At 37.5% G+C, this 57,671-nt stretch carries 51 protein-coding genes, 3 tRNA genes and 1 riboswitch (2 of these 55 only partly in view); of the genes, 11 read left to right on the forward strand and 43 right to left on the reverse strand.

Features of this window, described 5'->3' with window-relative positions; all coding sequences use genetic code 11:
- The 3 genes from nspC to ahpF all read left to right on the forward strand — a co-directional run.
- Positions 1 to 796 carry the 3' portion of a carboxynorspermidine decarboxylase gene (nspC, locus tag R4Z10_RS20755; protein ID WP_338471169.1) on the forward strand. 332 nt of this gene lie to the left of the window's left edge, so 796 of the gene's 1,128 nt are visible here — the last part of the coding sequence; its start codon lies beyond the left edge, outside the window; its stop codon occupies positions 794 to 796.
- 424 nt (positions 797 to 1,220) lie between these two features.
- Entirely contained in the window at positions 1,221 to 1,784 is a 564-nt protein-coding gene (gene ahpC / locus R4Z10_RS20760) for an alkyl hydroperoxide reductase subunit C (protein WP_338471170.1), read from the forward strand.
- A 14-nt stretch (positions 1,785 to 1,798) separates the two neighbouring features.
- A complete protein-coding gene (gene ahpF, locus R4Z10_RS20765; protein WP_338471171.1) occupies positions 1,799 to 3,328 on the forward strand; it encodes an alkyl hydroperoxide reductase subunit F in 1,530 nt (509 codons plus the stop codon).
- Between the two features lie 99 nt (positions 3,329 to 3,427).
- Here the strand turns inward: ahpF and R4Z10_RS20770 are convergent, their stop codons facing one another.
- Together R4Z10_RS20770 and R4Z10_RS20775 are read right to left on the reverse strand one after the other, a co-directional pair.
- Positions 3,428 to 4,189: an SDR family oxidoreductase gene (locus R4Z10_RS20770; protein WP_338471172.1), complete on the reverse strand. Its 762-nt coding sequence runs from the start codon at positions 4,187 to 4,189 to the stop codon at positions 3,428 to 3,430.
- Between the two features lie 331 nt (positions 4,190 to 4,520).
- Positions 4,521 to 4,841, reverse strand: coding sequence for a hypothetical protein (locus R4Z10_RS20775; RefSeq protein ID WP_338471173.1), 321 nt, complete (start codon positions 4,839 to 4,841; stop codon positions 4,521 to 4,523).
- Positions 4,842 to 5,109: 268 nt separating this feature from the next.
- Here R4Z10_RS20775 and R4Z10_RS20780 point away from each other — a divergent pair, with 268 nt between their 5' ends.
- Positions 5,110 to 6,555, forward strand: coding sequence for a L,D-transpeptidase family protein (locus tag R4Z10_RS20780; protein ID WP_338471174.1), 1,446 nt, complete (start codon positions 5,110 to 5,112; stop codon positions 6,553 to 6,555).
- 110 nt (positions 6,556 to 6,665) lie between these two features.
- Here R4Z10_RS20780 and R4Z10_RS20785 read toward each other — a convergent pair whose 3' ends face one another.
- The gene (locus tag R4Z10_RS20785; RefSeq protein ID WP_338471175.1) at positions 6,666 to 7,559 is read right to left on the reverse strand and encodes a LysR family transcriptional regulator; all 894 of its coding nucleotides are present in this window, start codon (positions 7,557 to 7,559) and stop codon (positions 6,666 to 6,668) included.
- Positions 7,560 to 7,684: 125 nt separating this feature from the next.
- Between R4Z10_RS20785 and R4Z10_RS20790 the strand changes: the two genes are divergently transcribed.
- The gene (locus R4Z10_RS20790; RefSeq protein WP_338471176.1) at positions 7,685 to 8,875 is read left to right on the forward strand and encodes a coenzyme F420-0:L-glutamate ligase; all 1,191 of its coding nucleotides are present in this window, start codon (positions 7,685 to 7,687) and stop codon (positions 8,873 to 8,875) included.
- An 82-nt stretch (positions 8,876 to 8,957) separates the two neighbouring features.
- Here the strand turns inward: R4Z10_RS20790 and R4Z10_RS20795 are convergent, their stop codons facing one another.
- The 13 genes from R4Z10_RS20795 to R4Z10_RS20855 form a co-directional block, all read right to left on the reverse strand.
- On the reverse strand, positions 8,958 to 9,848 hold the full coding sequence (locus R4Z10_RS20795) for a putative RNA methyltransferase (protein ID WP_338471177.1): 891 nt from the start codon (positions 9,846 to 9,848) through the stop codon (positions 8,958 to 8,960).
- A gap of 37 nt (positions 9,849 to 9,885) precedes the next feature.
- On the reverse strand, positions 9,886 to 10,419 hold the full coding sequence (locus R4Z10_RS20800; protein ID WP_338471178.1) for a VUT family protein: 534 nt from the start codon (positions 10,417 to 10,419) through the stop codon (positions 9,886 to 9,888).
- 25 nt (positions 10,420 to 10,444) lie between these two features.
- Complete coding sequence (gene queC, locus R4Z10_RS20805; RefSeq protein ID WP_338471179.1) at positions 10,445 to 11,110, reverse strand: 7-cyano-7-deazaguanine synthase QueC; 666 nt, start codon at positions 11,108 to 11,110, stop codon at positions 10,445 to 10,447.
- A gap of 256 nt (positions 11,111 to 11,366) precedes the next feature.
- Positions 11,367 to 11,867: a preQ(1) synthase gene (queF, locus tag R4Z10_RS20810; RefSeq protein ID WP_338471180.1), complete on the reverse strand. Its 501-nt coding sequence runs from the start codon at positions 11,865 to 11,867 to the stop codon at positions 11,367 to 11,369.
- Positions 11,868 to 12,090: 223 nt separating this feature from the next.
- Entirely contained in the window at positions 12,091 to 13,512 is a 1,422-nt protein-coding gene (locus R4Z10_RS20815) for an MFS transporter (protein ID WP_338471181.1), read from the reverse strand.
- Between the two features lie 123 nt (positions 13,513 to 13,635).
- Positions 13,636 to 13,732, reverse strand: a riboswitch (glycine riboswitch).
- A 406-nt stretch (positions 13,733 to 14,138) separates the two neighbouring features.
- Complete coding sequence (locus tag R4Z10_RS20820) at positions 14,139 to 15,407, reverse strand: cytosine deaminase (RefSeq protein WP_338471182.1); 1,269 nt, start codon at positions 15,405 to 15,407, stop codon at positions 14,139 to 14,141.
- Entirely contained in the window at positions 15,397 to 16,671 is a 1,275-nt protein-coding gene (codB, locus tag R4Z10_RS20825) for a cytosine permease (RefSeq protein WP_338471183.1), read from the reverse strand. The genes R4Z10_RS20820 and codB overlap by 11 nt, the downstream gene beginning before the upstream one ends.
- Before the next feature lie 320 nt (positions 16,672 to 16,991).
- Positions 16,992 to 18,224 (reverse strand): MFS transporter, encoded by a 1,233-nt coding sequence (locus R4Z10_RS20830; RefSeq protein ID WP_338473296.1) that lies wholly within the window; start codon positions 18,222 to 18,224, stop codon positions 16,992 to 16,994.
- Between the two features lie 544 nt (positions 18,225 to 18,768).
- Entirely contained in the window at positions 18,769 to 19,131 is a 363-nt protein-coding gene (locus tag R4Z10_RS20835) for an SDR family oxidoreductase (protein ID WP_338471184.1), read from the reverse strand.
- A 184-nt stretch (positions 19,132 to 19,315) separates the two neighbouring features.
- Positions 19,316 to 19,666, reverse strand: coding sequence for a thiol reductase thioredoxin (locus R4Z10_RS20840; protein ID WP_338471185.1), 351 nt, complete (start codon positions 19,664 to 19,666; stop codon positions 19,316 to 19,318).
- A 90-nt stretch (positions 19,667 to 19,756) separates the two neighbouring features.
- Positions 19,757 to 22,084, reverse strand: coding sequence for a bifunctional glutamate--cysteine ligase GshA/glutathione synthetase GshB (gene gshAB, locus R4Z10_RS20845; protein ID WP_338471186.1), 2,328 nt, complete (start codon positions 22,082 to 22,084; stop codon positions 19,757 to 19,759).
- Between the two features lie 103 nt (positions 22,085 to 22,187).
- Positions 22,188 to 23,018, reverse strand: coding sequence for an S-formylglutathione hydrolase (gene fghA, locus R4Z10_RS20850; protein ID WP_338471187.1), 831 nt, complete (start codon positions 23,016 to 23,018; stop codon positions 22,188 to 22,190).
- A gap of 4 nt (positions 23,019 to 23,022) precedes the next feature.
- Complete coding sequence (locus R4Z10_RS20855; RefSeq protein WP_338471188.1) at positions 23,023 to 24,138, reverse strand: S-(hydroxymethyl)glutathione dehydrogenase/class III alcohol dehydrogenase; 1,116 nt, start codon at positions 24,136 to 24,138, stop codon at positions 23,023 to 23,025.
- A gap of 285 nt (positions 24,139 to 24,423) precedes the next feature.
- Here R4Z10_RS20855 and R4Z10_RS20860 point away from each other — a divergent pair, with 285 nt between their 5' ends.
- On the forward strand, positions 24,424 to 24,786 hold the full coding sequence (locus tag R4Z10_RS20860) for a helix-turn-helix domain-containing protein (RefSeq protein WP_338471189.1): 363 nt from the start codon (positions 24,424 to 24,426) through the stop codon (positions 24,784 to 24,786).
- Between the two features lie 85 nt (positions 24,787 to 24,871).
- Here the strand turns inward: R4Z10_RS20860 and R4Z10_RS20865 are convergent, their stop codons facing one another.
- From R4Z10_RS20865 to R4Z10_RS20895, 7 genes are all read right to left on the reverse strand, one after another.
- Positions 24,872 to 25,537: a hypothetical protein gene (locus R4Z10_RS20865; RefSeq protein ID WP_338471190.1), complete on the reverse strand. Its 666-nt coding sequence runs from the start codon at positions 25,535 to 25,537 to the stop codon at positions 24,872 to 24,874.
- Positions 25,538 to 25,804: 267 nt separating this feature from the next.
- Positions 25,805 to 27,214 (reverse strand): GntP family permease, encoded by a 1,410-nt coding sequence (locus R4Z10_RS20870; RefSeq protein WP_338471191.1) that lies wholly within the window; start codon positions 27,212 to 27,214, stop codon positions 25,805 to 25,807.
- A gap of 147 nt (positions 27,215 to 27,361) precedes the next feature.
- A complete protein-coding gene (gene dmpG / locus R4Z10_RS20875; RefSeq protein WP_338471192.1) occupies positions 27,362 to 28,363 on the reverse strand; it encodes a 4-hydroxy-2-oxovalerate aldolase in 1,002 nt (333 codons plus the stop codon).
- Positions 28,364 to 28,392: 29 nt separating this feature from the next.
- Positions 28,393 to 29,277: an acetaldehyde dehydrogenase (acetylating) gene (locus R4Z10_RS20880; protein ID WP_338471193.1), complete on the reverse strand. Its 885-nt coding sequence runs from the start codon at positions 29,275 to 29,277 to the stop codon at positions 28,393 to 28,395.
- A 36-nt stretch (positions 29,278 to 29,313) separates the two neighbouring features.
- Positions 29,314 to 30,084, reverse strand: a complete 771-nt coding sequence (locus R4Z10_RS20885; RefSeq protein ID WP_338471194.1) for an IclR family transcriptional regulator — start codon at positions 30,082 to 30,084, stop codon at positions 29,314 to 29,316.
- Between the two features lie 372 nt (positions 30,085 to 30,456).
- On the reverse strand, positions 30,457 to 31,200 hold the full coding sequence (locus R4Z10_RS20890) for an RNA pseudouridine synthase (RefSeq protein WP_338471195.1): 744 nt from the start codon (positions 31,198 to 31,200) through the stop codon (positions 30,457 to 30,459).
- A 178-nt stretch (positions 31,201 to 31,378) separates the two neighbouring features.
- On the reverse strand, positions 31,379 to 32,293 hold the full coding sequence (locus R4Z10_RS20895; RefSeq protein WP_338471196.1) for a MerR family transcriptional regulator: 915 nt from the start codon (positions 32,291 to 32,293) through the stop codon (positions 31,379 to 31,381).
- Between the two features lie 261 nt (positions 32,294 to 32,554).
- Between R4Z10_RS20895 and R4Z10_RS20900 the strand changes: the two genes are divergently transcribed.
- The 3 genes from R4Z10_RS20900 (at position 32,555) to R4Z10_RS20910 (ending at position 35,843) form a co-directional block, all read left to right on the forward strand.
- Positions 32,555 to 33,622 carry an ABC transporter permease gene (locus R4Z10_RS20900; RefSeq protein WP_338473297.1) on the forward strand — a complete coding sequence of 356 codons (1,068 nt, stop codon included), beginning with the start codon at positions 32,555 to 32,557 and terminating at the stop codon, positions 33,620 to 33,622.
- A 3-nt stretch (positions 33,623 to 33,625) separates the two neighbouring features.
- Entirely contained in the window at positions 33,626 to 34,330 is a 705-nt protein-coding gene (locus R4Z10_RS20905; protein WP_338471197.1) for an ABC transporter ATP-binding protein, read from the forward strand.
- Positions 34,331 to 34,616: 286 nt separating this feature from the next.
- Positions 34,617 to 35,843 (forward strand): FAD-dependent oxidoreductase, encoded by a 1,227-nt coding sequence (locus tag R4Z10_RS20910; protein WP_338471198.1) that lies wholly within the window; start codon positions 34,617 to 34,619, stop codon positions 35,841 to 35,843.
- 83 nt (positions 35,844 to 35,926) lie between these two features.
- On the opposite strand, the gene R4Z10_RS20915 is transcribed toward R4Z10_RS20910, so the two are convergent.
- Complete coding sequence (locus R4Z10_RS20915) at positions 35,927 to 37,336, reverse strand: M20 family metallopeptidase (RefSeq protein WP_338471199.1); 1,410 nt, start codon at positions 37,334 to 37,336, stop codon at positions 35,927 to 35,929.
- Positions 37,320 to 38,552 carry an MFS transporter gene (locus R4Z10_RS20920; protein ID WP_338471200.1) on the reverse strand — a complete coding sequence of 411 codons (1,233 nt, stop codon included), beginning with the start codon at positions 38,550 to 38,552 and terminating at the stop codon, positions 37,320 to 37,322. The genes R4Z10_RS20915 and R4Z10_RS20920 overlap by 17 nt, the downstream gene beginning before the upstream one ends.
- Before the next feature lie 362 nt (positions 38,553 to 38,914).
- Here R4Z10_RS20920 and rluF point away from each other — a divergent pair, with 362 nt between their 5' ends.
- Together rluF and R4Z10_RS20930 are read left to right on the forward strand one after the other, a co-directional pair.
- Positions 38,915 to 39,631 (forward strand): 23S rRNA pseudouridine(2604) synthase RluF, encoded by a 717-nt coding sequence (gene rluF, locus R4Z10_RS20925; RefSeq protein WP_338471201.1) that lies wholly within the window; start codon positions 38,915 to 38,917, stop codon positions 39,629 to 39,631.
- Between the two features lie 264 nt (positions 39,632 to 39,895).
- On the forward strand, positions 39,896 to 41,071 hold the full coding sequence (locus R4Z10_RS20930; protein ID WP_338471202.1) for an alanine--glyoxylate aminotransferase family protein: 1,176 nt from the start codon (positions 39,896 to 39,898) through the stop codon (positions 41,069 to 41,071).
- A 194-nt stretch (positions 41,072 to 41,265) separates the two neighbouring features.
- On the opposite strand, the gene R4Z10_RS20935 is transcribed toward R4Z10_RS20930, so the two are convergent.
- The 18 genes from R4Z10_RS20935 to R4Z10_RS21020 all read right to left on the reverse strand — a co-directional run.
- Positions 41,266 to 42,009, reverse strand: a complete 744-nt coding sequence (locus R4Z10_RS20935) for an amino acid ABC transporter ATP-binding protein (RefSeq protein ID WP_338471203.1) — start codon at positions 42,007 to 42,009, stop codon at positions 41,266 to 41,268.
- A gap of 12 nt (positions 42,010 to 42,021) precedes the next feature.
- Complete coding sequence (locus tag R4Z10_RS20940; protein WP_338471204.1) at positions 42,022 to 42,687, reverse strand: amino acid ABC transporter permease; 666 nt, start codon at positions 42,685 to 42,687, stop codon at positions 42,022 to 42,024.
- Positions 42,688 to 42,720: 33 nt separating this feature from the next.
- Positions 42,721 to 43,503 carry a transporter substrate-binding domain-containing protein gene (locus R4Z10_RS20945; RefSeq protein WP_338473298.1) on the reverse strand — a complete coding sequence of 261 codons (783 nt, stop codon included), beginning with the start codon at positions 43,501 to 43,503 and terminating at the stop codon, positions 42,721 to 42,723.
- Positions 43,504 to 43,941: 438 nt separating this feature from the next.
- A complete protein-coding gene (locus tag R4Z10_RS20950; RefSeq protein WP_338471205.1) occupies positions 43,942 to 44,130 on the reverse strand; it encodes a hypothetical protein in 189 nt (62 codons plus the stop codon).
- A 129-nt stretch (positions 44,131 to 44,259) separates the two neighbouring features.
- Complete coding sequence (rlmH, locus tag R4Z10_RS20955) at positions 44,260 to 44,739, reverse strand: 23S rRNA (pseudouridine(1915)-N(3))-methyltransferase RlmH (RefSeq protein ID WP_338471206.1); 480 nt, start codon at positions 44,737 to 44,739, stop codon at positions 44,260 to 44,262.
- A gap of 350 nt (positions 44,740 to 45,089) precedes the next feature.
- Complete coding sequence (locus R4Z10_RS20960) at positions 45,090 to 46,316, reverse strand: trypsin-like peptidase domain-containing protein (RefSeq protein ID WP_338471207.1); 1,227 nt, start codon at positions 46,314 to 46,316, stop codon at positions 45,090 to 45,092.
- Positions 46,317 to 46,418: 102 nt separating this feature from the next.
- Positions 46,419 to 47,213, reverse strand: coding sequence for an MBL fold metallo-hydrolase (locus tag R4Z10_RS20965; protein ID WP_338471208.1), 795 nt, complete (start codon positions 47,211 to 47,213; stop codon positions 46,419 to 46,421).
- A gap of 6 nt (positions 47,214 to 47,219) precedes the next feature.
- Entirely contained in the window at positions 47,220 to 48,047 is an 828-nt protein-coding gene (locus R4Z10_RS20970; protein ID WP_338471209.1) for a two-component system regulatory protein YycI, read from the reverse strand.
- A complete protein-coding gene (gene yycH, locus R4Z10_RS20975; RefSeq protein ID WP_338471210.1) occupies positions 48,034 to 49,356 on the reverse strand; it encodes a two-component system activity regulator YycH in 1,323 nt (440 codons plus the stop codon). The genes R4Z10_RS20970 and yycH overlap by 14 nt, the downstream gene beginning before the upstream one ends.
- Entirely contained in the window at positions 49,353 to 51,179 is a 1,827-nt protein-coding gene (walK, locus tag R4Z10_RS20980; RefSeq protein ID WP_338471211.1) for a cell wall metabolism sensor histidine kinase WalK, read from the reverse strand. The genes yycH and walK overlap by 4 nt, the downstream gene beginning before the upstream one ends.
- Positions 51,180 to 51,188: 9 nt before the next feature.
- The gene (gene yycF, locus R4Z10_RS20985) at positions 51,189 to 51,896 is read right to left on the reverse strand and encodes a response regulator YycF (protein WP_338471212.1); all 708 of its coding nucleotides are present in this window, start codon (positions 51,894 to 51,896) and stop codon (positions 51,189 to 51,191) included.
- A gap of 329 nt (positions 51,897 to 52,225) precedes the next feature.
- Positions 52,226 to 52,302: transfer RNA gene (locus R4Z10_RS20990), tRNA-Asp, on the reverse strand.
- 121 nt (positions 52,303 to 52,423) lie between these two features.
- Positions 52,424 to 52,495, reverse strand: a tRNA-Glu gene (locus R4Z10_RS20995).
- Between the two features lie 9 nt (positions 52,496 to 52,504).
- A tRNA-Lys gene (locus R4Z10_RS21000) sits at positions 52,505 to 52,580 on the reverse strand.
- Positions 52,581 to 52,811: 231 nt separating this feature from the next.
- Complete coding sequence (gene dnaB, locus R4Z10_RS21005; protein ID WP_338471213.1) at positions 52,812 to 54,179, reverse strand: replicative DNA helicase; 1,368 nt, start codon at positions 54,177 to 54,179, stop codon at positions 52,812 to 52,814.
- A 335-nt stretch (positions 54,180 to 54,514) separates the two neighbouring features.
- Positions 54,515 to 54,961 carry a 50S ribosomal protein L9 gene (gene rplI / locus R4Z10_RS21010; RefSeq protein ID WP_338471214.1) on the reverse strand — a complete coding sequence of 149 codons (447 nt, stop codon included), beginning with the start codon at positions 54,959 to 54,961 and terminating at the stop codon, positions 54,515 to 54,517.
- Positions 54,958 to 56,931: a DHH family phosphoesterase gene (locus R4Z10_RS21015; protein WP_338471215.1), complete on the reverse strand. Its 1,974-nt coding sequence runs from the start codon at positions 56,929 to 56,931 to the stop codon at positions 54,958 to 54,960. Before R4Z10_RS21015 ends, rplI begins: the two co-directional genes overlap by 4 nt.
- 27 nt (positions 56,932 to 56,958) lie before the next feature.
- Positions 56,959 to 57,671, reverse strand: partial view of a YybS family protein gene (locus R4Z10_RS21020; protein ID WP_338471216.1) — the 3' portion only. It continues 229 nt past the right edge of the window; only the last 713 of its 942 coding nucleotides appear in the window; its start codon lies beyond the right edge, outside the window — the gene reads right to left on this strand; the stop codon is at positions 56,959 to 56,961.

Below are 57,671 nucleotides of genomic sequence, written 5' to 3' on the forward strand. Positions count from 1 at the left end.
TAAAGACAAGGCTTTGAAAGCTGGTAGAAAAGTGGGCTTACGCATTAATCCTGAATGTTCTACACAAGTTGGACATGAAATTTATGACCCATGTGCAGTCGGTTCTCGTTTTGGTGTTACAATTGAGAATTTCCGTCCTGAGGAACTTGATGGAGTATCAGGTTTACATTTTCACACGCTTTGTCAACAGAACTCCGACGATTTAGAAACAACCCTTCATGCTGTTGAGGAAAAATTCGGTCCATGGCTTTCACAAATGGAATGGATTAACTTCGGCGGTGGGCATCATATTACAAGAGAAGACTATGATATCCCTAGACTTGAAGCTTGTATTAAAACAATGCAAGATAAATATGGATTAGAGGTATATCTTGAGCCTGGTGAGGCCATTGCGCTAAATGCCGGATATCTGATTACAACTGTATTAGATCTCCATCAAAACGGCATGGAAATCGCCATTCTTGATACTTCGGCAACTTGCCATATGCCAGATGTACTTGAAATGCCTTATCGTCCGCCACTACTTGGTTCAGGTGAAGCTGGTGAAAAGCCATACACCTACCGACTTGGCGGCCAAACTTGCTTAACTGGTGATATTATTGGAGATTATTCCTTTGATCAACCTTTAAAAAGCGGTGACCGTTTAGTGTTTGGAGATATGGCCATTTATACGATGGTGAAAAACACGACTTTTAATGGAATGCCCCTGCCTGCCATCGCGGTTCAAGACAAAGATGGGGATTGTAGGATTGTTCAACAATTTAGCTATGAAGATTTTAGAATGAGACTTGCGTAATAATAATGAAAAAACCAGATTCCAAATGGAGTCTGGTTTTTTTATTAGATAATAATCCTCAACCTCCTTCCCCTCTTAAACCTTTTTAGTCTATTTCGACCAATTTATTTTCAATTACCTCAAAATTGTAATAAAATAGAGTTAGGCTTAAATAATTGATTTAAATATGAAAACATAGCACATACTAAATCCGTAGGCCTATAATAAGTTATACATACCGGTACCGGAAGCATATAGCCCATTTAGTTACAAGTTTTAACTATTATAATGATAATAATTATTTATTTAAAACAACTATTCATTTCTGTTGACAAAGTGCGAGAAATATATAATAATTATTATTGAATTAGAATTATTATAGAAAAGTCTTGAAAGACTATCTATGATATTATAAAAAATTATCTTTCTAGGAGGAATTTTTACTATGTCATTAATCGGAAAAGAAGTACTACCATTTAAAGCACAAGCATACAAAAACGGTGAGTTCATCGAAGTAACAGAGGAAAACTTCAAAGGTCAATGGAGCGTTGTTTGCTTCTATCCAGCAGACTTTACTTTCGTTTGCCCAACTGAACTTGAAGACTTACAAGGACAATACCCAGCACTTAAAGAACTAGGTGTTGAAGTATATTCAGTTTCAACAGATACTCATTTCACACATAAAGCATGGCACGATACTTCAGAAGCTATCGGCAAAATTACTTATACAATGATCGGTGACCCATCACACGTTATTTCACGTAACTTTGATGTTCTTATCGAAGAAGAAGGTGTTGCAGACCGCGGTACTTTCATCATCGATCCAGACGGAGTTGTTCAAGCTCTTGAAATCAATGCTGGCGGAATTGGCCGTGACGCAAGCTCTCTTATTAACAAAATCAAAGCTGCACAATACGTTCGCCAACATCCAGGTGAAGTTTGCCCAGCTAAATGGGAAGAAGGCGGAGAAACACTTAAGCCAAGCCTTGACCTTGTAGGTAAAATCTAAGGAGACTTTATACAATGATACTGGATGCAGATATTAAAGCGCAATTAAATCAATATCTTCAGCTTTTGGAAGGTGACCTTGTTCTAAAAGTAAGTGCAGGTTCTGACGAAGTATCAAAGAACATGCTCGAACTTGTGAATGAACTAGCCTCAATGTCATCCAGAATTACTGTAGAGAAAACAGAGCTTGAGAGAACTCCAAGCTTTAGTGTAAATCGTGTAGGAGAAGATACCGGCATAACATTTGCCGGTATTCCTCTTGGACACGAATTTACGTCGCTCGTGTTAGCTCTCTTACAAGTAAGCGGAAGAGCTCCAAAAGTTGATGAAAAATTAATTCAACAAATCAAAGAGATTAAAGGCGAATATCACTTTGAAACATATGTCAGTCTAAGCTGTCAAAATTGCCCGGATGTTGTTCAGGCATTAAATGTCATGAGTGTTCTTAACCCAGGAATCACTCACACAATGATTGACGGTGCTGTTTTCAAAGAAGAAGTCGAAAGTAAAAACATCTTAGCCGTACCTGCTGTTTACCTAAATGGGGAGTTTTTCGAAAGTGGTCGGGTATCACTTGAGCAAATTCTTGCTAAACTTGGCAGCGGTCCAGATCCATCTGAGTTCACGAATAGGGAACCATTTGATGTTCTTGTTGTTGGTGGCGGTCCTGCTGGTGCAAGTGCAGCTGTCTATGCAGCACGTAAAGGGATTCGCACTGGGCTTGTAGCAGAACGCTTTGGCGGTCAAATTATGGACACTGTAGGAATTGAAAACTTCATTAGTGTGAAATACACGGAAGGTCCGAAGCTTTCAGCAAGTCTTGAAGAACATGTGAAAGAATATGACGTTGATGTCATGGATTCACAACGTGTTGTAGGGATCGAGAAAAAGGACCTGATTGAAGTTCAATTAGAAAATGGCGGTATTCTTAAAGGAAAGTCTGTTATTCTATCAACTGGTGCACGCTGGCGCAACATTAATGTCCCTGGCGAAGCCGAGTTCAAGAATAAAGGGGTAGCCTATTGCCCTCACTGTGATGGTCCATTGTTTGCTGGGAAACACGTAGCTGTTATTGGCGGCGGAAATTCCGGTATTGAAGCAGCGATCGACCTTGCAGGAATTGTAAAACATGTAACTGTACTGGAATTCTTACCAGAATTAAAGGCAGATACGGTTCTACAAGAACGTCTTAACAGTTTACCAAACGTAACAGTCATTAAGAATGCGCAAACAAAAGAAATTACTGGTACCGATAAAGTAAACGGGATTACCTATATTGATCGTGAAACTGAAAAGGAACACCATATTGAATTAGCTGGTGTATTTGTTCAAATTGGCCTTGTTCCAAACACTGAATGGCTTGGTGATACGGTTGAACGCAATAGAATGGGTGAAATCGTAGTCGACAAACGCGGTGCAACAAGTATTCCTGGCGTTTTTGCTGCTGGTGACTGTACAGACAGTGCTTATAAACAAATTATCATTTCAATGGGAGCAGGTGCAACTGCTTCACTAAGTGCGTTTGATTATCTCATTAGAAATTAAGGAAAAGTCACAGTATTTTAAATCATACTGTGACTTTTTAATTCTATAGGAATCAATTTGTTTATGTAATCGTGTCAATTGCTAAGGGATCGGAAACGATTAAAAATTCATTTTTGATTGACCCCCATCTACATTAATACTTGCTCCTACAATCCATGAAGCCCTCTCAGATGCAAGAAAAACAACGACATCAGCAACTTCTTCTACCGTCCCAAACCGGCCTGCAGGAATTTCATCTTTAACAAACTGTTTAATCTTTTCCGGATTCTCTTCAAGTCGTTTAATCCAGTTCCCTGACTCATGTAAAATGCTGCCTGGAGCTATACTATTTACTCGAATCCCATCTGATATCACTTCATCAGCCAATGCCTTTGTGAAACTAATAAGAGCAGATTTTGAATTATTATACGTTGCCTTTCCTCCGCTTTCCCTGCCAAATATGGATGTGATATTAATAATTGAACCGCTTTTTAGCTTCTTCATTTGTTCAACAGCTAATTTAGATAAATGCACAGCTGAAAAATAATTTAAATCCATTGCTTCATAGAACAAATCGATCGAAGTATCTTGTACCGTGCTTCCATTACTACCGCCAGCATTATTAATTAAAATATCGAGTGTTCGATTTTGTTCCATAAAAGATGTGATTAATCTTTCCCGTTCACTCTCTACTGTGACATCTGCTTGAATAATCGATACTCTATGATTCAAATCTGCTTTTGTCTTTTCTAACATTTCTTTATCTCGTGCTGCGATGGTTACATTCGCATCTTCCTCTAGAAAAGCTGCGGCAATCGCTTTGCCGATCCCCTTTGAACCACCTATGATGAGAACATTTTTCCCCTTCAGATTTAAATCCATCTTCCTTCTCCTATTCGTCAATAAAATAATACTCTTATTATGATTAATTTAATCATTTCCTACATCTAATTCTACATTTAATAGGAGGACCAGTAAAATATTCATAAGGTATACTTTTGGATGATCTTTTTCATCTGTTGTAAATGGGATAATTAGTACGATAAAGTGAAACTTCCACCAGCGGGGGCCATTTGCACGTTGAGTCTGATAAAATCTATAATTTTAAATATGTAAAACAATAAAAGGTACGGTCAGAACAAATTGTAGTTACTGACCGTACCCCAAAAAAATTATTTTGACACTAACGATACTTTTAAAATCTCTATTCAACTCAAATCTGGTTATATTGATTGTTGTCAAATTGAGAGTAGAATTTAAGAATTAAGTAATAGGCAGCATTTGTAATTGCTTCTGGTAAGGTTTCTCCCCTTCCTGTGACATCATCAAATTTTGCCTCAGAAGTACCATTTGTTTGATAATTAATCCCAAACATCTTCAATTTCTCTACAATGACCATGGCATGTTCCATATACTGATCAGGCATAAAATAGGAGTCATGCACATACTCCTCTTTCTCCACATTGTACCAACTGTTTTTATTATGTGGTTTCCATCCCAAAATTTCACGTATGATTTCATGTTTTCTATTCACGTTTACCATCTCCTTTATAGTAGAAATGTCCGTCTGTTATATATCATGTTATTATTTTATTTATATATTATATAACAGATATTCCGATTTGACTATATTTTTTAAAAATTTTATAAAGAGAATTTTATCCTGCCATTTTCCTATTAAAATACTATAAAGTTTACAAATTATGACAAAGTTCACAGAAATAATCTAGTAGAATACTAATTACATGGTAAAATAAGGATAGAAAATAGGAAGATTTTTACGAGTTATAAGGAGGATTGTCGTGGAAATTGCTGTTAAAGAATCGTTGAATCAAAGTAAAAGTGGAAAACAAAGAACATCGAGATGGTTTACAAACTGGAAATTCCTTATTCCCGTTATCATCGTTGTGATTGCACTTATAATTAGCGCCTTAAGTTATTATCGAGCAACTCATTTTAATACCAACGTCACCATTAATGGTATAAAAGTTGGAGGATTAACTGCAGAAGATGCACTCCAACAGCTAAAGGCGACCGTATTAAAAAACGAAGTCTATATTGGAGACCAACTTATTTATAATGGTAAAGATACAAACTCAGGCTTTTCGGGAAAAGACTTAGCTAGCATTGAGAACATCTTAAATAAACAGCAGACGTTTTTACCTTCTTCTAAAAAACAAGACTTTGCATTAATCCCTAGTCAACTAGATCAAACTCGTATTCAAGAGATGAAAACAGAAATGGAAACAAAACTTACTGAGATGAATAAAGATTTGACACCCCCACAAGATGCACAGGTTCGTTTAGAGAATGGAAAAATAATCATCGAAAATAGCGTTGACGGCAAACAGTATGATGTTGCCACCTTAATGAATCAATATGAAAAGCAGAAATATTCAAGTGAAATTCATTTGGAACCGACTTTCATTGAGGCGATCAAAGAAGACAGTGAGTTGATAGAGATTGAAAAAGGTAAGCTGCAGGAGCTTCTCCAACATACAGTCCAATATAAAGTACAAGACAAAGTTCATGCACTCAAGGGCAGTGATTTAATTAAAAACGCTACTATTTCAAAAGATTTAACGGTAACAATCGATACAGAAAATATCAATAATAAAATTTCTGAAATCAATCATTCACAATCGACTTTAAATAAGGACTTCTCCTTTAAGTCCAACTCAGGCAAAGTGATAACCGTTAAGGGCCAAGGCTATGGTTGGGCACTTGATGTAGAAAAAGAAGCTTCACAAATCGATAAGGCCTTTGCAAATGGAGAAACAACCTTGTCCGCCTCCAATACTTATGGACATGGCTGGAGTGGTGAAGGATATGGGTATGGAGTTACTAAAAATGGCGGAATTGGAGATACTTATGCAGAAGTGTCTCTTGCAGAGCAGCGGATGTGGATTTATCGGGATGGACAATTAGTGTTCACAACCCATGTTGTTACTGGAAATCATAATACAGGTGAGGAGACATCGGAAGGGGTCTGGTATGTTTTATACAAACGAACCCCTTATGAGCTAACAGGTAGTAGAGTGGGAGGTTCCCCATATGCAATTGAAGTAAATTATTGGGTTCCTTTTACAAACAGCGGCCAAGGCTTCCATGATGCCAGCTGGCGCACAAACTGGTCAGGAAATGCTTATATTTCAGACGGCTCAGGTGGCTGCGTCAACGTTGAACCTGGCTTAATGAAAAAGGTATATGAAAATCTAAATGTCTATGACCCAGTTGTCGTATATTAATGAATGATTTGAAAACAGGAAATCAAACGTTGATCTCCTGTTTTCTTGTCTGAAGGGGATTAAAGTACGGATAAAACGAATTTTAACGCGATCCTATTTTAACACTCCTGTCATACCTCTAAATTCTGTTCAATGCTCCCGACGAACTGTTCCGCTGCACGTGATAATGGGACGGATTTTAAATAGACAATCCCAATATTGCGACTTGGGATCGCTTCTTCTAACGACAATTCGAATAAATCGCCTTTTTTTAACGATTCCTCCGCAAACTCTTTGATGACACATGAAACCCCTAAATTAATCCTAGCAAAATCAATTAAAAGGTCATGGGAACCAAGTTCAAATACCGGAGAAAAATGATAACCTTTCTTTTTTAAAAACTGTTCGACAAACCTTCGAGAAATGGTTTCTTTTTCTAAAAAGATAAGAGGAAGTTCCATTAGTTGTTCAAGGCGAATCGATTCTTTAGTTAATTCCTTGTACTTTTCTCCACAAACAAAGATATCGTGGATCTTTTTACATGGGATCACCTGAAGGCCTTCATCCTGGATGGGCAAATTACACAATCCTACATCCGCTGCTCCTGATTTAATAAACGTGAGGACTTCCGATGTTGTTCCATTTAATATTTTCAACTTTATTCCTGGATATTTTGCATGGAAATCACCTAAATAGGGCAATAAAAAATAGCGGGAAATCGTATCACCAACCCCTATTCGCAATTCACCGTTTTTTAACATTTTAAAGTCTAAAATTTTATCTTCTGCGGCATTAATCATTCCCAATGCTGAAGTTACATGCTCATTTAATAACTTCCCCTCATTTGTTAATACTACACCCTTTGGAGTTCGATAAAACAATTGAATTTCTAATTCCCTTTCAAGCTTAAGAATCGCTTGGCTAATGGCCGACTGAGTCATATAAAGTTCTTTTGCTGCTTTTGAAAAGCTTTTATTTCGACTCACAATATGAAATACTCGATATAAATCTAATTTTCCAATCATATTAATTCTCCTAATGTCACATATAATTATTATTAATTTTACTTATATCACGGTATAAGTGTATAGTAAAGATATAACAAACAAACTTTATTATATATAGATTATTGACTAGAGGAGAGATTCTTTTGGAAAGAGTTGTTGGAACTACCGTTCGTGGCCTGCGTGGACCAATTATTAATAAAGGTGACAATTTAGAGGAAATCGTTGTTCATACAGTTCTGAATGCTGCGAAAGTTGAAGGATTTACAATTGAGGATCGCGACATTGTGACAATAACAGAATCGATTGTGGCACGCGCACAAGGAAACTATGCATCCATTGATGATATTGCTACAGATGTAAAAGCTAAATTTGGCGATGATACCGTTGGAGTCATTTTCCCTATTCTTAGCCGTAATCGCTTTGCTGTTTGTCTGCGTGGAATTGCAAAAGGCCTTAAAAAGGTTGTATTAATGTTAAGTTATCCTTCTGATGAAGTTGGAAACCATCTCGTAACAATTGATGATTTAGACGTAAAAGGAATCAACCCTTGGACAGATGTTTTAACTGAAGAAGAGTTCCGTAAACATTTTGGGTATAATAAACATACTTTTACAGGCGTTGACTATATCGATTACTATAAAAAGATTGTTGAAGAGGAAGGCGCTACTTGTGAAGTGATCTTCTCAAACAATGCAAAAACAATTTTAGATTACACGAAAAGTGTTCTAACTTGTGATATTCACTCACGTATTCGCACAAAACGTATTTTAACCGATAATGGGGCCGAAAAGGTATTTGGTCTTGACGACATTCTTAACGAGTCCATTAACGGAAGCGGTTATAACGAAGCATATGGCCTACTTGGTTCAAATAAAGCGACGGAAGACAGTGTAAAGTTATTCCCTAATAAATGTCAATCCCTTGTTGATGGCATCCAAGCAAAAATTAAAGAATCAACGGGTAAAACAATTGATGTCATGGTTTATGGAGATGGGGCATTCAAAGATCCAGTCGGGAAAATTTGGGAACTAGCAGATCCAGTTGTCTCACCTGCATACACATCCGGCCTAGAAGGAACACCAAATGAAGTCAAATTAAAATACTTAGCAGATAACAACTTCTCACATCTTCGTGGAGAAGAGCTCACTAAGGCCATTTCCGAATATATCGAGAATAAAGATGAGGACCTTGTTGGTGCAATGGAATCACAAGGAACAACACCCCGTAAACTAACAGACCTCATTGGTTCATTATCGGACTTAACTTCTGGAAGTGGGGATAAAGGAACCCCAATGGTTTATATTCAAGGTTACTTTGATAACTATACAAAATAAATAATGAAAAGGGATGTCGACTTTTTAAGGTGACATCCCTTTTCATTATTTTTTGAATCCCCCGTATCCCCAAGGATGGCCCTTATTCGGATTTCCTCTTACCAACTAGTACCTCTAAATCAACAGTTATTTCTGCTGTTTCTCTCTCAAGAAAGGATTGCACTCGTTCCTTTGAGGCATTCCAAGTCAACGGTGTCATCTGAAGCAACGATTGTATGGAATCCTGATTAAGGCTCATAGCATATTGCACTCTTGAACTGCTCACCATTTGATAATGCTCATTAAAAAGGTCAACAGTCTCATGATTGGAATAGGATTGTTTTTCCGGTTCATCAAATAAGGCTAACCGGAGTTCCTTTAAGTAGCCGTTTTGAGGAACGACTTTAATCACTAAACCATCCGGTCTTAACAAGCGATTAAACTCAGCATAGTTAGAAGGTGATAGCAGATTGAGGATCACGTCAAACTGCCCATCTCTAAACGGTGTTTTAGCAAGATCCGCTACCGCCCAAATGTAATTAGAGTAATTCTTAGCAGCAACAAAAATACCCTCTTTGGAAAGGTCAATCCCTACTCCTACGACTGTTTTTTCAAAATGAGTACGAACTAAATCACATAGATTGACTAAATGCGAACCCTCACCACAGCCTGTATCAAGGATCACTAGGTTTTCCTTGGCAACTTGATTTTTTAAGCTTTCTGCGATTGTACGACTTAGCGGTTCAAAAAAGCCATCTTTTGCGATCACTTTTCTTCTTGCCTCGAAAAGTTCTTTACTATATTTCGTTTTAATCGAACGTGTCGTTAAGTTCAAGTATCCTTGTTTCGTAAAATCAAAAGTATGATGGTTATGGCATATTAGACTTTTTAGATCAACCACGTTCATCGATTCATCACAAAGTGGACACTTAAACATCCACTCAAACTCACTTACGTATCCTGCATTGCTTTCCCTTTTCGTCAATTTTGACAAAATAGACACCTCATTTACTCGATTGGGAGGATTCATCTTAAGCCAGTCGTTTCTCTTTAATAACTAGTACCTGGTTCAAAACGAGCGCACCCATCATTTGAATGACCGTTTTTACTATTACTTGACCTGCAATTGCAGCAGGTACAGCCTCCCAAGGCATAAATCCAGCTCCAAGTGGACTTAAGCCAATAATAACAAAAACAGCTGAGTCAAGAAAGCCTCCAACAATGCCACTATAAAAAACACGCCATGCCATCGGTAGCTTTAAGCGAGAATATATCTCTGTATCTGCTGTTTCAGCGATAACAAAAGAAACAGCAGATGCTGCAACAATCATTAACGTATCTCCGAGCAAATATGAAGCCAATGCAGATAAAACTAAGGCAGTGAAAATGAACAAATAGGTTTTGCGTCTCCCATATTTATTTTGGACGAGGTCCCTAAAAATAAATGTTGCACCAACAAAAAGTGTTCCCATTGGCACAATGAAGATCCCAAAGTGTAAGGGAGCAAATCTTGCTGTAACTACATTCGCAATAACAATGGATAATAAATAAAGTAATATTCTCAACATGGGTTCCCCCTCAAATTTAAATTTAAATTGAACAATTCCCCTTCACACTTAAATATTCATCAAGCCCCTTTTTCCGTAATTGACATGCAGGACACTCACCACAGCCATCTGCTATGACGCCGTTATAACAAGTTAACGTCTTATTACGAACGAACTCAAAAGCTCCAAGTTCATCAGCAAGCTCCCATGTTTGGGCCTTATTCAGCCACATTAAAGGCGTGTGAAGTACAAAGGTGTCATTCATCGCCAAATTCAATGTGACATTTAATGATTTTATAAAAATATCTCGGCAATCAGGATAACCACTAAAATCCATTTCAGAAACTCCTGTCACAATATGCTTGGCACCGACTTGGCTCGCTAATATCCCGGCAAATGATAGAAAAAGAAGATTTCTACCTGGCACAAAAGTCGAGGGCAGCTCTCCATTTTCCCCCTCAACAACGTCAATATCCTCTCGTGTCAAAGCATTAGGAGCCAGCTGATGTAACAGTCCCATATCCAGAATATGATGCTTCACCTCTAATTCCTTGGCAATTTCCTTAGCACATTGGATTTCAAGATGATGCCTTTGACCATAATCAAAAGTGACAGCCTCAACTTCTTTAAAACGTTCTTTCGCCCAAAATAAGCAAGTGGTACTGTCCTGCCCTCCACTAAATACAACCATCGCCTTTTCATGCTCCATTAGAATACACTCCTTTTAATTAAACTCGCTCGTCGAATTTACGGTCGGACTTTTAGGTTGAATTCTAAACTGACCCCAGGGACCCTTGAATTCAATCCTCCACTACCAGAAGTAAAAGATCTTTGTACCCGTCTGTCACAGGCCTTTGTTACAAAGTCGTTTACTAAATGAAGTAAAAAAAACAGCATCTAAGAAAGGATGCTGAATTCTTCTTAGTTTTTTAGAGAGGGTAGCTAAAACCTCTATATTGATTTGATTAACGATTATCAATTTTTTCAGGGTTTAAATCATGATTCATTAAACGGTAATTAGCGATTTCTTCGTACTTCGTTCCCGGTCTCCCAAAGTTACACCATGGATCAATCGAAATTCCTCCACGCGGAGTAAATTTCCCCCATACTTCAATGTATCTTGGATCTAATAGTTTAATTAAATCATTCATAATTATATTAATGCAATCCTCATGGAAATCCCCATGGTTCCTAAAGCTAAATAAATATAGCTTTAGTGATTTACTTTCAACGATCTTTTTATCGGGAATATACGAAATATACATCGTTGCAAAATCCGGTTGACCTGTCATAGGACACAAGCTTGTGAACTCCGGACAATTAAATTTTATGAAATAGTCTCGATTCACATGTAGATTATCGACTGCCTCCAATACTTCGGGTGCATATTCAGTTGAATATTTCGTATGTTGATTTCCTAAAAGGGTTAAATCCTTTAAACCTTCTTCATGGCTTCGGCCAGACATAAAAAAACCTCCTTGAAAGGTAAATGTTCAAGAAAGGTTCTAGCATTCTATAAAACACGTAGGATCAAACAAAAAAGCCATATCCATAATATGGACATGGCGTTATTGTCATGCATCCATAGTTTTTTATAGAGGGTTTCAGCTATGAACCTCTCCCGACTCCTTCGGGTATAATAATTTTTCTTCATTAATCATATAAGATATGAAGAAAAACGTCAATTCATTATTGTGCTTTTCTCTGCTTCAATGTCACAGGTTCATTTTGCATTGATTTGAGAACAGCTCCTTTTGGAATTGTACTCATAATAGACCATAAGGCGATTAAAGCAAAGACAGCATTTACAATTAACCCTGCACTTGCAGCCACTTGTAAGTTCCCCATTGTTTCAACTGCACTGTATACAGCAACAGAAATTGCTAAACCGAATGACCCACCAAGTGTACTAGACATTTTATAAATACCTGCAGCTTCTCCTGCCTTGGATGCCGGTACATTGTCGATCGCAGTATCTGTAGATGGTGTTGCATAAAGACCAAGACCAATTCCGTAAATGGTGAAACCAATAATAACAACAATCGTATACATTAAGTTTGGTAAGAACGTTAAAGTCATTAGCGAAATTCCAGTGATTACTAGAATACATGCTAAAATCATTGGCTTTCTCGGACCGTGTTTTTGTAAAAGTTTCTCCCCAACACGAATCATTGCTAATACACAAATTAAATAACCAAGAGATAATAACCCAGATTGAAATGAACTGTATCCTCTAGCTACTTGGACATACGTATTTGCAACAATAAGCGCTCCAGCAACGCCATTTAGTAAAAAGTTTGAAATGGTACTACCAGCAAAATATTTGTTTTTAAATACGGAAATATCAATAAATCCATTAGGCTTTCCTGTTACAATTTTTAGAAATACCCAACCACCAATGACGGTTACAGCCATTAATGTTAACGAAATAGGGCTAGTCCAACCAAAGTCTGCACCACGTGTAATGACTACATTTAAAGCAACCATGACTAAGATAAAGACGATAAAACCAGAAACATCAAATTTTGATGATTGGCTTTGTTTCGTTTTACTATCTGGTACATCTTTGATCAAAAACATCGATACTAAAGTAATTATAATAGAAAAGACAAAGATATAACGCCATCCTAAACTAGTAGCAATCAATCCTCCGGCAAATGAGGTAATACCTCCACCGCCCCAAGATCCAAATGACCAATAACTTAAGGCTCTTTGTCGATCAGGACCATCATAGTAAGCTTTTACTAAAGCAATGGTCGCTGGCATAATACATGCTGCTGAAAAACCTTGAATGACACGTCCAATAATTAAAAGAACGGTCCCTTGTGCTAAGATAAGGCATAGTGAACCAATGATGTTTAATACTAATCCAACCATAGCCACTTTTTTATGCCCAATTCGGTCTGAAATTCCACCTGCTGCTACAATAAACATTCCTGAAAATAAACCAGTTAAACTAATAGCTGTGTTCAAAGCTCCTAATGAAATTCCCATATCTGCCTGAACTGCTGGAATAACATTTAAAAGAGTCTGTGAAAACAGCCAATACGTTAAAACTCCAAATACAATCCCTGTTAACATCTTATTATTACCCTTATAGCTTGTTTCCATGGTAAACCTCCTGTGTATTGGTTAAATATCCATTCAACGAGCTATTTCCCCCAGTGATGATGATCTGATGATGGGTTACAGGGACAGCAAAAAGAGTAGACTAAAGCACTATGTACCTTCTTCTACCCCAACTCTGTCCTTCTACCTGAGAGATTTGCTCAAATGGAGCTTCCCCTTCGGTGACGTATTATTTTGATACGTTCTCTCCAGAGGTGTGTCCAGTTACAGTTTTTAATCTACCTGAGAGATTCATTCCACGGGTATTTGTAGGAACTTGCTCCTTCGGCGGCTTATACTAGGATAAGCACTCTCCTGCAACTTTCATCCACGTTATTGCTAAATATAGTAAGATAATTTCTAAGGCCTAAAAATGAGCGAAAGCGCTTTCACAATTCAATTAATCTCATAAATTAGACTAATAAAATATATTGATATATTTTTCTTACATAATTAGAATATACCTTATGGCTTTTTATGTCAAGAAAAAATTCGCAAACGCTTCCAAATTATTTTTCTATTTTTTTTAGTTTTTAAATTCTGTGTATTACCTAAAGGAATAAAAAGACTCCAATGCAATGGTGCTATAGAGAGGACACAACCTTTAGAAGGTTGTGTCCGAATATCTTCTATTTATTAAAATTAATTTTTTCTTTTACCTTCTCTAAAGTGATCGTTGCTTCACTTGGCTTTGTTTCAGCAATCAGCTCACCATTTCTAAAAGAATACCTTACAATTGCTTGCTTGCGAATCGCCTCATATTCATTTTCTGCTGACAAAACGATAAAGTTTGCCGGTTTTCCTTCCTCAATTCCGTAAACCTCTTCAATTTGTAATGTTTTTGCACTATTTTTTGTAATTAAATCAATGGAATTGATAATTTGTTCATAGCCCATTAATTGTGAAGCATGGATTCCCATATGCAAGACTTGAAGCATATTCCCTGTGCCTAGCGGGTACCATGGATCAAAAATATCATCATGGCCAAAACAAACGTTAAGTCCCGCTTCTTGAAGCTCTTTTACCCTTGTTAGTCCTCTTCGCTTTGGATACGTATCAAATCTCCCTTGCAGATGAATATTCACAAGTGGATTCGATACAAAATTAATGGAAGAGAGCTTAAGTAAACGAAATAGTTTATACGTATAGGCATCATTATAGGAGCCCATTGCCGTTGTATGACTCGCTGTTGTTCGAGTTCCTAGTCCCCGTTTATAAGCCTCTGCAGCAACAACCTCTACAAAACGGGACTGTTCATCATCAATTTCATCACAATGAATGTCAACTAACCGGTCATATTTTTCAGCCAGATCAAATGCCAGTTTTAATGAATCGACTCCATATTCTCTTGTAAATTCAAAGTGAGGAATGCCACCAACAACATCCGCACCCATTTTCAATGATTCCTCTAACAATTCGATCCCATTCGGGTAGGAGAGAATTCCTTCCTGAGGAAAGGCAACAAGTTGAAGGTCCACATAAGGAGCCATTTCCTCTTTTACCTCAAGCATAGCCTTTAATGCTGTTAACTCAGGATCCGTTACGTCCACATGCGTACGAACATGTTGGATCCCTTGCGCTATTTGCCACTTTAAAGTAGTTTTTGATCTTGTTTTAACATCTTCTATTGTTAATGTTTCTTTTCTTTGCGCCCATCTTTGAATCCCTTCGAACAAAGTACCGCTCTTATTCCACTCCGGTTCCCCAGCAGTTAACGTTGTATCTAAATGGATATGCGGTTCAATGAATGGTGGAAGAACAAGAGACCCATTAACATCGATGATTTCTTTTCCGTCTGTATTTTCTACTGTTTGTGTAATCTTTTCAATTTTACCGTCTTGGATTCGTAAGTGCCAAAGACCATCTTTATCTCTAAGCTTTGCGTTTTTAATGATCACTAATTATTTCACCCTTACCGTTTAGTTTACTTAATGATACGACCTGTTGAGGCATGCACTTCATGGCAACCACATAAATAATAGATGTCCCTAATAGAGCGTTAATCGGAGGAATTCCTGGTGCAATATTTGCAATGACAACTCCACCTATCCATGCTGCGATAGCAATCCAATTGACAACCTTAAACTTCATTGTTTCAAAGGCTTGATATTTTCCGCGTTTTACTAAGTAATAGTCTGCTAATATAATCGCTCCTATGGATGGTAAAGTAGAGCCTAGAATCGTCAAGAATCCAACAAAATTGTTATACAACCACATTGCTGCTATTGTTCCCAAAATTCCATTGAAAACAACGACTTTATGTTTTGGCAGCTTTGTAATATTTGAAAATCCAAGTCCTGATGCATATAACGCACTATCATTTGTTGTCCAAATATTTAAACCGAGTACAATGATCGCTGGAATCATTAATCCTTGTAGAAACATTACATCCGAAATATCCGATTTATTAAAAACCATTGCTCCAACCGCGCCAAATAAAAACATAAGTGAATTTCCGAGGAAAAAAGCAATGATATTCGCACTTACTGCCGAACGTGAGGTTTTTGCAAAGCGAGCAAAATCAGGTGTAAGTGTTCCAGCGCTAATAAATGATCCGATACAGATGGTTAATGCTAGGGCAACACTTATTGCTTGTTGAGGCTCATAAGCGAACAGCTCTTGAAATCCTCCAATTGTATACGCTGCGTCAACCATTGAATAGCTCCCGAAAATCGCAATGGCCGGAACCGCAATAAATCCTAAAATCGTTAAAGTTTTCATCCCAAAAATTGCCGATATCGTCATTAACAATCCTAGAACGGCTGTTAATAGGTAAACATTCGCTCCAGTCGCTTTCGCAACAGGCACAGCAAACATCGCAAGCCCAACGCCAAACCAGCCGACTTGAGTAGAAGCTAGTAAAAATGATGTAATGTAAGAACCTTTTTCACCAAATGAATATCGAGTCAATAAATGAGTGGATAGCCCCGTTTTTGCTGCAATATGAGCTAATGCACCAGTATAAAGCCCAAGAATAAGATTACCTGCCAATACAATCCAGATAAACTGAACAAATGTAAGGCCTATCCCTAAAGTTCCCCCTGACATCATGCTCGCTGAGAAAAAGCTTAATGAAAGCATTACTGCGAGAACTTTCCAAAATCCATTTCGATTTGCTTGAGGCACCGCCTGTAATGAAAATTCTTTATCCACTTTTGACATACCAATTCCTCCAATAAGTTAGTTTTTAAGAAACTGGTACCGAAGTAAAACTTCGATTACTTTAGGAGATTAGGAATAAAAAAAGCTTCTTGCCATTTCTGACAAGAAGCTTTTTTTTCATAATGAAATACAGGGATCCTTTTACACGGGTCGCCCAGTAAGCATTATTATTTCCGCTGTCCTTGTCAGCCTCACGGGACTGAATTAAAGGTACCAGTATTTGATTAAACACATTATTGCAAGAAAATGATAGGTTGTCAACAGTATTTTTACACGTTAAAGTGAGGTACTAAAACTGCTTAAACTTATTACTGTTTCGTTTAGGTTAATTCAACCTGCCTTGTTTCTTTTCCAAAAAATGCTAGGACAATAACACCGATGACAATACTTACGCAAAAGATCGCAAAAATGAAGCCAATCGTATACCCTGCGGCAACAAGGGAACCGACAAGGAGCGGTCCAAGAATTCCCCCGACACGTCCAATGGATGCAGCCATCCCAGCCCCTGTCCCACGGATGACAGCCGGATATTGTTCAGGAGTATAAGCATACAGTGCACCCCATGCGCCAAGATTAAAGAATGATAAAAAGATCCCTGAAGCGATTAAAATTGCCGTTGTTTCTGCATTACCAAAAATAAATGCTGATCCTGCTGTCCCTAACAAATAGGTAACAAGTACAAACTTTCTCCCCATTCGTTCAATAAGCCATGCTGCCGTAAAATATCCTGGTAACTGAGCTAGTGTCATGATTAGTACATATTCGAAACTTTGAATCATACTGAAACCTTTCATTACCATAACACTTGGCAACCAGAGGAACATTCCATAGTATGAAAAAACAACGGTAAACCAAACTACCCAAAGGACAAAAGTAGATCGTGAATATTCCTTTGACCAAACATCTCGGATATTTTGACCTACTGACCGTTTCTCCGCCTTCTTTGGAGAAAATGCTGGAGAATCAGGAAGGTTTAGTCGTAGATAAATAGCATAAAAGGCGGGTAGCGCACTAAGGATTAATGCAAGCCGCCAGCCAAATGACGGGATAATAAAATAGGAAATTAGTGCTGCCAATAACCAGCCAAATGCCCAAAAGCTTTCAAGTAATACAACCACTCGTCCACGTTCCTTCGCTGAGACACTTTCTGAAACGAGCGTCGAAGCGACTGGTAATTCGCCGCCAAGCCCCATACCAATAAAAAAGCGTAGAACTAAAAAGGCAAATAGAGTAGTCGTAAATGCGGAAATACCACTGGCAATTGAAAATAATAATAAGGTAATAATAAAAATATTCTTTCTACCCATTCGATCTGCCCATAGTCCGAACAGAAATGCACCAACAGCCATTCCGATTGAGTTCACACTACCTATCCACCCCATTTGTTCTGGTGTCAAGTCCCAATCTACTTTTAGTGCAGCAATAATAAACGAAAGCATCCCAACATCCATTGCATCAAACATCCAACCAAGCCCTGCAATGCCGAGAAGCCTTCTCTGTGAAATTGATTTTTCTGCCACGTTGTCTACCTCCTGTGTCTTGACAGTTGTCATTACTAAATTACTATAATCATCATTCATTAAAAATACAAGGCTTTTTTAGTAGAAAGGATCATGATTATTCGTTTAAATTCGTCTCTGGCAGCCTTTGGATAAAGGAGGTATTTAAGAACTCATCTGAGTGGGGGCCCATAAGGCATTCTAAAGAGAATGGCGTTGAGAATTGGTTTTGATCGGTCTTATTAAATTTATGTTGCCCTATTATCACAGTCGTTAATCTACTCTTTCAACTCTACTTATGAGAACAAGAAAAACTGCAATAATTTTATGCTATTAAAGAATTTAAAAAGGCTTCTTGCCATAATAGACAAGAGGGCCTTAATTAAAAATAGACAATGGAAAACACCACATAAGTTAACTTAGGACAGGCAAATAGCCTACGCAAATTCCTTATTATTAGTGGATGACCATTCTATGTTACCGATGTACTACTTAGACTAAATACTTCTGCTTAACATAGAGCTGCTTCATTGAATTTCTCCTTAATAAAAAAAGGAAAGTCGCCATTTTACGGTTTGGGCAACTTTCCTTGAATCGATTAAAGAGCAGCAGCGCCACCATCAATTGAAATAATGGCACCATGAATATACGAGGACTCATCACTAAGTAGAAAGTCGACAACATCCGCAACTTCATGGGGTTGGCCTAACCTGCCCATTGGGACTGACTCAGCCATTTCTTTGATTGCTTCTGGAGGAAATGCCTTTACCATTGGTGTCTCATTCGTACCAGGAGCGATCACATTAATTCGGATATTTTCTCTCCCATATTCACCAGCAATGGTTTTAGTTAGACCGATAACAGCATGTTTTGTTGCTGAATAAGCGCCCAATGTAGGCATACCGACCATACCGCCAAGTGAAGCTGGATTCACGATCACTCCTCCGCCAGTTTTCAACATTTCATTAACGACAAATTATTTATTCAAGTAGTAATATACCCATTAACACCTTGTGAATATATGAGCATTCAATTTTATTATAGCATTAATTTGTAAAAAGAGGAGCGAATGACCAAAAATACGATTCACTCCTTTTTAAAATGATAAATAAGCGACAAGTACGCTCCTGTCGCTTCAAATTGATTTATTTATTCATAAAAGCTTTAATTTCCTCTTCTGGCATAGATGAATCACATTTCACGTTTACTGTGTCACCATTCGTATAGATGAAACCAGGAACCGTTGGAATGTCGTATTCATTACGGAAGGCTGTAATTCCTTCCATATCTGACTCTTCCACACTATTCACGTAATAGATGTGTGTATTCGTTTCTTCAGCGACTTTTTTTAATTTTTCAACGAATATTTGACAAAAAGGACATACTGCTTTGCCAATATAGATTACAGCTTCGCCTTCCCCTTTTACTAATTCCTGGGCTTTTGCAGAATCAATTTTATCAAAACTAGTTACAGTTTCTTCATAAGTAGAAATCATTGCTCAATCTCCTTTCAATATTACTTTTACCTCACCGTGCTTAGGACGAGGTTATTTATAATTGAGTTTGAACCTTACATCGTTTTATTATCAATCAACAGCTACCGTAGTAAATCCACGTCTTGTTAGTCGCATCCTTTTGGCTGAATTTAAGTCCTGATTTTGTTCTAGTTCAGGGAATAAATAATATAGAATATCCATCGTTAAACGGCGTGACTCTCCCTTATATGGATAAATATGCATATACATGGATGGATTAAAGTTTGCCTCAATGATTCCATAAGCATTTTTATCAGCAGCAGGAACTTCTGTATTTTCAATAATTAAATCAATCCCACAAATTTTCACCCCGAGTGCAGCGACTGCATCTACGGCTATTTTCTTATAATCATCTGGAATTTGATCGGTCACATCAATTGAATCTCCGCCTGTACTAACATTGGAATTCTCGCGCAAATAGACAATTTTATCTTTTGGTGGAATCGAATCCATTCGATATCCTTGAGATTTAAGCATAAGATTTTCCAATTCACCTAATTGTATAGTTTCCAAAGGTGTTCGATGATCTCTTCCTCTTAACGGGTCCTGATTCTTTTCCATGACTAACTCTTCAATTGTGTGTTTACCATCTCCTACAACATTCGCAGGTACTCTTAATAAAACAGCCAAAACTTTATCATGCAACACGAAAAAGCGATATTCTGTTCCTTTAATAAACTCTTCTATTAACACAGATGAATCTTCTTTAAATGCCAGAGTGAGTGCCTTTTGATAATCTTCATAATTTGCGCCTTCTTTGAAGATCGATATTCCTAATCCATAGTTAGTCGTTTTTGGTTTCACAACAAAGGATTTACTGGAAAAGAGATCATAGGAACGCAAAGCCTGTTCTATTGTCTGAAATTCCTCACCTTTCGGCACACGAAATCCATGTTGGTGGAGAATTTTCTTTGTTACGGTTTTATTTTCCATAATTTTAGTAGCCACATAAGTATCTTTACTTGTCATATTCCCACTTTTTACATATTCAACATGATCTTTTAATTGAAGCCTTAAAAATTGATCTTGTCGATCCAAAATTTCTACCTTAATTCCTTGCTGTATGGCATCAAACATTAAAATTTGAGTGGACAACTCCATATCAGTATATCCTGCCAATTCATAAGGTTTTTCCCATGATTTTTTATAATTTTCTTTCGCTATTGACGTAGCCAATTGACTTTGCCGGCTTTTTTCACTTTCTGTATAAAGTCTTCCAGCTAAAGTTTGACTTGGGTCCATTAACATTTCTCTCAGATGAGTAAATAACTTTCCTGAAATCGTCAAGTCTAAGGTTTCTACTAAATGTTCCATCTCATCAATCAAATTTTGAGCATCTCGTTTAAATTGTGTGTGCGCTAATGGATGCTCAAGAGCCACGATATCATTGTAAGTATCACCTTGTTTTACCCAATCATCACAATGATCCCCTTCATCTTTCCATAGTAAATAAAGTAAGAAAAGATGGAGAAATTCTACTTGTTCAGAACTAATTCCATAAGTTTCAAAGGGGTTTAAATCTATATTGCGCAATTCAATATAGTTAACACCGTTTTCCAAATCTGAAACATGATTGCCGCCTCTTAAACGAACCGGTGAATAAAATTCTTTCTCTTCTGATAGAAGCCCTTTTTTAACCATCATGGATAGATCTGATAGATACTTTTGTATACTGCTATAGGAGACTTGAACATCATCAGAATTGGTATACCCATATTTACTGTTTCTAATGCTTCTTACGGCCACATTCAAGGAATTATCTTCAAAGAAATTCTTTTCACTAAGAGGAGAAGCTCCAAAAAGGTAAATCACTAACCACCGATAGTGGAGATAATTTCTTGTGACTTTTAGATAAACCTCTGCTTTAAATTTTTGGTAATCTTCTATCTCCGATTGTAAGCTGAATAATGCTCTAATTAACTCTTCACTAAATTCAAAGTTGAAATGGATTCCGCTTATCATTTGTTTACGACGGCCATATGAGTCTGATAAAGTTTGGCGGTATTTGACATTCTCAACATTTTTCAATTTCGCAATCACAATGTCTTCTTCTTTTTCTGGTAACTGTGGCGGGATGCTTAATGGCCATAGCATTTCATTCTCATCCAAAGAACGATAAGCAACATCATGGATTGCCGCTAAGTAATCAAATAGATCCTTTATTGTCTCAGTAACAGGTGTGATTAATTCCAGCTGTGTTTCCGCAAAGTCCCGCTGAATATATGGGTGATCATCTCTTATGCCAAGACTTTTTGGATGATCAGTTTTAGCTAAATTTCCTGATAAGTCCACTCGATGACTTTCTTTTTCTATCCCATAGCGGGCTTTTAATAAGTATGGTTTTACCCGGTCATTGGCTAACATTTCTTTAAAATCCATCGTTGCTATCCCTCCCAACTAACCATCTACCAAACAAATTTCTTTGTCAAATAAATGAGTCAGAAAAATATCCACATTTACAAGCAATGTGGATATTTTTGAATTATCTTAAGTACTTCACATGGAAAGCGAAATGGTCTTCTAAGAAAGAAGCTATAAAGAAATAGCTGTGATCATAGCCTTCCACTTTCTCGTAATTTACTTCGTTATTTTCCTTAGCATTCTGTAAAAAATAAGTTTCATCCAATTGTTCTGGATAAAAATTATCTTCAGTACCTTGGGTAATATGAATTGGGGGCATGCCTACTTCCTTAATCAATTCGGAAGAATCCCATTCTTTCCAAGAAGCTTGATCTTCACCTAAATAAGTGGAGAAAGCTTTCTTACCCCATGGCACTCTGCTTGGGCTTAAAATAGGAGAAAAAGCAGAAATCGCTTTGAATCTCTCTTTATTTTTCATGCCAATTACTAAAGCGCCATGACCTCCCATTGAGTGGCCCATAATGCTTTCTTGTCCTGAAAAGTTTGGTACTAATGTTGATGCAATAGCTGTTAACTCATTTACAATATATGTGTACATGTGATAATGCTTTGCCCATGGGTCCTGTGTCGCATTTAAATAAAAACCCGCGCCTTGTCCAAGATCCCATGCTTCATCGTCAGCCACATGTTCTCCACGTGGTGAAGTATCAGGAATCATGACTGCTACTTGATATTTTTCAGCCAATCGTTGAAATCCGCTTTTTTGACTAAAATTATCATCTGTACAAGTTAAACCAGATAACCACCAAATAAGGGGAATTTTTTTCTCGTCTTTATTTGATGGCAAGTAGATACTAAATGTCATATCACATTGTAATACTTCTGAATAATGTCTGTATTTACATTGTTCCCCGCCAAAAGAGAGGCGTTTTTCAATAAGCTCAAGACTCACTTTCTCACTCTCCATATGTTAAAGTTGTACGGATGGACTCCCCTTTATGAAGCAAATCGAACGCCTTATTGATGTCATTAAAGTCTAAGTTGTGTGTGATAAATGACTCTAAATCAATTTTACCGTTCATATAATCTTCAACCATTCCTGGTAGTTCGGTTCTTCCTTTCACACCACCAAAGGCTGATCCGCGCCATACGCGACCTGTTACTAATTGGAATGGGCGAGTACTAATCTCTTTACCTGCGCCTGCTACACCGATAATTACACTTTCGCCCCAGCCTTTATGACAACATTCAAGAGCAGATCTCATTACTTCAACATTTCCAATACACTCGAAGCTATAATCGACTCCTCCATCCGTCATTTCGACGATAACTTCTTGAATTGGCTTATCAAATTTAGAAGGATTGATAAAATCAGTCGCTCCCATTTTCTTAGCTAACTCGAACTTATCCTCATTTAAGTCAATCGCAATAATTCGACTTGCTTTTGCTTGAACCAAACCTTGAATAACAGCTAATCCAATTGCTCCAAGGCCAAATACAGCTGTTACAGCTCCTTCTTCCACTTTAGCTGTCTTGTGTACAGCCCCAATCCCTGTAGTAACCCCGCATCCAAAAAGATAAACTTTATCAAGTGGAGCCTCAGGGTCAATTTTTGCTAAAGAGACTTCCGAAACAACCGTATATTCACTAAATGTACTTGTTCCCATGTAATGATAAATCGGTTCTCCATTGTAAGAGAAACGAGTGGTTCCGTCAGGCATTAAACCTTTCCCTTGAGTTTCTCGAACAGCACTACATAAGTTTGTTTTACCGGAACGACAGAATTTACATTCTCCACATTCAGCCGTATATAGTGGAATGACATGGTCTCCAGGTTTTACTGAAGTCACTTCATCTCCTACAGCAACGACAACACCCGCACCTTCGTGGCCGAGTACAGCAGGGAATACGCCTTCTGGATCATCACCTGATAGTGTAAATGCGTCTGTGTGGCACACAGAAGTATGTAACATTTTTACTAATACCTCTTTTGCCTTTGGTTCCTCTACATCGATTTCTACAATTTTAAGTGGTTCTCCTGGTCCAAACGCAACAGCAGCTCTACTTTTCAAATGAATCCCTTCCTTCCCTTTATCTAAGATCTATAGTTATATTTTTCCACATTGTTATTCACAATTCAATACTGACAATATTGTCACTATAGTCAAAATAACAATATAATGGTATGAATAAGGTGATTCTCCTAATTTAATTCAAATAGAAGTTTACTATTCATGTATACCCTTTTTCTTTTGCCTTAATTTACTTTTCCATAATTGCATAATATAATTCATCAAACAATACTGACATTTTTGTCAGTAAAGAAATAATAACGACAGTAAAGGGGATAAAACTAGATGGTTATTGATTATAAAGACAAAACTTTTTTTACTAGCAAAGATTTAGCTTTATCAGTCATTGGGGGACGTTGGAAAATAGCCATTATTTGGTGTTTACTCCAACAATCTCCATTAAGGTTAAGCGAAATACAAAAATACCTTCCCGATGTCAATCAGCGTATGTTAATTAGACAATTAAGGGAATTAGAAGAAGATCATATCATTACTAGAGTTGTATATCCGGTTGTCCCTCCTAAAGTGGAATATCAACTAAGTGAAATTGGTTTACGCCTTGAGCCAGTTGTCACTTCCATTTGTACTTGGGGAGATCATTTTAGAGCATTCTTGGAAGAAGATGCTGACAAAAAACCGGATGAATAATAAACTTTATAATTTAAGTGAAAATAAAGGACACGAAATGATATAGGTGACTGACTGGAGGTGGAAATTTCCCACCTCCTTTTTTTTAGATTTTACTTCTTCCTACACGATTTAACATCTCAAGATATTGTCTATCACCAAGTCCATAATGGGTAAATTCCACAATTAATTTAGATACAAGCATTTCTTCGGATAAGTTTTTGAACTTGTTAATATAACGAATAAGTTCACTGTTTTGACTAAGATAATTTAAGTATAATTCAATTCCACTTTTTAAAAAAGCTGGAAGGATATGTTTGGGCATTTCCTTTCGAATCAACACTTTTTTGTAAATAGAATAATATCCTTCAGCTTTCAATGATAAATGATCCATAAGTTCATATTTATCTCCGACTATATGTAATTCAATTTCCCCCTTATAGTCTGTCTGATCTAACCAGCCAAGAATAGTAAGAACATTGATTTGGCAAAACATATCTACATCAAACCATAATGAGAGATGGGTGAAGTTTTTATCTAAGAAGAGCTTGAGTGGCTTTAAAGTAATTTCTGTATATTGTTCAAGTGTAACATGATGAACCTTAGCACGTACTTGGCTGAATTGAGGTGAAAAAATATCGTCATTCGTGTCTCCATAACACATGGCTTCATTAAAAGGAATCAATAATTCTCCATCAAGAAAATGGGTCCTTTTAAAATAATCATACATGGATTGGCCATTTAATAGGTGTAATGTCCTGTTTTGAGTCATAAATTCATCTCCTGTCAGCAGTGATTGGCTATTCATTTAATAACTTTACGATTGGATATGTAGGGGCAATATGGTTGGGGCTTATTGGAAATATTCTAGTAGCTGAGACTCTAATTTTCATGGGGGTCCTCCTTTTTACACGTTTAGTTTGACTATTCTAACAAGATTGTGACTATAAATCTATTAGTAGTTAGATCAACCTTTTTTATGACTGTATTTATAAAAAATAGGCATTCCTGATCTAATCTGGAATGCCAAATGAAATATTTAAATAATACCTGTCAGCAAGTATACGGCAATAATGAAGAAAGCCGCAATTGTTTTAATAATCGTAATCGCAAAGATATCTTTATAGGACTGCTTATGAGTTAAACCTGTAATAGCTAGCAAAGTGATAACAGCTCCGTTATGTGGAAGTGTATCCATACCACCAGAGGCCATTGAAATAACTCGGTGCATAACCTCAAGCGGGATATCAAATTGATTTGCTAGTTTAATATACGTTTCACTCATCATGCCTAATGTAATGGCAATACCCGCAGAAGCTGACCCAGAAATAGCGGATAAGACATTCGTTGTTACCGCTCCATTAACTAACGGATGACCGAACACAGATGCGATGCCATCTCTTGCTATTTTAAAGCCAGGCAAGTTTGAAATGACTGCACCAAACCCATATTCTGTTGCCGAGTTCATAATGGCAAGAAGGGCACCGGCCACACCAATTTTTGTACCTTCCTTAAAGTCCATAACCACTGGTTTGTGGTTATAAAGGATGGTCGCAAGAATACCTACAATTAAAGCAATTTCAACTGACCAAATCCCTACGACTTTCGAGGTTTCAATGCTTGGAAAAGCTAGACCGATCGCCTCAAAGTCAAATCCGTTTGGATACCACTTAGGGATAATGGTTGTAAAGGTTTTATTCAATACTGCAACAAGGATCACTGGGACGAATGCAAAGATTCTGCGTCCGACACTCTCGTGTGCATTTAAATCAATCTCTGTGACATTTTCTTCTTTAATGGTTCCAAATGAATCATAGCCTTCACCAGCTTTTTGAGCTTTCTTTCGTTGTGATTCTAAATACCACATACCTAAAGCAAAGATAAAGATCGCACCGATAATCCCAAGAGTTGGTGCTGAGTAAAGATCTGTTTTAAAAAACGTAGTCGGAATAACGTTTTGCACTTGGGGAGAGCCTGGAAGCGCATCCATTGTAAAGGTGAATGAGCCAAGTGCAATTGTACCGGGAATTAAGCGCTTAGGAATATTTGAATCTCTGAACAAATGTCTTGCAAATGGATACACAGCAAATGCAACTACGACTAAGCTAACACCACTGTATGTTAGAATGGATGCAAGCAATACGATGACAAGCATCGCTCGTTTTTGACCAACGATTTTAATTAAAGTTGTAGCAATACTCCTTGCAAGTCCTGACATTTCAACTACTTTACCAAATAATGCTCCCAGTAGGAAAATTGGAAAATACAATTGAATGTATTCTACCATTTTGCCCATAAATACATTGGAGTACCAAGGCAGTATCCATGCTGGTTCAGTTAGTAATACAGCAAACAAGGCGCACAGTGGTGCAAAAATGATTACTGTAAAGCCGCGGTAGGCAATGAACATCAGCATACCGAGTGCCAATAGAATTATAATTAGTTCCATTTCATTTCTCCTCAATGTATGACTTATTTTTTAGTAATAAAGAAAATAATAGCGTCTATATTCGTTTTATTTCATAGTCTATGAAGAAAAAAGACTCTAGCTTTCCCTCCATAGACATATCGATAGGTTAATCCTAAAATAATATTTTTATTTCTTGGCAATCTCAGCTGCGACATCAACAATCATATCTTCTTGTCCGCCAACAACCTTACGTTTACCTAACTCTATTAAAATATCACGAGAATCGACACCAAATTTCTCGGCAGCACGTTTAGCGTGAAGGGCAAAGCTTGAATATACTCCAGCATAGCCAAGTGTCAGACTGTCTCTCGTAATTTCTTGAGGAACCTGGAGGATCGGTGCCACAATGTCTTCAGCCAAATCCATCATTTTATATAAGTCAATGCCTGTTTTAATTCCCATACGCTCTAGGACTGCAATAAGCACTTCTGTTTGTGTATTACCAGCACCGGCACCTAAGCAACGGACACTGCCGTCAATTCTTGTAGCGCCTTCTTCAATCGCTGCAAGTGTGTTAGCCATTGCCAAGGACAGGTTGTTATGACCATGGAAGCCAACTTCAATACCAACTGATTGTTTCAAAGCGCGAATTCGTTCACGAACTTGATTAGGTAGCAAATAACCAGCTGAATCAACCATGTAAACCGAATCAGCCCCATAGCTTTCCATTAGTTTTGCCTGCTCAACCAGCTTCTCAACAGGAGCCATATGGCTCATCATTAGAAAGCCAACTGTTTCCATTCCTAGTTCCTTCGCATATGCAATATGTTGTGGTGCGACATCTGCTTCTGTTACATGTGTTGCAATACGTGCCATTTTTGCTCCTAGATTTGCCGCTTCCTTTAGTTCATGAAGGGTTCCAATTCCAGGTAAAAGCAGGACTGCAATCTTTGATTTATCTGCTACTGAAACAGCTGCTTCAATTAATTCCATTTCATTTGTGCGAGAAAGTCCATATTGCAGGGAAGAACCAGCTAGTCCATCCCCATGTGAAACTTCAATATAAGGCACGTTCGCATCATTTAATGCCTTAGCAATTTTCAGTACTTGATCAACAGTATATTGATGGGCAACCGCATGGCTACCGTCACGTAATGCCACTTCGGTAATTAAAATATCTTGTGTCATGATTTATGAACCCCTTCCTTTGCTTACTTTTATTTTTTCGCTAATAGATTTTTTGCAAACTCTTCAGCAATTCTGACGCCGGCAGCTGTCATGATATCAAGGTTGCCGGAATATTTAGGCAGGTAATCCCCTGCACCTTCAACTTGAAGGAAGATTGTGACTTTATTGCCTTCGAAAATTGGCTCTGTTCTAAGTTTATAGCCTGGAACATACGATTGGACGACTTGAATCATTTCATCAATTGATTTCCGAATAGCTTGCCCATTCATCGTGCCTTCTTTAACAAGTGTGTAGACGGTATCGCGCATCATGATTGGCGGCTCAGCTGGATTCAAGATCATAATCGCTTTTCCTTTGTCCGCACCCCCAACAACTTCAATCGCACGAGATGTCGTTTCCGTGAATTCATCAATGTTTGCACGCGTTCCCGGACCTGCACTTCGGCTTGAAATGGTGGCAACAATTTCTGCGTATTCAACTGGACTTACTCGGTTAACAGCGTGAACCATAGGAATCGTAGCCTGACCGCCACATGTAATTAAATTAATATTGTCTTTTTCAATATGTTCTTCAATATTTACTGCAGCACATACATAGGGACCAACTGCCGCAGGTGTCATATCAATAACCTTGATTCCCGCTTCTTTTAACACCTTTGCATTGTAAAGATGAGCTTTAGCAGATGTGGCATCAAATACAATATCTGCTTTAAGATTAGGTTCAGCCAAGAATCCATCGATTCCTGTGTCAACAGCGGCATAACCCATTTCCCTCGCACGTGCTAATCCGTCTGATTGTGGATCAATTCCAATTACAGCTGTTAACTCTAACAACTCAGACCGTCCAAGTTTAATCATTAAATCTGTACCAATGTTCCCTGAACCGAGAACAGCAACTTTAACTTTTGATGACATAAATATTCTCCTCTCCATGCTCTATGTTTCTCTGATTTAATTGTTTTCCTTATAACCCAATCGCCTTGAAATTTCGGCGGCAGCCTCTTTAATACCAGCAATCACTTTTGGGAGCTTTTCTTCATCGAGCCTTGTCTTTGGAGCGGCACAACTGATGGAGGAAACAACCTTGCCTTCATGGTTAAAAATAGGTGCTGCAATACACTTAAGCCCTACTTCAATTTCCTCATCATCAATGGCATAGCCCTGTTCCCGGACACTAGCCAAGTGATTTTTGATTTGCTCTATATCGGTTAATGTAAATTCCGTAAACGGTTTCAAATCAGCTTTTAATAAAAGACGATCGACCTCATCCTCACTCAGATGTGCAAGGATCGATTTCCCTACTCCTGTACAATAGACCGGTGCTCGTTTCCCAATTTGGGAGTAAATTGTAAGTGCCCTAGGACCTTCCAATTTTTCAATATAAATGATCTCATCACCCTCAAAAATAGTAAGGTGAACCGTTTCATGTAGCTCTTCAACAAGCTTACGGATAATCGGCTTGGCAATATTTCCAACATCTAGCTGCTTGCTCACGAAATTGCCTAGTTGTAAAAGCTTAATTCCTAACTGATATTTTTGATTTTCTGGATTTTGCTGCAAGTAGCCCCTGTGCTCGAGAGTCTTAATAAGTCCGTGAACGGTACTTTTCGAAAGCCCAAGGTAATCACTAATTTCTTTAATGCTTAATTCCGGGTAAGTACCCACAAATAATTCAAGAATATCTGCTGCCCTTGCAACTGATTGAATCAAACGCTCAGCCATTGGCATCCCCCTATCATTCGACATTGTCGAATGTCGTTCGCATTTTTGTTTTGTTTACGATTTGATTCTAATTGCTACTAAATACTTTGTCAATATAATTTATTTCTAAAATCCCCATTTTAATAGATTATATGTTGTTAATTCCTCATTCATTTTGCTAGTTGGTTATAAACCCTAATATATGCACTAGAAGGGGGTATCGCCTTTAAAACAAAAAATACCTGTCTCCTTTTGGAAACAGGTATTTTTATTTTAAGCAGGAGTGGGATGTCAGATAAACCCGCTTTAATAATGTAAATTAGATATATCAAAATAACTTTTGTAATTTTTCGTTAATTAGTTTTTATTTCCATACCCACGCCTTGTTGTCTCTTAATCTATATAACTAAGCAGTCCCTCAATTGCAAAGTCTTCACCAGTTTGCTTGCCTTCTCTATCCTTACAAGTCTCCCATAAATTCCATGGGTAAATACTAGATGGGAGGGAATAAGCTCCTATTGGTTCCTTCTTAACAGGATGGTCGAAATAGAGCGAATGAGCCCATAGGGCAAGTTGTTGTCCAGGTTTATTACGACTTTCACCATATTTTTGGTCCCCGTATATCGGATTTCCCATGGTTGAAAGCTGAACACGGATTTGATGGGGCCTCCCCGTATGGAGGTTCACAGAGAGTAAACTTAACCCTTTTTTCGATTCAATAATCTCGTAATCTAGTACGGCCTTTTTTGCCTTTGGGTGATTAGATGAAACAACGGACACCTTATTTTTTTGATTATCTTTATGGAGATAATGCACAAGCTGCCCCCTTTTCTTATTCGGGGTTCCATGAACAACCGCCAAATAATTCCGTTCGATCACATGTCTACGTATCATATCTGACAATCTAGATGCAGCCTTTGAAGTTTTTGCAAACACCATGGCACCACCAACGGGGCGGTCCAGACGGTGTACAAGTCCTAAATAAACATTCCCAGGCTTTTGGTAACGTAGTTTCAAATCTTTTTTTAGCATGGTTAACAAATCATTGTCCCCACTACGATCTGCTTGTACAGGTATATTAATCGGTTTTTCCACCAAAAGTAGATGATTATCCTCGTATAATATTGGTATTTTCATAGATTAGTGTCTCCTTAAAGCATAATGTTTCTATCATAACATTTATTAATTGATAATCACCATTTTCCTTTTGTTCCCAAAGAAGCGCACTAAATTTTTAGAGAAATAATGTTATTTCTTTATCTCTTTTTACAAAAAATAACCACCTATTCTAAATATAGGTGGGCGAGATTTACTATTATAAAATATCTTCGATTGAATTGGTTACATGTATAGCCTGTAATTTATCGTGAAGGTGATAGGTAACTGCTCCTAGCCCACCAAGATAGAAAGCGATATTTTTTTGCTGTGCGGCAAATTGATCCAATCTTTGCAGCAGTTGGGAGTCTGTTTCAAATGGGATCGTCGTTGTAGCAGACAATAAAACCACATCCGGTTTTAATTTGGATATGAGTGACTCAATTGCCCCAGGAGCAGGGGATGCTCCAATTAACTGAGTTCTCCACCCTTTCATCATGAACTGTAATAGGACTAGATGTAATGGGACTTCATGTTGTTCATGGGGCAAACATGCTCCGAGTACAAAGGGGGCATTTTCCCGATAGTGATAATTTCTCCGAATTTGAATTAAAAAATCCCTTACAACTAAACTGGATACGGATTCCTGATATTCATCCCACTCGCGACTTTCCCACTTCTTACCGACCTCTTTTAAGAAAGGAATAACGATATCAGTTAAAAAACACTCTAGCCCGACATGATGATACGCTTGTTGTAAAATTAAACTTAATTCAATTTCATTACAATGACTCCCTTTTTCGAGAAGCTGAAGGACATACTCATTCCACTGCCCGTAATCAAGCAAATTCCCTTTTTCAAAGAGTGGTTCGGCTGCTTCGCGGTCTTCAACACTCTCTTTTACAAGAAGGGCGGCTTGTTTAAGTGAGTGACCTTGTTCTGAAAGCGATTTGACGTTTAAAAGAATTTTGACATCCTGTTGACTATATACTCTATAACCATTCCCTAAACGTTCTGGTTGAATAATTCCATACCGCTCTTCCCACTTTCTAATCACTTGTTTTGATAATCCGGTCATATCTGCAACTTGTTGAATGGTGAATACTGCTTTTCCCTTTCCAGTTACTTCAAACATTTCTCTTCCATCTCCTTAATACCTTATCGGAGTCCTGTAGATAAAGTTAGTATAACGAAAACTTAAACCTTGTACAATGTTTCTGTAATAAGATTATACAACATTCAATATATATGATATGAATTTAATAAAAAACACCCTATTTTATGTATAATGTTTTCATAAAAATAGTTATACAAACAATTGACAATTATAATTGTCTTCGTTAATAATTAAATGAAAATAACAATTAATCATTTGAATGAAAAAGGAAGTGAAATGGTGTTTTTAGCATGGCAGGAAATTAAAAAGAATAAATTGCGCTTTACCTTAATTACAGGTATTTTGATGCTTGTTTCCTATCTAGTATTTTTTCTCTCTGGGCTTGCGACTGGACTTGCTAGCTTAAATAGGGAGGCTGTTGATAAATGGGAGGCATCGGCGATTATCCTTACCGAGGAATCTGATAAAAGCCTGTATCAATCATTTATGTCGATCGATCAGCTAAAAGATATTCATGCTGAAAAAGCAGCTGTACTTGGTCAGCTTAATGCCATTATAAGCAACGGTACGAATAAAAAAAATATCTCTCTATTTGGAATTAACAAAGAGGAATTCCTAATGCCAAATGTCATTGAGGGGAGGACATTTGAACAAGCGAATGAAGTGATTGCTGATGATTCGCTTAAAGACAATGGATTCAATCTAGGAGATACATTAACCTTATCCTCTAGTGACCAACAATTAACGATTGTTGGCTTTACAGATCAAGCACGTTTTAATGCTGCACCTGTTCTCTATACAGACCTTTCAACTTTCCATCAAGTTAAATTTGGTGAGACTGCTGAACAGAATAAAGATCAAATAAACGCCATCGTTATTGGAGATAAGTCCATTTCAAATCTTACCGAAAACACTGAGTTGGATTCCATTGAAATTGAAACATTTATTGAAAGTTTACCTGGCTATACAGAACAAAAACTAACCTTAAATTTTATGATTTACTTTCTATTTGCTATATCATCGATCATCGTAGCCATTTTCTTATATGTGTTGACCGTACAGAAGATCAGTATGTTTGGAGTCATGAAGGCACAAGGAATTTCCAGCTCTTATTTATCCTGGTCTGTTGTCGCACAAACCTTTATTTTAGCATTGATCGGGACAGGGCTAGGATTTGTTTTAACACTCATTTCAGGAGCTTTCCTGCCAGCAGCTGTTCCTGTTTCGTTTGACCTGGCCTTGATGGGATTCTACGGGTTCATCCTAATGGTTGTTGCCACTCTTGGTGCTGTATTTTCAGTATTAACGATTGTTCGAATAGACCCACTGAAAGCGATTGGAGGATAAACGATGGCAGTATTAGAGTTACATGGGGTAAAGAAAAGTTATGGGGATGGACATAAAAAAGTTGATGCCTTGAAGGAAACAAGCTTTCTTGCTGAACGAGGGGAATTAATTGCCATTATTGGCCCGTCAGGATCGGGAAAAAGTACCTTCCTCACGATTGTTGGGGGATTATTATCCCCCTCATCAGGGGATGTAATCATCAATGGGCAAGTAATTACAGCTTTAAATGAAAAGAAACGTTCACAAATTCGACTTAAGGAAATTGGATTTGTGTTACAAGCATCCAACTTAGTTCCCTTTCTCACTGTTGCTAATCAATTGAAACTATTAGATAAAGTTAAAAAAGGGAATATGACAAAAAAGGAACGGGACGAACTTTATGAGGAATTAGAGATTGCTGACTTACTCATGAAATACCCTTCCGATCTATCCGGAGGTCAACGCCAGCGTGTAGCGATAGCAAAGGCGCTTTATAGCAACCCTTCGATTATTTTAGCTGATGAACCTACTGCTTCCCTTGACTCAGATCGTGCTTTTGAAGTGATGGAGCTATTAAAAAAGGTAACAAAGCAGAAAAAAACAACGACGATTGTAGTCACCCATGATATTCGGCTTGTTGGTTATTGTGATAAGGTTTATAAAATGACAGATGGCGTTCTTTCGGAGACAATGGAGGAACATCTTAAAAATCCACAAACCTCATTTTAAGAGAAAAATTGAACATAGAATGGATTTAATTAGAAACGAAAAGGTAGCTCTGACCCATTATAGGTAAGCTACCTTTTATTGTTAACTTTATGCTCTCCCATCCCCTCGTTTAGCAAAACAGAAAAATTAGGGGGACGTTTTTTTTTTAAAAAACACTCATACAAACTTCGCTTTATTGCTCCTTATATGTATCACTTTCAAAGCACACTCCAGTGGCCATTTATGCATGTATAAAATCTGTCTGGTTATATTAACATTATACTTTTATGAAACTGGGAGGATATAAATGAATTTACACTCTGGAACCTATTATTGGCCCATGACCTTTCCTGATGCCCCAACATACCCAGCATTAGAAGAAGATTTATCTTGTGATGTATTAATCATTGGGGGTGGTAGCTCTGGTGCACAGTGTGCCTATTATCTTGCTGATACTAATTTAGATGTAGTTGTCATTGAAAAAGGAAAAATCGGCAGTGGGAGCACGAGTACAAATACAGCCATCATTCAATACTCCGGTGAAAAAATGTTTACAGATCTGATTAACACCTTTGGAGGGGATTACATTGAAAGGCATTTACAATTACTAAAAGAAGCAATTAATGAAATAGAGGCAGCCTCAAAGAACGTGACCATTGATTGTGAATTCGAGAGAAGGGATACTCTGTATTCCGCTAGCAGTACAGAAGACGTTGAAAAGCTGAGAAAGGAATATGAATTTTTAAAGAAATATAACTTTGAACTTGCTTTTCTAACAAAGGAAGAGATTGAAGCAAAATATCCTTTCAGCAGAGAAGCTGCCATTTATTCGTATGATGATGCAGAAGTCAATCCTTTCAAATTCACTCATGCACTATTAGATTATGCAGCAAAGAAAGGAATCCGTGTATTTGAGAATACAGAAATGAACGGTCATCATTACGATGAAGAACAAGGAAAGATGATTATCTCTACAAAGGGCAAACATTCTATACAAGCACGCTATGTTATTTTTGCAGCAGGTTATGAAGGAATGGATATCAAAAAAGAGAAGAAGGCTTCCTTTGTTAGTACATATACGGTAACAACCAATCCTGTCGAGGATTTTTCGGATTGGTATAATCGAACCCTTATTTGGGAAACCGCTCGTCCTTATTTATATATGCGTACGACAAAAGATAATCGAATCATCATCGGCGGACTTGATGATAATACGACATCCCCTGAAGATCGTGATAGTAAACTGATTTACAAAAAAAATAAACTAATCGAAGAATTTAATAACATGTTCCCTACCATTAAAGTGCAGCCAGAATATTACTTAACTGCATTTTATGGTGGAACATTGGATGGGATTCCGATTATCGGTCAGTACGAAGAATATCCTAATAGCTATTTTCTATTGGCCTTTGGTGATAATGGAACCGTTTATAGCCAAATGCTAGCAAGGATTATTGTAAAGGAGATTGTTACAGGGAACTGTTCAGATTTAGCTCTCTATTTACAAGAGCGCCCTTTATTAAATAAAGCATAAAAAAGTGGGAAAGAATTTTTTCCCACTTTTTTATTTTTAAGTACAAAAGAGATGAACAATAATGTCCATCTCTTTTACCGTTTTTATTCCTCTGGAATAAGCGAAACATACTTTTCACCGTTTAAACGGTTATGTAATTCCTGTTTGGCTTCTTCAATCATTTTTGGATTTTCCATACAAGCAATTGCCGTACGAGCCATAATATCGGCTGCATAGAGCATGCCCTTATGTCCAATTGGCGTATTCCCCACTGTAACTACTTGCCAAGTATGGAGCGGTGTACCAAGAACCATAGAGGCTGTTGTACATTGCACAGTTGGTGTTTTCCAACTAACATCTCCCACATCTGTAGATCCGTACAAAGCCCTCTCTGATGATAATGGTAGTACCAGTTCACACAGACGCTTATTCCCTATTAATTCCTTTTGTCGGGGTGTCATATTACTATACGCTGAAGCTTTACTTTCATTATCTAATGACTGATAAATTTGCTCTGCAAAGGAAAAATCCTCTTCACTAAATTGAAGGGCTGGTGCATCATCAAACTGTTGCTGCATTACTTTTGCAAGCGTAGTATTTGGAATTAAATTCGAAGCTGCCCCATCAAATTGTTCCTCAACGCTTGTCTCAGTCATTAATGCAGCACCTTGAGCTATTTTTTGAACACGCTTATGGATCTCTACTACTTGCTGTTTCTTTGGTGCGCGAATTAAATAAGAAACCGCTGCATATGGTTGAACTACATTTGGGGATGTACCTCCGCTATTAATGACAGCATAATGGATACGTGCCTCTTGGATAACATGTTCACGCAAGTAGTTTACGCCAACATTCATTAACTCCACTGCATCTAAAGCACTGCGTCCTAAATGAGGGGCTGCTGCAGCATGAGCGCTCTTTCCTGTAAATTTGAATGTCACCGCATAGTTCGCTAGTGACGTAATATTCCAAGTTGTATTGGTTGTCATGGGATGCCAAGTAATCGCCATATCCACATCGTCAAACACACCATGCTTTGTCATGTAGGCTTTACCTGATCCGTTTTCTTCTGCCGGACAACCATAAAATCGAATCGTAAACGGTGCATTTGTTTTTTCAACATACTCTTTCGCTGCCACTGCTGCTGCAAATGCACCAGTTCCGAGCAAATTATGTCCACAACCATGTCCGTTACCATTTTCCTCTATTGGTGAATATTCAACCTTACCCCCTTCTTGACTTAAAAATGGCAAGGCATCATACTCTCCCAAAAATGCAATAACGGTTGGGCCACTGCCAAAGCTACCCATAATCGCCGTTTCTAGATTAGCTACATTGTTTTCAACTGCAAATCCTTCTGCTCTTAATGCTTCCTCCATTACTGAAACAGCATACTTCTCTTTAAAATGCAATTCTGGTTTAGCCCAGATTTTATCACTAATTGTTGTAAACGTTCGTTTTCTTTCTTGGAGATAGTCACTTACTTTAAAGGATGAATTATGCGATATTCCCATGTTCAACCTCCTTAAAAACCTGATTTTTTAGAGAGATGGTTAAAATCGCACCCACACAAATAATGGAAATGACTACTAATAGCCACATTGCAGCGTTATAGGAACCATTAAACACATCAACCATGAATCCTATTAAAGTAGGCGTAACAAATCCTGCTAATTGTCCTCCGGTATTTGCCATCCCCATAGCTGTTCCTGCATAACTTGAAGGAATTCTTTTTAATATAAATGATGGCAATAATAACACAACGAAAGTCAATAGCAAGGTGACGATACATTGAAAAGTTATAAATAATGCAATGGATTCTGCATTAAACATTAGAAATAAAAATCCAGATAAGATCAATGCACAAACTGCACCAATGAATTTATTTACTTTCAAATCTAATTTATCGATTAGATAACCAAATACGATCATGGCAATAATTTGAATAGCACCAGGAATCATTTGTAACCAGCCAATGGAAACTAAATCAAGCCCACGTACATCTGTCAAATATTTAGGCATCCAAGAATTTAGCCCCCAGTTTACCGCATAAATAGTAAAGTATGCGACAACTAAACTCCACATTAATGGCATTTTAAATAAGATCCCTAATATGTCTTTTACTTTATGCCCTTGATTGGTTTCTTTTGCTATTTCATCCTTCGGTACATATTTCGAATATAGAATTGCAATCCCAACTCCCAATAATCCGGCAATAACAAAGAACGCACGCCAACCTATTGTTAGTAGGAGTGCAGCTGAGATAATTGGTACAAGCATCGCCATAATCCCGCCAGAAGAAAGCATGATCGACATTACTTTACTTCGTTCATTCACAGGGAAAGATGATGAAATAATCTTTGAAGCTGAAGGTTGAAAACCACCTTCACCAATTCCGAATAGAAAACGAATGATGACCATCATACTTAATGTCCATGCAACCGCAGTTAAACCTGTAAAAATAGACCATACAATCACTGCTGTTAATAATACTTTCTTTGCACCAAACTTATCCGCTAAAAGACCTCCAGGTAATTGCATCAAGGCATATCCTAGGAAGAATGAGCTTAAAATCAGACCTGTCTCCGTAGCGGTTAAAGCAAGGTCTTCTCCAATATACACGATGGCATAATTGATTAAGTAACGGTCAAGGTTACCTAATGCCCAACCTAAGAACAGTAATATTACTAATGTTTTCCGAAACTTTTTCTCAAGAATTTTCTCCGCCATAAGACCTTCCTTTCATTTAACGACACTCTATAAGAGAAAAAAGTAAATGTCGAATTTTGTACGATTGCAATAGGTATTTAAGGAAAATTAGGGTTTACTATCGAGACTTATTCCAACCTTAAATCAAAAAAAATGGGCTCGATCTAAATATAGATTATGCTTTTCTTTAATTAATAAACTGTAGCTTTATAAAATTTTATAATGAGATTTAAAATTACACCCTTTTTTTAAAAAATAAAAAAGAGCTGTCCCAACATATTTATGTAGAGATCAGCCGCTTCTAGATGAGTTAAACCTATTGAGATTACCCCCTATTATAAAGTATAGTAAAGTATCTGGATAAAATAATCATCTGATTAAGGATGTGTCATATGCGCATTAATAAATATATAAGTGAATCTGGAAAATCATCTAGACGAGGCGCCGATAAATTAATTACTGATGGCAGAGTTACAATCAATGGGAAACGTGTCACGATAGGCACCCAAGTTAAACCTGGGGATGATGTTCGAGTAGATGGAAATCCCATCCGAGTAGCAAGAAATAATGTCTATATCGCCTTAAATAAACCTGTAGGGATTACGAGTACAACTGAAAAGGCTGTAAAGGGAAATATTGTGGATTTGGTCAACCATCCATTAAGAGTATTTAATATTGGGCGCTTGGATAAGGATTCAGAGGGTTTGATCCTCCTTACGAATGATGGCGATATTGTTAACGAAATTCTACGTTCTGAAAATAAGCACGAAAAGGAATATATCGTTTCGGTGGACAAGCCCATTACCCCTGAATTCTTAAAGAAGATGTCAGAAGGTGTGAAAATATTAGGGACAAAAACACTTCCTTGTAAAACCACCCAATTATCAAAATATGATTTTAAAATCATTTTAACACAGGGACTAAATCGTCAAATTCGCCGAATGTGCGCTGAGTGTGGGTATGAGGTGTACCGATTGCAAAGAATCCGAATTATGAATATCCATTTAGGCAATCTTCCTCCTGGACAATGGAGGGATCTATCTAAGAAAGAGCGAACTCAATTATTTAGAGACTTAAACTACGAGCCAAAAGAATGGTAAAAACTAAATAATATCAATCTTTAGGTAGAATGATCATTGGATTAATATCCCATAAATGGGGAAATCCGACGATCATTCTTTTTTATGTTTAAGGGCAATCTAATTCCCATAATAAACTCATTTAATTGTGATTCAATTCACATAACTTAACTAAATATGTTTTTATATAATCTCGCCCAAATATAACAAATGATGATGTATAATAAGAAAAAATAAATAAGAAATTTGTTAATTTGTAATATTACTATAATATTTAAAGGAATGATGAATATGAGATTTAAGCCAAGCTATGCACCAGGACCAACAGACGTACGTGAGAATGTACGCTTGGCGTTAGCTAGAAAATCAAATAATACTGATTTTGACAAAGAATTCATCCACTATTACAATGACGTATGCAAAAAAATGGGACAGGTCATGGGTACGAAAAGTGAAGTACTTTTGCTTGCTGGAGAAGGAATTCTAGCTTTAGAGGCTGCCTGTGCAAGCTTAACCGAACCGGGGGATCGTGTCCTTGTACTCGATAATGGAATATATGGGGAAGGCTTTAAAGACTTTGTTAGTATGTACGGAGGAGAACCTGTTGTCTTAAGCTTTGACTATCATAAAGAAATACCTGTTGAAGAAGTACGCAACTATTTAGAAAAAGATCATGACTTCAAATATGCCACATTTGTTCATTGTGATACACCAACGTCCATCTTAAATGATGTCAGCCAACTCTCTCCATTATTAAAAGAATATGGCATTCTAACAGTCGTTGATTCAGTAGCTGGGATGGTTGGTGAATCCATCGATGTCGATCAAAGTCAGGTTGATATTTGCTGTGGAGGTACGCAAAAGGCGATCTCAGCACCTACTGGCTTAGCGATCGTTTCCATTAGTGAAGACGCTAAAAAGGCGATGAATTATCGTAAAACACCAATTGCTTCATTTTATGCAAACCTGCAGATTTTTGAAGGGTATATAGAAAAAGGAACCTTACCTTATACAATGCCTGCTATGAATATTGAATCGTTGGATGTTGCACTAAACAATATTTTAGAAGAAGGTCAATTAGCCATTTATGAGCGGCATGCAAAAATTGCAAACGCGGTGCGGAAATCAATACAAGAATACGGACTATCATTATTTTTAGAATCAGGATGCTCTAATACCGTAACTGCTGTTGTCATTCCAGAAGAAATCGGCGCATTACGATTACAACAACACATCCAAGAAACATACAATCTATACATTGCTACCTCTTTGGCACAATATGAAGATGTCATTTTGCGTATTGGTCATATGGGTGAAAATGCCTTCGCTGAAAAAGTTCTATCTGTCTTAACAGTGATCGATAATGGCCTTCGTGATTTAGGTTTCAAAGGAAATGGGAACCTTGGACAGCTATTTCTCGATGCTTATCGAACAGAAGAATTAAGTTCCATTTATGTTTAAAGTTATTCAAAGACTTAAAAACCCACTCTCCTTTAAGAGTGGGTTTAGTTAAAAATTAAGGATTTGAAGGTTCCCACTTTTGATCTCTATTTTTAAAAAACTACCGACCTCATTTTACTTATTTGTAGGATTCACGTGATAAATCTACATAAAGGTAAGAGGTCCTGCCTAAACATATAGACAGGACCTCGTGTTTATTTTAGCATTGTCGACTTTAAAAACTCCTGAGTTCGCTCCTCTTTCGGATCGTTAAAAAATTGGTCAGGATTGCCGCGTTCAATAATTTCTCCATCGTGCATATATACAATCCAATCCGCTACTTCTTTAGCAAATCCCATTTCATGGGTAACAACAACCATTGTCATTCCTTCTTCAGCCAAATCTTTCATAGTTGTTAAGACCTCTCCCACAAGCTCAGGATCGAGTGCTGAGGTTGGCTCATCGAAAAGCATAATGTCTGGTTCCATCGCAAGTGCTCTAGCAATTGCGACCCGTTGCTTCTGCCCGCCTGATAGTTTACTAGGATAGACATCTGACTTATCCTCCAAGCCTACTTTATTCAGCAATTTTTTTGCTTTGGAGATAGCCTCCTCTTTGTCAACGCCCTTTACCATGATCGGTGCTTCGATAATATTTTCCAAAACGGTTTTGTGTGGGAATAAGTTGAAATGTTGAAACACCATCCCTACCCTTTCCCTAATTTTATTGAGGTTATCGGTACTTGGGTCGACTTCATTTCCTTCAATGATAATATTGCCGTTATCCTTTTTTTCTAAAAAGTTCAAACAGCGAAGGAGGGTGCTTTTCCCTGAGCCGCTTGCTCCTACTAAACAAACGACATCATTCTCGAAAACTGTCATATTGATATTTTTTAATACATGTAAGTCTCCAAATGATTTATTTAATTGATTTATTTTAATCATTTCTCTTGTGTCCAACGTCCTCGCCTCCTATCTGTCGCTTACTGCTAATTTCAGTTCAAATCGGTTTACTACAAATGTCATCAGCGCCACTAGCAATAAATAGTAGACTGCTACAATGAGTAAATAAGTCATTTCATCAAAATTATTGGAACCTAGAGTTGTCGCGACATTAAACAGCTCATTCATAGAGATAAATGCGGCTAACGAAGAATCTTTTAAACTGATGATAAATTGGTTGCCTAAAGGCGGCAACGCCCGGCGGAATGCCTGCGGAAGAATAATTCTTCTTAAGGTCAGCACTTTTGTCATCCCCAAAGAGCGTCCTGCCTCCATCTGTCCTTTATCGACTGCCTGAATTGCGCCTCGAAGGATTTCAGAAATATAGGCTCCATTATGTAACGCTAGGGCAAGTGAAGCGGCCCAGAAATCAGGAAGGAGGAAAATCCCGCTAATTCCGAAGTAGAGGATAAATATTTGAACAATCAGTGGGGTTCCACGAACCAAATAGACATATATATCTGAAATGAGTTCTAACACTTTTATTTTTGAGATTTTTAATAAGGCAAAGAAAAGTCCTATAATGATTCCGATTAAGATAGAAACAGCTGTCAACTCTAATGTTAAAAGCATTGCTTTTAAGAATACACCTTTTGTTTCTGTTAGTGTTTGAAAAAAATGTGAAAAACTTGGCAATGTACCTACTTCCTTTCTATCCGTGACATAAATCTATTCTGGTTTAATGGTAATGTCCTCACCAAAATATTTAATACTAATCCGAGTGAGTGTCCCGTTTTCCCGGAGTTTTTCCAAGGATTCGTTTACTCTCTTCAATAGTTGTGGGTTATCCTGAGGCAGTACAATGGCTTGTTCACTGCGATGAATTAACTCCTGCCCTTTAATCTTAAACCCTTCCTTTGCAGCATTTTTCCCAGTGACAAAATCTGTAATGACTGCATCATGCCGTCCTCCACTTAACGCTTTTAAAGCGGTAATATCGCTGTCATAGTTTTTTATGTTGTCTGTATACTTAGAAGCGGTATCCGCATAAGTCGAACCTTTTGCTACAGCTACCTCTTTGCCCGCTAAATCTTTGACAGTCTTAATTTGACTGTCCGGCCTAGTGAAAATTTGCGGTCCAGAATAATAGTAGGGAGTACTGAAGGAAACATGTTTGCTCCGCTGCAGATTGATCGTGTGGCTAGCAACTGCTGCATCCGCACGACCTGTTTTGACCCCCTCTACAATCCCTTTGAATTTGATTCGTTTTTGAACTGGTTCAAGGCCCATTTCTCTTGCAATGGCTTCGCCAACCTCAATATCAAAGCCTGACATGGTGAGATCTTCATTCATATAACTAAATGGCTTAAACTCACCCGATGCAGCAAAAACAAATTTATTTTTATGTATCAGTTCAGATCCGTCGGCAAGCTTTTCCTTCTCGGCACAAGCTGATAAAAAGCAAACCATAATAAAACAGAAAACCAATATTAGCCTTTTATTCAACCGCATGTTAGCTATCAATTCCTTTCCCTTTCGTTTATTTCTACAATCCCCCTTGCTAGGTATCTAACTTATTACAGTGAATACCCCTTTAACTTCCCGATCAAACAAAAAAGTGCCAGCCACCTTTAATGGTGTCTGACACTCTTTGCACAACACATAAATAGAGCTAGTTTCACAGAGGGAGTACCTTCCGCTTTTTTTCTGCTTTAGGTAGAATAAATATTCTAATAAACCTCATTTACTTATGATACGGTTCACCCTACTTGGCTAACTAGCAGTTTTTTAGCCCCCTTATATTAGCCTAATCGGTCTTATAAAATTTTCTGAGTTTAGTGTTTATACACCTTATTGACCCATTTAATAAATGTGTAACTGAGCACATAATTGACAGTCAAATCAAAAAAACACCCTGCTTCGCAACTAAAACAAAACAGGGCCTTACTATTATTGCAAGCGATCTAAAGCTTGATAGTCTTTCATATATGGACCATTATCCGCTACGGCTGAATGGTATAGCGCTTTAATGGCTAAATTTTTCTCTAAGCCCATTTCGACTTTTATCTTCTTTAGCTCATCATGCAATTCACGGTGCTCATTTATTAATTTTAACATGATTTTTTTACTATATTTCATCTTGTCACATCCCTAATGTATTGTTTTTTCAGTTCTTGTAATGGAAATTGACAGGTTTATTAAACTCAACAAAATCTACGAATACAACCTTTTCATATACCATTTAGGTAATTAATGTAGGAACCGCATCTATTTATGATACGGTTCATTCCGATTAATCCGAAATGCTCGGTACACTTGCTCCAACAAGATCAACCGCATGAGCTGATGGGGGAAGGTCATTTTAGAAAAGGATAGCTTTTCATCTGCTCGGTTGAGTACTTCGTCGCTTAGACCTAGTGAACCACCGATGACAAAGGCAATTTTACTTTTCCCATAAGTAGCTAATTTGTCTAGGGAATCAGCCAACTCCTCAGATGACTTCATCTTTCCATCGATTGCAAGGGCAATAACATACGTATCTGTAGATATCTTGCCCAAAAGTTTTTCTCCTTCTTTTTGTTTGACTTGCTCCATTTCAGCTAGACTTAGTTCTTCCGGGGCCTTTTCATCTGCCAATTCAATCATTTCTACTTTCGCATAACTTGATAATCGCTTTAAATATTCTTGAATTCCTGCTTTTAAATACTTTTCTTTTAATTTTCCAATGGTAACGATTGAGATATTCACAACTTATCCTCACTTTATAAACATTTTACAAACAGATTACAAACAACATACCCACAGAAGTTATCCACATATTCACATTCTTATCCACATATTGTGTGGGATCGTTCGTTCCCTACAAGATATATGCCTATATTTCGACACAATTTTTCACCTGTGCATATCTGAAAATTAATAAAATATTACTTGGAAAAGCTTGATTTAATGGGATATATCTTCTAATTAATGTGCCTGCATGAGAACTTTTATAATTTCCAAGATTCGATAATAATCAACATGTGGATAATTTTATCTTTTCCTATCATAACACACAAAAAAGGAGAGCTTCCACAGCTCTCCTGACTTATCCACAATTAGTATGTTTCACCGGCTAATGTTAATGTAGCTTCTTGTTTATTCCCTTCACGATAAAATTTCACTGTCATTTTATCGCCGACTTGCTTTTCGTTGTATAGATGTTTGCGTAATGAAATAACATCTGGAATCTTTTCCCCATCTATTTCATAAATAACGTCTAGTTCTTGTAAACCTGCACGATCGGCTGGGGAATTACGAAGGACACTCTCGATGATAACACCTTCTTTGACGTCATTAGGCAGTAACAATGTTTCATGTTGATGATAAGAAGCAATTTCAGTTAAATTACGAATCGTGACTCCCATTGTAGGTCGCTTCACTTCACCAAATTTCTCTAAATCCTCAATAATTGGTATCGCTGAATTGATTGGAATAGAGAGTCCAATCCCTTCTACTGCTTCTTGAGCAATTTTCATTGAATTAATTCCAATAACCTGTCCAGCGATATTAATTAAAGCCCCGCCGCTATTTCCAGGGTTAATCGCGGCATCTGTTTGAAGAACCTCTACCTGCCAATCTTCAACCCCATCACCATTTAAGTCAACAGGAATCGTTCTCTCCAGTCCTGAAATAACTCCGCTTGTAACAGAACCTGAGAAGCCTAGACCTAATGGATTTCCAATCGCAATTACGGGTTCACCTACTTTTAATGCATCTGAGTCGCCAAATTCAGCTATCGTTTTAATCTGAGCGCCATCTACTTCAACTACAGCTAAATCCGTCCATGGATCTGTTCCAACTGTTCGAGCCGGAATTTTTGTTCCATCTGATAAAGTTACTTCAAGTTGATCTGCGCCTTCAATGACATGATTATTTGTTACTATGTACGCTTTATCCCCCGCCTTTTTATAAATAACACCTGAACCGGTACCCGCTTCTTGACTTGCCCCTTGTTCTAACCAAAAGCTTGAGGATTGAAGGTTAGTAATTCCGACTACTGCATCTCCAGCCTTTTCCACTGCTTCTGTTATTCCCGTTTCCACTTCAAGTGAGACACCTTGCGTAATCGTGTTACCCTCTGTACCGCCTTTTTCAGTGTTTGCCCCATTTGTTGGCTGAATTGAATAGGGAAGAAGTCCATAATTTGAAAGTGCAGGTAGAATTAAGATGACAAGCAATCCCCCTATAATTGCACCTACCAAACTCGTAAGGAGATAATTCTTCCTCTTTGATTTTTGTGGTCTATAGTGATTTTGATCTTCTTGCTGATCATAGAAACCCAAGATGAATCCCATCCTTTCTCCCTTAAAATTCACTATGCTTTATTTTACCTATCTACCCTTTATTATACTCACTAACTCTTGAAAAATAAAAATAAAAACCCCTTAGACAGCAGTCAAAGGGGTAGGATTCTTCGGATCTGTATCATAAAGGGAAAACTGTTCACCTACGATCATCCCTTTACTTTCAAGTGTTTGCGTTACAGACATTCTAGCCAAATCCTTCATATTATTATCCATACTTAAATGAGCCAAATATACTCGTTTTGTGCGATCACCAATAACTTCACTCATCGCAAGAGCTGCATCCTCATTGGAAACATGTCCAACATCACTCAAAATTCTCCGCTTTATATTCCAAGGGTATTTCCCCATCCGCAACATACTCACATCATGATTGCTTTCAAATACATAAATATCAGCATTTGAAATAATTCCTTTCATTCGATCACTTACATATCCAGTATCGGTGATCAGAACTATTTTCTTCCCTTCATGATGGAAAACATAGAACATCGGCTCTACGGCATCATGAGAGACGCCAAAAGATTCAATATCAAGCGAACCAAAACTTTTAACCGTCTCCATATTAAAGATAAATTTTTGTTCTGTTGGTACATTACCAATAAGAGGGTCCATTGCATTCCATGTTTTTTCATTTGCATAGATTGGTAATTGATACTTTCTTGCTAGAATTCCAACACCTTTAATATGGTCACTATGTTCATGGGTTACAAAAATACCAGATAAATCTTTAATATTTCGCCCTATTTGTTGAAATAGGCCTTCCATTGCTTTTCCACTTAAACCGGCGTCAACTAAAAATGAATGTTCCTCTGTTTCTACATAGATGGCATTCCCCGTACTCCCACTAGCGAGGACACTAAAATTCAACGCCATTTCTCCTCACTCCATTGCTTCTTTTTTCTCTGTCGTATTATTTAAGTTCGTGACAATTTCGCCCTCAAATGCGCTTACGTACAACTTTCCTTTCCCTTCAATCTCAAAACACCACGCTGGATTCAGTACTTGTCTTGTATCTGGAAGAACCGGGACAAGTGTATAATAGCCTAACTCCACATTCGTTATTTTACTTTTAGGAGGGAGCTCATCCTTGTTAAATAAAGTTTCAATTGCTTTGATGGGTTGAATGATTTTTTCGGGATTTGATAATTCTTGGATCTCATCCAAATAGGTTTGCGTATAGGAATCAATCTCATTTGAATCATTTATATAAAAGGTGATCTGTCCATGCTCGTTTTTAAAAAGCTTTTTATTATTATATTGTTGCGTATACGTAACTGTTGAACCATCATCGCTTTTGTTCCAAAACGTATATTGAGTTCCGTGTAAAACATGTTCTTTAATAAATTGATTTAATTCATTTGGTCCAAACTTCTCTGAGATTTTTAAAGGTTCCTTTAAAGTCGATTCTAGCATCGTTCCATTCTGTTGAATGGTTACATTTTGATCAGCAAGTATGGATTTCTCTGTATCCTCAATCGTAAACGTTTTAGGCTTTGCCTTTAATAAGTAATCTTGGACGTTATTTTTAGGTAAGGGAACAGATATTTGAATTTCATCTGCCTTTAATCTCGTTTCAATTGAAGACTCTGTTTCGGCTTTGACATCATATTCACTTAATTGAAACATCTCAACGAGCTCAATAATCAAGTACAAATCAAGGATGAGGAAGGAAATAATGAATATGTTTTTAATTTTACTCCAATCCAATTTCATTCCCCCCAGTTTCAATCTCATTTAGAGGCATCCAATTACCATCATAAAGGTAGAACCAACTCGGTTCTAATGAGACTAATCGTGTTTGAGTGTTCAAAGCCATTTTGTATCCAATTTTTACATTTTGCAATAATTTCGGTTGAAAAGAATTCAATGAGTGAATTCTTTCTAGGGCAATATGGCCAGAGTCCAACGTTTTGATTTGACTGTTGGCTAAATGTCCTAAAGAAAAATTATTACGATTGTAGCGGCTAATTTCAGACGTACCCCATTCTACTTCAAGTTTTGAAATTGGTTGATTATCACCAAAAACAGGATATCCATCAGGGCCATACATACGGAAATGTACGGTACTTCTTTTCTCATCAAAGCTGACAAATCGATATGGATCCGTCCAACCACCATGATTGTTAACAAAATCAATACTTTTTCGAATTAAGTCAAAGTTATTAGATACACTGTTTCGACTTCCTGCATCAGAAGGATCAATATACGTAATGGTATGATTATCTGTATTTTCTCTCATTAAATTTTGACCATCTGTAAACTCATAACCAGTTGTAATAGAGTATTTTTGCACTAGACTAGGTTTGCTAAATAAGGCATTTTTTAACTCATCACTGTCAATATTTCTTTTAATTAAATATTGATTATATACGAGTTCCTTCCTTTTCTCTGGCAAATAGATGGTTCTTCCCGATTCTAAGGTAAATGGAAAAAAGGTAGCCAGCTGTTTCGCCCCATTGAACGATGTACTTATAAAATCAGTCAATGATGATAATGAAACACGACTTGAATAGGCCAATTCATTTTCCTGTGAAATAAAGTAAACAATCCCATTTTCCCCTTCAGATCGTTCAAAATCAATCAATATTTGATCAAATTGAAACGATGGGATGTCGCCATTCAGTTTATAAATCAACGAAAATAAATCACTCGATAGATCGCTTGGATAGAGGATCTGCAAGGAATCATGCTGCTTCGTTATCGACACAGGATCAACTTGATGAAAGGGTATATTTCTAAAAGAGTGAAAGTGCCAACTGCTTATTTTATTCATCACCGCATCAATTCTCTCACCTGAGGCAGTTCCATAATGAATCCCACCTATAGTGAAAAGAATTTGATCGACTTTAACTATATCCTTTAAATCTTTGGGCGAACTTAGTAAAACTTCTTTAACAGTCGACCTTTTTTCATATTCTTCGACATTGGGCTGGTAGGTCCACAAATTCCAGGTTAAAATGGAGCCTAACACAACAAGAATCGTCAAGAGGATGGATTTTGCCTTTTCATATTTCAATTCCAATCATCCTCCTCATCTTTGTTGTATGGCAGACTAAAGAAAATGGTCGTCCCTTTTCCTTCAATACTCCTTGCCCAAATTCGTCCATTATGGGCTTCAACCATTTCCTTTGCAATCGCAAGGCCTAGACCAGTACCTCCCAGTTTTCTAGTTCTTGCCTTATCAACCCGATAAAAGCGGCCAAAAATCCGTTCAAGGTTCCCCTTTGGGATTCCCATCCCCTGGTCGGTCACACTAAAGATAACCTCACCCTCAAGTTCTTTCAGTCTAAATGTGACCAGCCCACCTTCAGGAGAGTACTTTAATGCATTGGAAATGATATTATCAATAACCTGGGTAATTTTATCTGGATCAATTTCTAGTAGGATGGATTCTTCAGAGAGCTTTCTTTCAAATGAGACGTTTTGATCCTTCGTCATTTCAAAGCGGTCAATAATTTGGTTGTAAAAAGCAACTAAATCAACCCATTCCTTAGATAGTCGATAGTCCTTACTATCCATTTTTGAAAGCTGTAGAAGATCATTTACTAAGCGGATCATTCGTTCCGTTTCTGTTTGGGTTACATTTAAAAAGTAAGGAGCAATTTCCTCGTCTTTCCATGCCCCATCACTTAACGCTTCTAAATAACTTCTCATCGTCGTTAAAGGTGTTCTTAATTCATGTGAAACATTAGCTACAAATTCTCTCCGCTCCATATCAATCTTTTCCTGTTCCGTAATATCATGCAATACGGCAATAAGGCCATTTACAAATCCAGTTTCCCGTTGAATAACCGAAAAGTTAGCCCGCAAAATATATGGAGTTGTTTCCGTACTATAGTTCAAAATCACATTATCCGTTTCAGAAATTAACTCTTCAAATGTATATTCATCTTCTAAATCAAGCACTTCTACAATCGGGGTTGATAGAATTGTTTCACGTGAAACGTCCAGCATTTTTGCTGCCTGATCGTTAATTAAGATCACCCTTCCCCGTCGGTCAGTAGCGATCACGCCATCTGTCATAAAGGAAAGAACAGAGGATAGTTTTCGTCTTTCACTTTCTGTTGTTGATTGTGCTTCCTGAAGTTTTTTCGTTAAATTATTGAAGGTATTCGCTAATTGACCAATTTCATCATTGCCATAAATTTTTACCTTTCGCGAATAGTTTCCCCTTGATAAAGCAATGGCCTGTTTTCTCATGTCCCTTATCGGTTTCGTAATGGCGTTAGCTAAGAGATAACCAACAATAATGGTGACAATTAAAGCAATCCCTGTCCCCGTAATAAAAATATGATTAATTTCTCGCATCTGTTTATAAACATTTTCTATATTCGCAACAAAGTCAATGGCCCCTATGACTTGTCCATTTTTAGTAATGGCTGTTGATAAAACCCAAATTCGATTCCCATTATCACGGTCAATAAATTCTTGATCATCTGTTTGGCCAGTCGCAATCACTCTCATGATCCTTGTATCTGTTGACTTTTGACCAACAAGATGTTGATTATTGGCATCAGAAGTACCTAATATTTTCAGTGATTGACCATCAATCACCTTAACTTCTAAAATATCCTCTGTTCGATAATCCTGAAGTAAACTTCTTAATTCTACCTCTAATGGGAGATCGTCTTCTGTTCTTTCCTTTGTTAGTTGTTCTTGGATGTAATAATCAAGTAAATGCTCCTTATCATGAATCGATGTTTTAAAATTATCCTTAAGTGTCGTCTCTAGTTGCCGGACAAAATAAACACCAATGATTTGCATAACAAGGAGAACTAATAACATAAAAATGAGCACTGTTTTTGAGTGCATAGATTGTAAAATTCTTTCATTTTTCATAAATCATGATTACTCCTGCTCAGGGTTTCTTAAATAATAGCCGACTCCTCTTCTAGTTACAATCCAGAGTGGATGACTTGGACTATCCTCAATTTTTTCTCTTAGGCGTCTTACAGTCACGTCAACAGTTCGGACATCACCGAAATAGTCATACCCCCAAACAGTCTGTAATAAATGCTCACGTGTCATAACTTGACCGATATGTTTTGCTAAGTAATGAAGCAATTCAAATTCACGGTGGGTTAACTCAATCGTTTCTCCACGTTTGGAAATAATGTAAGCATCCGGATGAATGGTTAATGAACCAATGGTAATTTCATTATTTTCATCTTCCTCTTGAGCTGTTGCTACTTGATTATGTCTTCTCAAATTAGCTTTTACACGGGCAATTAATTCTCTTGTGCTAAAGGGTTTCGTAATATAATCATCTGCTCCAAGTTCAAGTCCAAGTACCTTATCAATTTCGGAGTCTTTTGCCGTTAACATAATAATAGGCATTTCATATTTTTTACGAATTTCCCTACATACTTCCATCCCATCTTTCTGTGGAAGCATGATATCTAATAAAACCAGGTCAGGGGTAATGGCTTCGACCATTTCCAAAGCCTGATCTCCGTCATAGGCACATTCTACCTCGTATCCTTCTTTTTTAAGATTAAATTGTAATATATCTGCAATAGGCTTTTCGTCATCAACAACTAGTATTTTTTTATTCATCTTTGCATTCCTTTCAATTTCCGTTAGGTAGGAACATGTTTTTAAACTTCCGCTAAACGCTTAATAGATGGATGTTTCCTATTCTACTTTAACATTTTATCGCTTTCCATTCATCCTTTTCAATAAGATGGGTGGAATTGCTACTATAGTTATAGCTATAATTCACTAGAGATATCGATAAAGATTAGAGATAATTGAATTGCGTTTAGTTGGTTTTTAGTCCTGTAATGGAAAACAGGAAAAGACTGATCAGTCTGTTCATTTAAAGAACGACTAATCAGCCTTCGTAACTGTGTTATATAAATAATTCACATCATATTTAAAGGAAATGGCGGTCCGGACGGGACTCGAACCCGCGACCTCCTGCGTGACAGGCAGGCATTCTAACCAACTGAACTACCGGACCATTCTATAATATATATTATATACAGCTGCAGCACCAGAGTGTGTACTAAGGGTACTCTTCCTTGAAGTTACCCCATAGGAACAAAAAGCTTTTGTTCCTATGGGCACTTCTGCTTTTCTGATGACCCGTACGGGATTCGAACCCGTGTTACCGCCGTGAAAGGGCGGTGTCTTAACCGCTTGACCAACGGGCCAACTTGGGATGGTGAGCCATGCAGGATTCGAACCTGCGACCCTCTGATTAAAAGTCAGATGCTCTACCGACTGAGCTAATGGCTCCTACTAAATACTTTGTCCTAAAGGTTGATTGTGCTCTTTGTGCGCCAAAAGCCTCTTGCTTTTGTTACAGATCGCAGATTCTTCGAATCGGTGCGATTGCTCTACCAACTGAGCTAATGGCTCCTACTGATGACGACGCTTTTTATATTATCATATAGTTGTAGATTTTGGCAATACCTTTTTATAAAAAAGTTACCAGGTACCTTAAATAAAGAAAGGTACCTGGCACGTCTAAGCACCTGATGGCATCGAAGAATCATCGAATCGCCGCTCGAGATTAACGAATTTATTATATTCCTTAACAAAGGCGAGAGAGACCGTACCAGTTGGACCGTTACGCTGCTTGGCAATAATGATTTCGATAATATTCTTGTTATCAGATTCTTTATCATAATAATCATCCCGGTAAAGGAAAGCCACAACATCGGCATCCTGCTCAATACTTCCTGATTCACGAATGTCTGACATCATTGGTCGTTTATCTTGACGTTGCTCTACGCCACGGGAAAGCTGAGAAAGAGCAATTACCGGTACTTGTAGTTCACGTGCAAGTCCTTTTAATGAACGTGAGATTTCTGAGACCTCTTGTTGACGATTATCAGAATGACGACCACTTCCTAAGATTAGCTGTAAGTAGTCAATCATAATCATCCCGAGGCCACCCTGTTCCTGCTTTAAACGACGACACTTTGCTTGAATATCTTGAATTTTTACACCTGGTGTGTCATCAATGAAAACCCCTGCATTTGACAGGCTTCCCATTGCCAACATAAGTTTACCCCAATCCTCATCATTTAAAGAACCTGTCCGTAATCTCTGAGCATCAATATTTCCTTCCGCACAAAGCATACGCATAACCAGTTGTTCTGCGCCCATCTCCAAACTAAAGATCGCCACATTTTCGCCCGTTTTCGTTGCAACGTTCTGAGCAATATTTAAGGCAAAGGCCGTTTTCCCCATTGATGGACGAGCACCCACAATAATTAAATCATTGCGCTGAAATCCAGCTGTAATTTTGTCAAGTTCGGCAAAGCCCGTTGCGATTCCAGTCACATCTCCGGCCCGATTATGCAATGTTTCAATATTGTCATAGGTTCGCACAAGAACATCTTTAATATGATGGAAGGATCCAGCTTTCTTTTTCTGTGAAACTTCTAAAATGCTTTTTTCTGCTTCACTTAATAGCGTTTCAACCTCGTCTTCCCGTGTATAACCATCCTGGACAATATTGGTTGCCGTCCGAATTAAACGACGGAGAATCGACTTTTCTTCAACAATCTTAGCGTAATATTCAATATTAGCAGCGGTTGGAGCCGAACCAGCAAGCTCTGTTAAATAACCAATGCCACCCACATCTTCTAGAATATTGGCATTTGATAATTCCTCTGTAACCGTAATTAAATCGACAGCCTCACCTTTATCATTAAGGCTAATCATGGCATCAAAAATACGTTGATGGGCCCCCCGATAGAAATCATCAGGAGTTAATATTTCAGATGCAGTCGTTAAAGAAGAAGGCTCAAGGAAAATTGCCCCTAACACCGCCTGCTCAGCTTCTACATTTTGCGGTGGCAGATGCTCTGTCATAATATCACTCATTCAATGTGACCTCCCTTAATAGAAAAGCGTAAGCGGAAGCGCCTTATCCATATATCTATAAAAAATCTAATCTACAAAACCAGGAATCTACTTTTTATAAAAATAACATTCAAAAATAAAAAACCCTGTTTCAACTAATAAACATTTACCACATAAACATGATCTATGTGATTTTGCTTAAACATCGAGTGAAAGAGGGAACAAAAATATATATATTAATGAATTTCAAACAGTTTAAGAAATGTGACCAGAGTGAATCTGATCACATTTTCATTCCTCTATTATGATAACATGTTTATTTTAAAAAGAAACTTCCAAAATTAGTAATCCTTAACCTATACTTCTTTAACATGAACATTTAACGTTGCCGTTACTTCTGGATGTAGCTTTACAGGTACCTTTGTATAGCCAAGTGCGCGAATGGCATCTACTAGTTCAATTTTGCGTTTGTCGACTTTGATCTTATGAGTCTTTTGTAATTCTTCTGCAATTTGCTTACTTGTAATCGAACCGAATAGACGGCCACCTTCACCAGATTTAGCCGTTAATTCAACGGTCGTTTTATCCAATGTGTCCTTTAATTCCTTCGCTTGGGCCAATTCTTCAGCAGCTAGTTGTTCTTCTTTTTTCTTTTGGGCATTCAACGAACTAATATTTGCTGCATTTGCCTCCACTGCCAATCCCTGTTTGAGTAGGAAATTATGGGCGTAACCATCTGCTACATTCTTTACCTCGCCTTTTTTTCCCTTACCTTTCACATCTTTTAAAAAGATTACCTTCATTCTTGCTGTCTCCCTTCCATATATTCATCAATCGCCAATTTTAATTGTCCCTCAGCCTCATCAGTGGAGATCCCTGATAATTGAGTAGCAGCATTCGTTAAGTGGCCGCCACCACCAAGAGCCTCCATGATCAATTGCACATTGACATCCCCTAAAGAACGGGCGCTGATCCCAATTAGATCATCCGAACGTTTAGAGATTACAAATGAGGCCTTTATTCCATCCATTGTCAATAGCGTATCTGCCGCTTGTGCAATTAAAACTTGATGATATATTTCATCATCGTTTCCTTTTGCGATGGCAATTCCCTCATGATACGTTATAACATTTTCAATTAATTTGGCTCGCTTAACATAAGTCTGAATATCCTCTTTTAAAAATTTCTGTACGAGTACCGTATCAGCCCCACGTGATCGAAGATAAGAAGCCGCATCAAAGGTTCTCGATCCCGTTCTAAGCGTAAAACTCTTTGTATCGACAATAATACCAGCTAAAAGAGCGGTTGCCTCTAACATCTCAATTTTACCGTTTTGAGGCTGATATTCAAGCAATTCGGTAACTAGCTCTGATGTCGATGAGGCATAAGGTTCCATATAAACCAATAATGGTTGGTGAATAAATTCCTCACCGCGACGATGGTGGTCAATAACAACCACATGGTCAATGCTTGATATTAATTTCTCTTCAATCACCATGGAAGGTTTGTGGGTATCAACAATCACAAGTAAAGATTCATTGGTTGCAATCTCTAAAGCCTGCTCTGGAGAAATAAAGCGTGAAAATAAAGCCTCATTTTTGCGAATTTCATCCATTAATCGCCTTACCCCTGTATCAATATCATTAAAGTCAATAACAATATAGCCTTCTCGATCATTGGCTTGAGCCACCTTTAAAATCCCAATTGATGCGCCAATTGCATCCATATCAGGACTTTTATGACCCATGATAAATACCTTTTCACTTTCAACTACTAATTCTCTCAGAGCATGTGAAATGACCCTTGCTCTCACCCGTGTCCGCTTTTCAACCGGGTTGCTCTTTCCTCCAAAGAATTTCACCTTTCCGTTCGTTTGCTTGATGGCTACCTGATCTCCCCCTCTTCCTAGGACCAGGTCCAAGCTTGATTGAGCCAGTGCTCCTAATTCTGGAAGCGATGTCACTCCAGAACCTACCCCGATACTTAAGGTAAGAGCAATATTTTGCTTAGCTGTAACTTCACGAACTTCATCTAAAATAATAAATTTCCCTTTTTCTAATTCTTGAAGAATGCTCTCATTAAACACAGCCACTAATCGATCGGATGAAACGCGTTTAAGAAATATGCCATTCTCCTGGGCCCATTTATTTAATACCGAGGTAACTGAGTTATTTAAACTACTCCTTGTCGCATCATCAATTCCCTGTGTAACATCATCATAGTTATCAAGGTAAATCAGTGCAATGACCGTTTTTTCCTCTTCATACAACTTTTCCGTCTCGGCTTGTTCTGTAATATCTAAAAAATAGAGGAGTTTTTCTTCACGCTTATGGATGACACGGAATTTCCGTTGGTGTAAGGTAATAATTTCAGTATCTACCTCTTGTTTTATTAATGGAACAAGTGACTCCGCAACATCGTACAAAGATCTGCCAATTAATTTATCCTCGGAAAAGCAGGAGGAAATAAAAGGATTTGCCCACTCAATGTAATAATCGTCATTAATCAAAATAATTCCAATGGGCATTTCCATTAATGCCTCTTCGCCCACCTTTTTTACGCGGTAAGACAAAGTCGCTATATAATCTTCTATTTGCCTTTTTTCCCTTTGGTCAAAAATAAAGATAAAAGTAAAGGGAATAGCTACTAAGATACCCCCTATCACACCTAATAGCCAATTATAATAAGCTAATACTCCAAGAAGCACCACTGTTATCCCTATTAATCCATATAAAAAGGAATAAAAAGGTTTTTTATTTAAATTAAACGGCATATTTTCAGCTCCCAAACAGTAGTGTTATTAACGTGTCAATTTGTTCCTTAAATCGAGACCTAAATCAATTATACCTAAAATCCAGACAATATAAAGCACTATAGGTATGAGCATTATAGAGATAAGTGCTAAGATCGGAACAGCCTTTGGCCACTTTTTCTGATAAGATATGTACGTTATGAAGGAAAAACCTTGTATGATTATTAGTAATTGTAATATATACGAGATATTTGATAAAGCCAAATGAAAATAACTTCCACTATCAGGTTGAAAAATGAGACTGGCTAAAAAGGCAAGGATGAAAAGGTAAAGAATGTTTCTTGGCAACTTTAGATTTCGAAACGGCTCACCCACTACAACCTTCATTCCAAGTCTTTTTAAAATTGGATATGATACAAGTTGAATGATAAATACAGCTATAAAAGAAAATAACACAAACAGAGAAGGGGTCAGAGTATGAAGGAGTTCAACCGCAGCATATAATTGCTGAATCATTGCTTCATCCGGTTCTCCTAATAAACTTAGACTTGAAACAATCTGAGTTGATTGTTCAATGCTTTCCCTTAATAATTGTATACTATCCTCAATAAAGTTAATGCTTAAAAAAACAACTGTAACTACATATACAATGACAAGGTTAAATAGAAAAACAATTGAGCCGGCAATAAATGCCGTATTTCTTGGTTTTCCGTTTCGAATGAAATCACCTATTACGATACCAGTCAAACCAAAAGCAAGTG

Origin of the sequence: Niallia sp. XMNu-256, assembly GCF_036670015.1 — a bacterium.
Classification (GTDB): domain Bacteria; phylum Bacillota; class Bacilli; order Bacillales; family Cytobacillaceae; genus Bacillus_BD.

What these genes read in the sequence shown, in the direction of transcription:
- R4Z10_RS20870 (WP_338471191.1), bottom strand. Translation starts at nt 27,214, where the DNA reads ATGGAACTAATTATAATTCTATTGGCACTCGGTATGCTGATGTTCATT.
- gshAB (WP_338471186.1), bottom strand. Translation starts at nt 22,084, where the DNA reads ATGGATTTTAAAGAAATGTTAGCCAATGACCGGGTAAAACCATACTTA.
- codB (WP_338471183.1), bottom strand. Translation starts at nt 16,671, where the DNA reads ATGTCAAAAGTGGATAAAGAATTTTCATTACAGGCGGTGCCTCAAGCA.
- R4Z10_RS20785 (WP_338471175.1), bottom strand. Translation starts at nt 7,559, where the DNA reads ATGATTGGAAAATTAGATTTATATCGAGTATTTCATATTGTGAGTCGA.
- rplI (WP_338471214.1), bottom strand. Translation starts at nt 54,961, where the DNA reads ATGAAGGTAATCTTTTTAAAAGATGTGAAAGGTAAGGGAAAAAAAGGC.
- R4Z10_RS20895 (WP_338471196.1), bottom strand. Translation starts at nt 32,293, where the DNA reads ATGTTTGAAGTAACTGGAAAGGGAAAAGCAGTATTCACCATTCAACAA.
- R4Z10_RS20840 (WP_338471185.1), bottom strand. Translation starts at nt 19,666, where the DNA reads ATGATTTCTACTTATGAAGAAACTGTAACTAGTTTTGATAAAATTGAT.
- R4Z10_RS20930 (WP_338471202.1), top strand. Translation starts at nt 39,896, where the DNA reads ATGAATATGAGATTTAAGCCAAGCTATGCACCAGGACCAACAGACGTA.
- R4Z10_RS20910 (WP_338471198.1), top strand. Translation starts at nt 34,617, where the DNA reads ATGAATTTACACTCTGGAACCTATTATTGGCCCATGACCTTTCCTGAT.
- R4Z10_RS20965 (WP_338471208.1), bottom strand. Translation starts at nt 47,213, where the DNA reads ATGGCGTTGAATTTTAGTGTCCTCGCTAGTGGGAGTACGGGGAATGCC.
- R4Z10_RS20835 (WP_338471184.1), bottom strand. Translation starts at nt 19,131, where the DNA reads ATGTTGAAAACTGGCGGAGGAGTGATCGTGAATCCAGCTTCACTTGGC.
- R4Z10_RS21015 (WP_338471215.1), bottom strand. Translation starts at nt 56,931, where the DNA reads ATGCCGTTTAATTTAAATAAAAAACCTTTTTATTCCTTTTTATATGGA.
- walK (WP_338471211.1), bottom strand. Translation starts at nt 51,179, where the DNA reads ATGAAAAATGAAAGAATTTTACAATCTATGCACTCAAAAACAGTGCTC.
- R4Z10_RS20865 (WP_338471190.1), bottom strand. Translation starts at nt 25,537, where the DNA reads ATGACTCAAAACAGGACATTACACCTATTAAATGGCCAATCCATGTAT.
- R4Z10_RS20860 (WP_338471189.1), top strand. Translation starts at nt 24,424, where the DNA reads ATGGTTATTGATTATAAAGACAAAACTTTTTTTACTAGCAAAGATTTA.
- dnaB (WP_338471213.1), bottom strand. Translation starts at nt 54,179, where the DNA reads ATGAGTGATATTATGACAGAGCATCTGCCACCGCAAAATGTAGAAGCT.
- R4Z10_RS20950 (WP_338471205.1), bottom strand. Translation starts at nt 44,130, where the DNA reads ATGAAATATAGTAAAAAAATCATGTTAAAATTAATAAATGAGCACCGT.
- R4Z10_RS20915 (WP_338471199.1), bottom strand. Translation starts at nt 37,336, where the DNA reads ATGGGAATATCGCATAATTCATCCTTTAAAGTAAGTGACTATCTCCAA.
- R4Z10_RS20815 (WP_338471181.1), bottom strand. Translation starts at nt 13,512, where the DNA reads ATGGAAACAAGCTATAAGGGTAATAATAAGATGTTAACAGGGATTGTA.
- R4Z10_RS20920 (WP_338471200.1), bottom strand. Translation starts at nt 38,552, where the DNA reads ATGGCGGAGAAAATTCTTGAGAAAAAGTTTCGGAAAACATTAGTAATA.
- R4Z10_RS20880 (WP_338471193.1), bottom strand. Translation starts at nt 29,277, where the DNA reads ATGTCATCAAAAGTTAAAGTTGCTGTTCTCGGTTCAGGGAACATTGGT.
- R4Z10_RS20905 (WP_338471197.1), top strand. Translation starts at nt 33,626, where the DNA reads ATGGCAGTATTAGAGTTACATGGGGTAAAGAAAAGTTATGGGGATGGA.
- R4Z10_RS20890 (WP_338471195.1), bottom strand. Translation starts at nt 31,200, where the DNA reads ATGAAAATACCAATATTATACGAGGATAATCATCTACTTTTGGTGGAA.
- ahpF (WP_338471171.1), top strand. Translation starts at nt 1,799, where the DNA reads ATGATACTGGATGCAGATATTAAAGCGCAATTAAATCAATATCTTCAG.
- ahpC (WP_338471170.1), top strand. Translation starts at nt 1,221, where the DNA reads ATGTCATTAATCGGAAAAGAAGTACTACCATTTAAAGCACAAGCATAC.
- R4Z10_RS20770 (WP_338471172.1), bottom strand. Translation starts at nt 4,189, where the DNA reads ATGGATTTAAATCTGAAGGGGAAAAATGTTCTCATCATAGGTGGTTCA.
- queF (WP_338471180.1), bottom strand. Translation starts at nt 11,867, where the DNA reads ATGTCTGGCCGAAGCCATGAAGAAGGTTTAAAGGATTTAACCCTTTTA.
- R4Z10_RS20830 (WP_338473296.1), bottom strand. Translation starts at nt 18,224, where the DNA reads ATGACAACTGTCAAGACACAGGAGGTAGACAACGTGGCAGAAAAATCA.
- dmpG (WP_338471192.1), bottom strand. Translation starts at nt 28,363, where the DNA reads ATGACACAAGATATTTTAATTACCGAAGTGGCATTACGTGACGGTAGC.
- R4Z10_RS20945 (WP_338473298.1), bottom strand. Translation starts at nt 43,503, where the DNA reads ATGCGGTTGAATAAAAGGCTAATATTGGTTTTCTGTTTTATTATGGTT.
- yycF (WP_338471212.1), bottom strand. Translation starts at nt 51,896, where the DNA reads ATGAATAAAAAAATACTAGTTGTTGATGACGAAAAGCCTATTGCAGAT.
- rluF (WP_338471201.1), top strand. Translation starts at nt 38,915, where the DNA reads ATGTGTCATATGCGCATTAATAAATATATAAGTGAATCTGGAAAATCA.
- R4Z10_RS20885 (WP_338471194.1), bottom strand. Translation starts at nt 30,084, where the DNA reads ATGGCTGAGCGTTTGATTCAATCAGTTGCAAGGGCAGCAGATATTCTT.
- queC (WP_338471179.1), bottom strand. Translation starts at nt 11,110, where the DNA reads ATGGAGCATGAAAAGGCGATGGTTGTATTTAGTGGAGGGCAGGACAGT.